Genomic DNA, 57,671 nt, shown 5'->3' with positions numbered 1-57,671 from the left:
TCAGCTATTTTAATGGTCACCGACCAGGCGAGAATCGTCTAAAATATTGTCAAAATATGCGTTGAAACCAGCGCAAAACTCCAGTTTCTGATGCTATTGTTCAACCCGTCATTTTTGCCGTTCACCCACAACTGAATCCACTTGGACCCGTTCTTACATTGGAATATGAGGCTCTTATGAAAGAACTTCACACAGCCATACCTCAATACGAAGCATTGCTGGAACTAGAACCAGAAGAACTTGCAGGGGAAGTGCTATTTCTTCTCAGGCAACGCTTCGAGAAGCAACCTGATCAACTACTGCCATCATCTATGGTTGCGGAAATCATGACGGAGCCGACTCCTGAGGAAGGTGGCAATGGCTACCCAAGAGAACACAGGGTGGAGATCGCGTTCGCCTACACAGAGGCAATATCTTGGCTAAAATCTCAGGGTCTTCTTGTGCCTTTTCCGGCTGATCAAGAAGCTGGTGGCTTGATGCTGAGCCGGAGGGCTCGGAGATTCGAAAGTACCAACGATTTCAAGGCATTTGAGCTTTCGCGCCGTTTGAACAGAGACCTATTGCACGAGGCAATTGCAGAAGGTGCTTGGCTAGCATTTGTTCGAGGAAACTTTGCACAAGCTGTTTTTGAATCTATGAGAGCAGTTGAAATCGCAGTCCGGGAGGCTGCAAACCTACCTGAACACGAACACGGCGTTCCGATGATCAGGCGAGCGTTTCATAAAGACAATGGGCCTCTCCGAGATCCACAGCAAACAGAGCCAGAGAGAGAAGCCTTGGCCCATCTTTTTGCTGGTGCAATTGGATCTTATAAAAACCCACATTCGCACCGTCGAGTTCCGATGAATGACCCGCTAGAGGCTATTGAAATCGTGACGTTGGCTAGTCACTTGCTTCGCATTGTGGATGCTCGTCGAGCCACCTAATCTTCTGTATTTGCTGTGTTTTCATGCTTCTAGTTGGTGTCCGGATATTTAGAGACTGTCGACATGAAGCAACGCAGCATCAAAAATAGTAAAGTTAAGATTGAATGGTGTATTAACTAGGATATGCATCGGCCAAAGCATCAGCATTTACAGGCAGAAGAACGATGACAGTAGGTTTTGCAGATTGGACACGAAACCGTACGGTAGATACGCTGGGCACTAATTCAGGATCGGATGCGTTACCTTTTCAGAGTTGGAAGAACTTTAAGGAAGCTTTCGCACCGGAGCTGATCGCTAGAGCGATCGACACTTCGCCAATCCCAGTCAAATCCTGTTTCGATCCCTTCGGGGGGTCTGGAACCACCGCCCTTGCGTGCCAATTCTTAGGTGTTTCCCCTGTCACGATTGAAGTTAACCCGTTCTTAGCAGATTTGATTGAAGCAAAGCTCGAAGACTACGATTGCGGCTCGTTGGCAGAAGATATTGGCCACATCGCACAATTCTGTACTAAGGATCATAAACTGGTTGCGGCGGGATATTTGGATCACCTTCCGCCTACTTTTGTTGAACCAGGAAAGAATGGTCGATGGCTTTTTAGCGCGAGTTGCGCCGAAGCGATAGCAACGATCCTAGAGGCGATCTCTCATCTCTCAAACCTCTCGAACAAACGGCTGTTTCGGATCTTACTAGGGGGGATGCTTGTCGAAATTAGTAATGCAAGAGTAAGTGGGAAGGGGCGCCGCTATCGTCGAAACTGGCAAAGCAATATCGTTAGTCGGCGGGATGTCGAACTCAGATTCTTCGAAAGAGCGCGACGTGCAATCGGCGAAATTAACCGTTTTTCAGAACGTGCAAGCAAGAGTTACAATCTCATTCGTGGCGACAGCCGGAATGTAGAGTTTAGTTGTGAGCATTGGGATCTCTCAGTGTTTTCTCCACCGTATCCAAACTCGTTTGACTACACGGACGTGTACAATATCGAGCTTTGGGTACTGGGTTACCTAAGAAATTTCGATCAGAATAAAGACTTACGAGTTGCCACACTTTCTTCCCACGTTCAAGTTTCGCGCGACTTTGCCGCGAAACCAGACGGCTCGGAAACACTCGACCATTGTATTAATGCTCTCACTGAAAATTCCGATCTTCTGTGGGACAGGCGAATTCCAAGTATGGTTGGCGCCTACTTCAATGACATGATGCTGATCCTAGAGAGAGTCCAGCGGGGTTTGGCCAGCAGAGGACAATGTTGGATGGTCGTAGGTGATAGCAAATACAGTGGAGTTCATGTTCCAACCGCAACGATATTGGCAGAACTTGCCCGATCGCAGGGATGGTCAGTGAACAGTATTGAGCCTTTTCGCTCGATGCGGGTCTCCGCGCAGCAAGGTGGGTCTAAAGAACTACACGAGACTTTGGTCATTCTCGACTAGCCAGTGCGAGAGTGTTGCAATGTTTGAGTTTTCTGAAGTGTCTTCGTGTCAGCATAAAGAAACCAGCGCATCAGATTAACTCCCAGGGAACTAGCGACTGACGTGACATGAGAAAAGCAGGCCGTATCACCTTCATCTGTTGTTCGCATATCGAAGCATACCAGAGCACCCCATTTGGAATTTGCACGTTTGCTGTCTCGATAAGCTGCGGCTTGATACACACCAGATTCAACCCACTCCCTGTTAGACTTGTCTGAATAGGAATTACCGGTTGAGCCAAAGCTTCGCAGCACTTTCAGTTCCAAAATACAGTGCTGCATCTTAATAGTTTTATCGGCGCGGCTAGATTCGACGACTTGAACGTCGAAACGTCCCTCAGGGCCTGTAGGACATTCGTAGTAAATATCACATGTCGGGAACGCACCGTTTAAGTGCGTCCTCAAGTACGTTTGAATCCGGTCTTCCGCATTCTGGATTGGCCAGTGTTTATCTTTGTTTTGCCAAAGTTTTTCTTCTTTCCCTTGTACCGCTGGCGTCTTAAGGCAAGCTTCATAAAGCCTTTCAATCTCAGTCCTTATGCTCTCCACAGAAATTGCCGGACAAGCGAGGTCTACAATATCGCAGTCTTCAACGCACGCGAGTCCGTTTGGATAAAACCTTACATGACCGTTGTTTGTTCGTGGGTCATACAGAACTGCTGGGAATTTTCCTGCCCCCAATTGATTTTCTACGAAGTTAAAAAGCGCATCGTCCGTCATTTCGGCATATTCGACGAATTTACCACTGTTCGCTGTCGGTCCCACAAACCAGACTCGGCCAAAAAGCGGAACAACTCCGTTGTTAAGCATCGGCTCGCGTTTTGGATTGTGGAACGCGGCATCTTCGGGTGGGGTTGGACTAAATATGAACACCGCCGGCAGATCTTCACTTCGCTGAATCTCAGTGTCGGGAAATAGCGTCGCAACAAGTTTCATCATATTGCTTCTAAAACGAACAATATCAGGAAGGCCGGTATCCAAGCCGATGCCTTCAGACATTGACAACGTCGATTTAAAATCATCGCCGTTCCAAGCACCGAGGTAGGTGTCATTATCACCCTGCAAGGTGTAGTCTCCTATGAAGGTGTGCCACGTATAAATGCAACTTTTCTCCTGGGCTGATAGCCCTGTCCGCTTGTAGTACGTCAAAATGCTCGGCTGCATTTACAGAGAAGTTTCTGCTACGCTCGCTAAAATCTACAACGTTGTCTGCCGAGGTAATCGGATCTGAATAGGTAGCGTCTTCTTTGAACGCAGTATCTAGATCTTCTTCCGAAAGTGAGGACAGTGCGTATGCCAATTCTTGAACAAAATCACCAAACGCTTTTTCGTCCGGAAAAGCGGATAAGCAGGCAATCACCCGATCTGAAACCTTCCGATTAAGTCGATACATACCGTCAAGGCGCCAGAATCCGTTCTCATCCTGAACATGTCCAACGCTGGACATTTTGACCATCCCCAAACCCACTAACCTATCGAGATCGTATTGAAGTTCAGGATAGAATGGCCCCCCTTGACGTTTAAGGATTTTCCCATTCATCACTGGCATTTTCCAAACGGGAGACAATACGTTTGTCAAATAGGCGAACGCATGTAGCCGAAGTATGGGCAATGGCACCAATCCCGCATTTTCAGATGCCTCTAACAAAGTAACAATTCTTACTCTGCGTTTGAGCGACTGCATATACGAGGTTTCCAGCTCCGCCATTAACTCACGCCTCAGCCGATACCATTTCTGTGGTTCGTTGTTTCAACGCAATTAGTAATTTCTCGTAGTCAGCACCTAGATCCCTGACAGCAGCAGTCGGTTCAGCAACTTCAAACAAGCTGAACAGCCTCTGGATTGGCGTCTGACGGTCGCCAGCCTTTACTAACAAACTGGGCAAAAGGTCTCCTTCAACTAAGTTAGATGTGATTAGCAACCGGTTTTCGGGAACCGCGTTTGAAAATTGTGCCAACACAGTTGCAGCTCGGGATACAAAGACAGCGTCAAGCGAGGATTCGGGCGCATCAATTACCAACGAAGCGGGACCTTTTTCACCTGAGACGTGAATCAATGCCATCCGGAACGCCAAATCAATGAATTCGCGTTGACTTTCTGAGACTTGTTCTGGCCCTGACCGCCTGACGGAAGTAGCGAAGCTGGCGCCTGACATGTCCAATTCAAAAGCAGGAAATTCAATTGGGTCACCCGACTCACCGAGCTGATAACTCTGAGGTGACCAAACCAGTCGAATTTTCTCGAGTAAGAACCCTTGAGCGTATTCTTGAAATTGCTCTCCAATCCTCTCTGCAGCCTTGGCAAGCTTTCTGTTTTCTGCTGACACAAACTGTGCAAAACTTGATCTCATTTCACCTAGTTCAACGATGAGCCCTTCGAGCCGCCCTCGCATCGATGCAAGTTCCTGCCGCTGAGTGTGAAGATCGGCTTCTGCTGGCGGGAGGGATCTTATTAGCGCGTCCATTTTGGATGAACGGCTGGAGATAGTTGCGTCAATTTCTCTCAGGTTAGTTACCAATACCTGAAAGTCTTTCTCAGCTTGGGCATCTTCTTCGATTGCCTGTTGTAGTTCTGGTTCAATGTCTTCAAGCTCTGAAAGTGCTTTTGCTAAGCGTTTGTCAGCAAGCTCTGTTGATAGGATCTCCGTGGTTTGGCCACTTAAATCTGTGCCACATACTATACAATCTGTAGAGGCAATTCGCTCCTTAAGTTCTTTAGAAGCGACCGCTGCATGGTTGCCGCAAACTAGGCAATCCTCCTCCGCAAAAAGATGCTCATAAATGTATCGTGCAGAGTCCGAATTGTTGGGGAATCTAGATTCCACGGCCTTTAGCTTAGCGTTTTCGTAAGCTCGATATTTGTTCTCGCGCTCTTGGCGAGATGTTAGCAAACGCAGAGACGCGCGCTTTCGGACTGCATCCAGTTCCGAAATTTCGTCGTTGAATGCATCTCGCTTCGAGACATCTCCCTTCTGGAGAACCTCCAAAGTCTTCAATTCTTCGACAGCTGCTGCCGCGCCAGTTGTCTTCGTCTCCACATTTGAAAGTGCCAGTTCCTCTCGATTCAAAGCGAAACGCAAATTTCTCATTCGCGAATCCGTTTTGAGGATTTCACGCTCCTTCTCGCTCCAGATCTGTGAGTTTTCTTGTGACAGAAACAGTAATCGAAGCATCTGCCTTTGTGCTGATACATCCCAAACGAGTGCCCTACGGTCTTCGAAATAGAACACGATGTGACGCAACAAAAGTATCCAGTCTCCAAACGCCCAAACCCCCACGCGTTCTAAGATGCATTTCTGAAAAACACCTTCATCAGCACCAATGTCTGCATGGTTGATTGTGAATCGAACGAGACTGAGATCGCGAAGAGATCTCTCTATTTCCAACGTGTCGTTGCCTAGCTTCAGCACTAGAGTGGCGGTCGCTTCTTTCGCTCCGTCCAGAACCCTTGTAGCAAATACCCGCTTTTTCGTGGCCGAAATTTGTGTAGCTTGGAGCTTTGCGTTACCCAAATCTTTCAACGACGACAGCGCGGGAATGTCAAACGGACCCGTCAGTAGTCGATAGACAATGGTGACTAATGTGGTTTTGCCAAGCCCATTTGCCCCAACAACGAGTGTCAGACCAGGCTTAAGATCAATTCGTATTTTTGATTGTCCGTCAGCTCCGGGATAGAGCCCAAACCCATCAATCTTAAGTTCGTTAAGAACAGGGAAATTTATCATTCGTTGTAGAATCCAGAAAATACAGATTTTTCGGTCAACCATAAGGCGAGGTCAACCTCAGTGTCCATCACTAAAGATGGACTAAAGCAGCGAGAAGTCTCAACAACTTCGTATAGTAGGAAAGTTGATGACCTAACACTGCGACACCATGACATGCCTATTGAAGAGGTCATGTTCTGGATGTCGGGTCTTAGGCTCGCACGCGGGCTACTGCGCGCATGCAGCGAACGACCGCTCTCCGCCCTTTTGTCCAGAAGCTGGAGATTGAATAGCAGAATAAGTTCGGTTGCTTGCCCCCACCCTGCCCGCCTGGCGCCACCAGTATTCAAACCCTGGTTTCAGTAATCCGCGCCCTGCCGGGTATCCCATAGACGCAGAATTTCTATCTGGGTGGGCATTACACGATAGATCAGCGTGAATGGGGTTCGCGGCACTGAAAGCTCCCGTATGTCTCGGCGTGTGTCACTTGGGTGACCTGCATAAGGGTTGGCTGCAAGAGTAAGCTGAATGGCTTTGAGCTGAGCTCGTGCCCTTTCGCTGCCTTCAGGAAAAACTGACGTGAAGTAGTAACGGAACCACTGAATGTCCCGGGCCATATCTTCGAGAAATACAATCTTCATTGGCTATTGGATTGCCCGCTTGCTGCCGGAGCCGAAAGTTCATTCTCGGTATCCCAGCTGTCTATCCAGGCATTCATTTCGTCTGCCGTGATGAACTTGCCTTGGTCTGCTTTTACAACAGCCGCATCAATGGCTGCACGTTTAGCGGCTTTGGATTCCAACATCATTCTAATTGCCCGTACGGCGAGTTGTGCAGGCGGTCGATCTTCGATCGCAGCTTCCCGTTCCAGGGTCTTTCTCAGGTCTTCGTCGAGACGGATTGAATATGGGCTGGTACTCATCGCAATCACCTGTTTCCGTATTGTAGTACAATGTAATACATCGGCATTCAATTCACAATAGACCGATGGCATGTACTGCACCTATTGCTCTGAGCTCATGGGCGAGATGAGATATCATGGGTATGGCCTGCACTTCCGCGGATTTTTGAACTATGCGTCAACAATGCGGTTGGTTGCATATCTCCCCGATCGATTTTCGAGATTAGTGAGATCAAATAGGCTTGGTGAGATTTTATGTTCTCAGCTCGTTGAAAAATATATCCGAGCACCATGAACCGGAGAGCTGGGCCATATGTCGATTTCATAGCATACCAGGTCTGACCAAGTCGTAGGTACTCGGCGATATCGTCCATAAGCCGGTCACAATGTGACTGATCCCGGGCAAAGCGAAGTTCTGAACACAAACGTGGAAAGCTGCGCTCCATTTGATCTGGAGAAACTTGAACCTGAGAGTGTTTTTCTTTCTTAACTACTGGATTCAAAGAGTCCTCTTTGTGCCCCTCAAATTCATGGTCATTGGCCCTCATTTTTTCGGTATGAGCCGGTGTTATCTCTGAGATTTCCACAGAGATTTCAGCCAGAAGTTTCCGGAGGACACGCGCATCCGGCTTGCGGCGCAGCGCATTGCGCACAGTGGCCATCAAACCTGTGATAGAGCCATCGTCTGCTACAAGCTCTTTCAGACGAGTCAGAGCGGCCGATACCTTATCGCGGAGTACCGTGAATTCGAGAACGCGGTCAGCATGCTTCTGGGCTTCCTGGAGGAACTCAGCATGCCTTTCAGACAATGGTATCAGGGAAAGACCGGTCGCTGTGACCACCCTGCCCTGTCGGTCTCGGCGTGCCCAACGTTTACCATTTGAGCTCATTACGCGTCGGACAATCCCAAGCTTGGCCAGAGTCGAGATATGACGTTCTACAGTCTGAACGCTGACATGGGCTCGTTTGGCAATCGCGGCATTGGATGCGAAGCAGATATGCTCATCATCCTGATCGACTGAAATCTGATCCCCTCGCAAAAAGGAAATCATTGCTCTTAGGACGTTGAGAGAAGTGGATTTCAGCCCAAGCGGCTCCCTCGCCTCTTCAACTGCTCGAAGAAGAATCCATTTCTTGGGCGTATAGGTCCCCTGCCCTGTCGCGCTCGACAAGGTTGCTCCATTTGGAGCCAATGTTTGTAGTGTTTTCATTAGTTTTTGTCAGCAGACAAAGAAAACCTGTTCACCCAGAGGCGTTTTTTGTTGTTTCGTGATTCGCGGGCTGTTAGGGTTTAGGTGTCAAATCTATAACCACTAGTTGGTTTTCAGCCCTCGGAGCCTTAGGTTTCGGGGGTTTCTTTTTGCTTCCTCCTTTTGCTCGTTGCCTCATGTAGAGTTAACAGTTGTTAACTCGCTTTTTCCCCGGCGCCTTCTTTGAAACGCTCGTAGGATTCCTGAATAAATTGACCAAGGTTTTCCTCAAGCCAACGCGCATAGGCTTCATTCTCCCCTGATCTTTTGATCGTCATGTTCACTGTGGAATTGCTGGTCTTGATGACAACGTCTGGTGCCGGTCGGACTTCTTGTGCTTCTTTCTTAGGGGTCAAGCTACCTAAGAGCCCGTTCAATCGATCGTCGGAATCAGATGCGTTGAGCTTTTCCAGAATTTTCTTTGCACTAACCGTTGTTATTGCCTTCTTTCGCAATGCTTCAGCGAGAGCAGTCCATTTCGGGCGGCCAGACTTTGGCGCTGGCCCAATCATATCCCCGAGATCGTCAGGAATGTCGTTGGTGATCCGTTCCAATTGCGACAGTGTATTCTTGGATATCGCAAGTGCTGTGATCGCTTCCGAACGGTCATATCCCTGGTTGAGAATTTCGCGGGCGAACCGAGCCCTCTCATAATAACTGAGATCAACACGGGAAGAGTTCTCCAGACCTTTCGCCTGAAGCGCCTCTTTGTCATCGAGAGCCCGTACCAGCGCGCGTACAGGCTGGTTTAGATGCTGACAGGCCAGGATGCGACGGCGGCCGTAAATAACCTCGAAGTGACCATCTACCTCTTCGGAAGGGCGCAAGAGGACCGGAACCTGTTGGCCGCCTGCTTCATTGATGCTTTTGGCTAGTTCTAGAACAGCTGCATCGACGTTCGGCTCGGCTTTTGAGTTAACCGGTGTTAACTCCACTCCAAGCCTGTCCTTTGGACCCCAAGGCAATATGAGCGAGGTATCGATTTCTTGGATTCCGCCGGCGCCAACACGGACGGAAGCTATGGTGCCTCGTGGAAGCGCGGCATTGGCACGCTCGGTTTTCGTAGGCGGAATGGGCGGGTTTCCGGCTGCCGCCGCAATCGCTGCAGCCATGCTGGTTTTGTTTTGTTTAAGTGCCATTTCAACGGCCCCACGCGGTTTGAATCATGTTTGAGACTTCGTGCCCAACGGCATCCATGCTTGATCGGGCGCGGTCATAGGTTGACCGTGTCATTTCTGATCGAACAACTTCGTACATTGTCATTTTCAGCATCGCGGCATCGGCAATCGCCGTGCTTCGCAGCGCAGTTGCTCCGATCACCCGATCCTGAAACAGCGCCCGCATCAGACTTACAATTTGCTGTGATGGGGTATCCGAGGGGTCGTCCCGTGTTATGAGGAACCGGAAATTGTCATGGACAATCGGAATCCCGGAGTTCTCAAACTCTTCCAAGTATGCCGAAGTCATTTCAAGAAACTGCTGCGTGGAGGCCACGTCCAACATGCTCGGTGTCAGCGGCACGATCACGGATGTTGCCGCAAACAATCCTGCTAGCGTCAAGAAACCCAATGAAGGAGGGCTATCGATAATGATTACATCATAGTTTGCTTCGACTTCTTCGATTGCGCTGGCAAGTCGATTATAGAAGGGAACGCCTTTTCGGGCGTAGACAGCGGTTTCCGTTTCAAACTCTGACAGGATCAACTGAGCGGGGGAAAGATCCAAGCCAGGGAAGTAAGTGGTCCGGATGCACTCGGACATCGGGACCGGGTCCTCGTAGCGCAGAGCATCATAGATCGAATTCCCCTCAAACTCGATTTCTGGCTGAATTCCGCAGAATCCGGTCAAGCTGCCTTGTGGGTCAAGGTCGATAGCCAGAACGCGATAACCTTGAAGCGCAAGATAGTGGCAAACGTGAATGGCTGAAGTGGATTTTGCACTGCCACCCTTGAAGTTCATGAGTTGAATAACCTGAAGCTGGTCGGCATCGCGACGGCCGGGAAGGTATTTTCCGGGCTTTCTGGAACTGCCTTCAAGGATCTGGCGCATCGCTTTGATTTCGGCTCCGGAGTAAAAGCGACGGCCGTTCTTGTTGACTTCCGGCTCCGGAAGAGAGCCCTCAGCATGGCCCTTTCGCAAGAACTGTCCGGTTGTGCCAAACAGGTCGGCAACCTCTGTCGCGCTGAAGAGTCTGAGGGTCTTTGACAGTTCAGGAGAATACGCCTGAGTTAAGTGGGTCGTCAGTGCAACTTGTAGACGATCAGAGATTTCACGTGTAACGTGAGACTGCGTCGTCGCAGCAATTGGTGTGGTCTGTAGCATAGTTGCAGTTTTCCTGCTCATTTTTGTTTGGTTGCGCAACTTGAGTACATTTAGGCACTCGTATTCCGATTCATGTCAAGAGAAAAATCAATAACTTGTGGGTCGCTACGAAGCCTGCACAAGCGTTCTGAAGTTAACAGCTGTTAACTCACGTCTCCATTGGGTACTTAAGAGGCGCTTGGAGGTTGCATGGTTGCAGTAAAAGTTTGGCTTCGAAGTTCCAGTTCAGAGGGTTTCCTGACGTCGACCACTTTGTCCTTATAGCCAAGCGAAATCCTGTCAGAAATACTGCAATGCGCTCAGTTTGCTCAAGTTGCAGATGACTAAATCAAATGAGTGTTGAGCCTCACGCCGCTCAAAAACCGAATTGGTGGGGATTCTTGATAGGTGCCGGCAAGTTCACTGACTTGCCAGGGAGGGGCGCCGTCCAGCGCGGCTTGGGTCAGGAAACCCTAACGCAGCCAATGCGGTGAGGTATAATCCTTCGTAGTCCTGTCACCTTCAGTCGGTGTTTGACGATCTGGGCGATGGCGTCCAGGTTGAGGCGGCGTTTCCGCATCCAGCCAGATTTCGAGACCGAGTGAGACAGGGGGTTGTCCTCGATCCGACCCACTTTGATCCAATGCACCAACGGCTTCGCTGCGCGGCCCTTGCGCACCAACCGTGGAGTCTTGTCTTTTTGGGTGGTCTCAACTACCAGCAGCGACAATTAAATTATGTAATTCTCGTTGAATTCCTTCAGCGACACATCCCCCAAAAAAGATCCCGCCGATCACCGAACGCTGCCATCTACCCGAGGTCAGCCCAGTAACAGGATGATCCGGTCACGGCTGTCCCGGCACGAACCTTGAATGGTGACCATCTGCTGTTCGAGAATATCACGGGTAATCGGATGGGCGGTGTTCGGGGCAAGGAGGTCGGCCTTGTGTTTGGAATTTGCGAAAGCGTAGGGGCGATGGTTAACCCTGCCACGGCGGTGAGCACTTATTTGCTCTGTCAGGCCGGCAATAAGAACGGCTTGATTAAACTACCGGGTGTGGAAACTTCAATTGTTGAACAAGTACCTTCGTTGGCATATATTGCCAATCAGGAGGCTAAAGCCATGGTAACCCGCAATGTCGTACTAACAGAAACGCAGGATCAACTGGTGCAGGACCTGGTTGCGTCCGGTCGCTATCAGAACGCCAGTGAAGCGTTGCGCGCCGGTCTTCGTCTTCTGGAGCGGGAAGAAGCGGGCCTGGTGTCTCTCAGACAAGGCCTGCGGGAGGGTGTGGCCCAGGCTCAGGCAGGAGATCTGGCAGAAGGCAGCGGTCCAGATGCGATCCGTCGTGCCTTTGTAAGGGCACGAACCAAAGCGTGACCAAACTCTTTCGACTGACACGCCGTGCTGAAGCCAGCCTGGTGGAAATTGCCCGATGGACCATCGACAAGTTTGGACCGCATCAAGCCGATCTTTATGAACAAGAACTGATAGCGCGCTGTCAGGCCATCACGGAGGGAAGGGCGGCCAGCCGCAGCTGTTCTATATTGGTAGAGGAGGCCGATGATCTCAGATATGTACGGGCGGGAGAGCACTTCCTAGTCTACCTGGATCAGCCGGACGCGGTGATCATTGTTGATATCCTGCATTCCCGCTGCGACCTGCCGCGACATGTTTCCGCGCTGGCCACGTTAACGGATGCGACAGGAAACAAGACATAGGCACAGCAGCCGGAGTTTCCCTCAAGCTGGGAATTCTTTAAGTAGTCAGTATGTGCTCACCCCAATAGATCAGTCGCTGGGTTATCCGCGATGTCCACATCGTCGTAATATTTCTGCGCCTGGGCCATCGAGCGGTGCAGGGAGAGGCGCATGGCGGCCTGGATCGGGGCGCCGTCCAGTGCGGCCTGGGTCAGGAAGCCCGAGCGCAGCCCGTGGGGCGAGGCGAAGCCCTCTGGCAGGCCCGCCAGTTTCAATCGGTGTCTGACGATCTGGTAGATCGCATCCGGGGACAGGCGGCGCTTCAACACCCGATCGGCTTTTGAGACCGGTCGAAACAGCGCTCCATCCGTGATCTGCCCAACCTCGATCCAATGTACCAGCGCCTGTGCGGCGCGACCCTTGAGCACCAGCCGTGGCGTCTCGCCCTTGGCGGTGGTCTTGGTCTCAAGCAGAGAAATCCAAACCACCCCCTTGGCATCAAACTCTTTCAGCGAGACATCCTCGCGCATCAGCCCGGTGATCTCAGACCGGCGGCGGCCACCGCTGGCCCAGCCCAGCATCAGGATGGCGCGGTCGCGGCAATCCCGCCGGGACCCCCGACAAGTGGCCAACAACCGCTCGAGCACATCGCGGGTGATGGGATGGGCCGATTTCGGGGCAGGGGCCCGGGCTGCAGCGCGGCGGGCCTTGGCGCGGGCCTGTTTCACCTGGGGCGCGCCGAAGGGGCTGTTCAGATTCTTCATCCGATGAAACGCCAGCCAGGAGGCGATGCGCCGATCCAGCGTTGATGGGGCAGGGCAGGCGAGGGACTTGCGCAGCCCCTGAGCAATTAGCGCTTCTGCGGTTTCGCGCGCCACATCCGTTTCTGGTGCGTCATTCAGATCGCGCGCGTGATCGAGAATGAAGGCCAGCGCAGTGGCCTCGGATTCCGGCCAGTCCAGCGTCGCTGTGAACCGCGCGGATTTCCAGGCGGTGACATAAATCAAATCCCGTTCATAGGCACGCAACGTGTTTTCCGGTGTGCCGCGCACATAGAGGTCGGTGAGCGCCTCCTGATCGGTGGCGGAGAGGGCAGGGGAGACGGCAGGGAGATATGCGGCAGGGGGCTTCATGTGCCCATTCTGAGCTCATTTCCAGGCAAAATCAATCATCCTTGATAAGCGATACTTATCGTGATTAATAATGAATTGCCGACGTAACAAATGTAGTGCTCATAAATGTCAAATTATGGGCGTAAGGCGGGCAGGGTGCCTGAGATCACTGCAAAACCCGCTTCGGCTCTAGGTTCTGGACCTATTAATTTGGTTGCCGTCATCCCGCCTGCGTGATTCATACCCGTGAGTTTCAGGGGTATAACATGAGCAATCTATTCTGGTTGACTGACGAGCAGATAGCGCGGCTTCAGCCTTACTTTCCAAAGAGCCATGGTAAGCCGAGGGTTGATGATCGACGCGTTTTGAGTGGAATTATCTTCATCAATCGCAATGGGTTACGTTGGTCCGATGCGCCGCGCGAATATGGGTCGCCAAAGACACTGTACAATCGCTGGAAACGATGGAGCGATATGGGTGTGTTCGCTCGGATCATGAACGGGTTGGCTGCGCAGGGAACCGATCATAAGACCATCATGATTGACGCAACATACCTCAAAGCGCACCGCACGGCTTCCGGCCTGCGGTTGAAAAAGGGGGGCGTGGCAGGCTGATAGGGCGCACCAAGGGTGGTATGAATACGAAACTGCACGCTGTTGGACCTGTCACGCCTTCGTGCCACCCCAAGTGCTCTTTTAGGCCACGTTCCGTTCGAAGGCGACCGGGCTTTTCCAGCCCAAGGCTGAGTGCCTCCGTCGCGGATTGTAGAAGCCGTTGATGTATTGGAAGATGGCCAGCTCGGCGGCCCGTCGCGTTGGCCAGGACTGCCACCAGATCAGCTCAGCCTTGATGGTTTTGAAGAAGGTTTCAACTGCGGCGTTGTCATAACAATTGCCTTTGCCGCTCATCGATACCTGGAACCCATACTGTCGCAGGAGCTTCTGATAATCGTGAGAACAGTATTGGCTGCCGCGATCCGTGTGATGAATGCATCCTTTGGGCGGTTGCCGCAGTGCCACGGCCATCTTCAATGCCCGGATTGCCAGATCACGCTTCATCCTGTTGCTGACCGCCCAGCCGATCACCCGGCGGGAATGTAGGTCAAGGATCACGGCGAGGTAGAGCCAGCCTTCGCGGGTCCAGACATAGCTGATGTCACCGACCCATTTCTGGTTGGGGCGATCCGCGCGGAAGTCCCGGTTCAACAGGTTGGGCGCAATATTGAAAGCGTGGTTGCTGTCGGTCGTCACCTTGTATCTCTTGGATCGTTCGACGCGGATGCCATTCTCTCGCATCAGCCGACCGACACGGCGGTGCCCGACATTCAGGCCCAGTTCTTTCAACTCTTCCGTCATTCTCGGCCGCCCATAGCTGCCCAGGCTGAGCCTGGATTGTTCCTTGATATGGGCCAGAACAACCATATCGCTTCTCTGCCTTTGGCTGGCAGGTCGGCTGCGATAGGCCCGCAGGCCGCGAGAACTGACATCCAAAACGGCACACATCCGATTGGCGCAGAAAATGTCACGATGTTCTTCGATGAACCTGAACCTCATGGCTTTTGGCTCGCGAAGAACTGCGTTGCCTTTTTTAAGATTTCCCTCTCCTCCTTGAGAATGCGGTTCTCCCGTCGAAGCCGTTCATTCTCACGGGCAAGATCAAGGTCCTTGTCGGACACAACATCCGTGTCGCGATGCGCCGTGACCCACTTGTTCAGTGTCGAAACACCAACGCCCAAATCAGATGCCACCTGCTTGCGTGTCAGTCCACTCGTCAGCGCGATCCGCACCGCATCAGCGCGGAACTCGTCCGTTCGTTTCAATCCCATAGTTCGTCTCCTTTGCTGCAATAAATGCTATCAAAGGAGCGGCATCAAACCGCGACACGTCCATTTGGCTTTGGTCGCGACTCGGTTCCGGATCGTTACGTGGTTTTGTTTAGCACAAGGTGTCAGTTCATTCGGAAGCCTCGCAACTTCCCGAAAACTATGGCGCGCTCCCAGTTCTGCCTGCAGTCGCCGAGGTTCTGGTGTGGCGTTGCCCGGCAAAAGACGCGTCAGAGGAGAGTGCGCTACTTTCAACGTTGGAAGTTCCGGGAGACCACACATGCATATTCGAACCCTTGGCGCTTCGACGATGACCCGACCGAAAAGCGTGTCTATACGGCGTCGGCGGCGGTCATGAACCGGTAGATAGGTGCCGCAAAAACGGCAGACACGAGCGATTTCGCGAATCTCTTCGACCTGATCCTGCAGCAGCGCGCTGGATCTCATTAAGTATTGATTTCGCCTCGGCCAGACACAGTCCAAAGTCTTCCTCGGACGCATCAACCGACCGGCGTTCCAGTACGCAAATCTCGTGTGATCGCTTCTCGCCCCAACCAAACTCAGTCTCTAGCCTGATCTTAAATTTCATCGCTATGTCTCCTGCAAAACAACGAGACATTAGAACAGAATCTTCAGGTATCCCCACATTCTTTCCACTCCCCAGTGACAGATGCAGCGACACTTGCCGGGATCGAGGCGGCCAACATGATCCGCAAGGGGCAGCTTGGCCAGCTGAAGTGTGGCTTTCGTCAGTTTGCTGAGATCACGGGATAAATCCGTCCAGACAGACCGGGCGCTCTGATCCAAAAAATATTTATGACAAAGCCCGGCTGGTTCTACCATCTTTGTGAACGGCAGGTCGCAGGAAGCCGTCGATCAGCAAATTGCTGCACCGGCAGTCGGCGGCGGAAAGCCCAAACATACACAATTCTGCGGCTTAGATGAACGGCCACTTCGGTGACGGACAAGCGCCCGAAGCAACCGTTCGAGTTGAGTATGACCTGGCCAGAGGCGGCAGGGTATCAGCCCAAAAACGATCAAAATACTCGCAAGGACCGACATGTTCTCGATTTCTCCAGAACGCGCCCCCCAAAGCTACGTTCTAGGTAGCCCGAGGTTCACCCCTAGCCCCACAAGGATACTGCCACTTACACCTCGGACCCAACAACCCGCTGTGGTGGACCGGTGCAGCGCCGTTGTGACCTTGTCCGCGAGCGCGACGCACAGCGCGTCAGCGCTGGAGAACATCACATTCACGACCGTACCAAGGATCGCTAGCTGCGCCCAAATCGGCAGCGCAGCCGCCGGGTCGGTGAATTGGGGTAGGAACGCGACGTAGAAGATCGCCGTCTTCGGGTTCAGGATCTCGACCAACATGCTTTCCCAGAAGGCACGCTGCGCCGTCTTTCCTGAGGCCGCTGCAGCCACTACCGCTTCGGATGCATCGTGCACCGCGTCGCGGGCGAAAATCATCCGAAGGCCCAGCCAGACTAAGTAGGCCGCACCCGTGAGTTTCACCACTATGTAGAGTGTAGGTACCGCTTCGAAGAGAACGGCAAGGCCGAGCGCGGCTGCAAGGACGTGGGTGTAGCCGCCGACATGGATGCCCGCGGCCGCTAACCAACCCGCCCGACGACCGCGTGAGATAGTCTGTGCCGCTGCGTAGAGCATCGCGGGACCGGGCATGTAGGCGAATACCGCCGTAGCAACAATGAATGCGACCAAGAGTTCGGTTGAAGGCATTAGGAAATCCTGTCTTATCTTTGCGAATAAACATCCTAACCCCTATTGGACGGTCAAGGAAGCTGGCCTTGGGCCGTGGTGCAGCTAAAGAGCACTCCGCCCGCACCTGTTCAGTTCGTGCGCCGCGCAGCGAACGGCCACTATACGTGAGTAAAATTTGAATTTTCTAAGTCGCCGCCTATAAATTGCAGCACTTTCTGAGACTGAGACTTCCGTTACAACAGTCCTCTAACAAGAACGAAATCAATCCTCCGATACGCGGGAAATTTACGCAATAGATGAGGCTGCGTGATCGTCGTTCCTTTAAGACAAGTGCAGCTTCGGTCAATGCAGCCAAGTGAAACGATGCACGCGATGGGCTTGCACCAATCTTATGCGCAATTTCACCAGCGTTCATGCCATCCGATCCTGCTTCGACAAGGGTCCGGATAACTTTTAACCGATCAGCATTCGAGAGTGCTCCAAACAATATTGCGGCTTCTGCTTCAATCATATTTCAACACCTCTTGAATTATTTGTTGTTGCTTGTATCATATTTCAAGAATCATTGAAATGAAAGGCTTCGAAATGACTACCCTCGTTGAATTGCTGACACACCTCCAGAAGCAGGACCTGAAAAAACCGTTGGTTTTCACCACCGTCGATGGAGAAATCGGCGCCGGATACCATATCACAGAGCTGCGGCACTCGGTATCAAAAGGAATTGATTGTGGAGGGGATATTGAGACCTGGGAGGATGCGAAGTTACAGCTACTTGATGGCCAAGGATCGACGCACATGACCACAGGAAAGTTCACCAATATCATTCAGAAAAGCTTGTCCGCTATGCCTGAGTTGAGAAACGCCCCTCTGCTGGTAGAGTTTGGTCACAATAATTCACAATTGGCTCTGATGTCTTTGCAGGGCCCGGAAGTTTCGAACGAGGCGGTGGAGCTATTTCTTGGCGACGCTCGGGCGGTTTGCAAGCCAGCTATGCGAAGCAAACGAAATGCGGAAGGTCAAGGTGGGTGCTGTGGAAGTGTAGTTACCTTGCCGCACAAGTCTTCATGTTACAAGACAGGTACCGGGGCACAAGATGCGACCGCCTGTTGTGCGTAAAGGCTCACGTGCCATGTCAGCAGACATTTGTAGGGGACGCCACAACGGCAGGTCTGTCCGCTACCTGTAAATTTGGGAAACAAATTTCGCTGCGGCATGCTTGAATGGCTGGTTTTCACACCGCGCAGCGGTGCTAAAATGATGCGGTCGCGGCATTGTTGGTGCTGCGAGCGCTTGCAGCACCAACAATGACTGCTTTCGAGAAGCGGACATGCAACAAATCCCCTGACACATTGGAGTTCGCCCCGATTTCCGGACAGTTTGATTATTGATCCTACGCCGCGCTTTTCCAAGTCATGGTTTTGTACGCTTGCGCGGGGGTTTGGTAACCGATGGCCGAATGTCGCCTCTGCCGATTGTAGAAGATTTCAATGTACTCGAAGATCGCGGCTTTTGCCTGAGCGCGCGTTTTGAACTGCGTTTGATGTACGAGCTCTTTTTTCAGCGAAGCAAAAAAGCTCTCCATTGGCGCGTTGTCGAGACACTGGCCTGTCCGGCTCATGGATTGAACGATCTTAGCAGAACGCAGCAATGCACGGTATTCACTCCCAGCGTATTGGACGCCGCGATCTGAATGATGAATGAGACCTGGCACCTGGCCACGGCGCCCCAGGGCCATGTTCAGGGCATCACAGCACAGTTCAGAACGCAGGTGATCGTCCATGGCCCATCCGACGATTTCACGTGTGGCCATGTCCTTAACTGCAGCGACGTAGAGCCATCCCTCGTTGGTATCGACATACGTAATGTCGGCAAGCCAAACCCTGTTCGGCAGCGTGCAATCAAATTGCTGTTCCAGCAGATTTGGCGACGGTTTGAGGCTGTGATTGCTGTCTGTGGTGCGCGGCTTTCGACGCTTGTGCAGGCGCGGCGAGACATTGTTTTCCCGCATTATTCTGGCCACGCGCCGCTCCGAAACGTCCTCGCCATCGGCTTTCAGATCCTGGTGTATGCGCTTTGAGCCATATCGGGATTGTCAGGTTATTTTCAGCGGCTGCGAAGTCTTCTATCTGTGTCGCTTCAAGCGTGCAGTTTTGTAGCGTATTGGTTCCAGTGGAGAAATGCAGTTGCTCGTTTCTGACGATAGGTAGAAGCGGTCATCTTGTGGCGACGTGGACGGAACAAGTTCGCCGTTTCATCATGGGCTGTCAGAAATCTCTGCGCTTGACGGGCTGATTTGAAACAGCCCTGTATTTTTCTCGTTTTCGCGTTGGCCTATGCGACCCCTCGATCCGATTGTTCAATCCTTTATGGGCTCGGTGATCCACGTCCAGTGCGAGCTTGCGCAAAGCGGCACCGTAGCTGCGCAGCTTGTCCGTCACGATGACCCGAGGCTTCCCCCAGCGGGTTATCAATCTGGCGATGAACCGTTTTGCCGCGCGCGCATTTCGACGTGTTTGCACCAGGATGTCGAGAACCTCGCCATTGCTGTCCACGGCGCGCCACAGCCAGTGCTTCACACCGCGGATCATGATCACAACTTCATCCAGATGCCATTTGTCCGACGGCTGCTTGCGCGCAGTCCTGACGCGCTTCGCAATCTGAACTCCGAATTTTCTGACCCATGCCCGGATCGTTTCATAACTCACGATGATGCCTCGTTCAGCGAGCAGATCCTCGACGTCGCGCAGACTGAGCGCAAAACGATGATACGCCCAGACAGCGTAAGAAATGATCGAACGTGGGAAACGGTAGCCCTTCAGGCGAAGCTGGGAAATTTGGCAGATCATCCGCAGGGGATGTGTCGCAAACATTTGGAACGGTCAAAGTCAGCGACTTACTGGATACACCTATCCTGCGATCTCGGCGAATAGCTGAAAGCCGGAAGTCGTATCACTTGAGAATTGCCGCTTCCGGATCATATTGGCGACTTCGATGCCGTCCAAGTTGCTGATGCGGATCTGAACGATTTGAACCCACACATATGCCGTACACGACGCTTGATAAACCGATGATCCTGTTCGATTAGGTTATTCAAATACTTGGACCTGACCGTTTGGATTTTGGCTGGGCAGCCAAACCGATTAAGGATTTTGTTCACCTCTCGAATGCCAGCCGCGTTAGCGCCGCTTTTGTCGATGACGATCTTGCTCGGGATTCCATTTGAAGACAGCGCTTTGGCAAAGAACCTTGCTGCTGCTGGACGGTTCCTGCGCTCAGACAACATGAAATCAAGAGTATTCCCAGCTTTGTCGACGGCCCGATAGAGGTAAATCCAGTTGCCGCGAACACGAATAAAGGTTTCGTCCATGCGCCATGAACTCAGCATTGGACGCTTCTTTGACAGCGCACGAGCTGCGACGATAGGCGAGTATTTCACCACCCACCTATTCAACGTGGCATGGTCAACTCGGACACCGCGCTCGGCCATGATCTCTTCCAAGTCACGATAGGACACAGTGTACCGCAGATAGAAGAAAACAGCGTACAAAACTGCATCCTTGGGGAAATGACAGCCCTTTAACGAGATCATGCTCAAGTAACCTGTTCGAAAATTATTCGACCAGAACAAACCTCAGATCACGCAGGCTCGTCAACTAGACCCCAGAGTTTGCGACACATCCGCCCGATCTACGATCAGGGGAATAAGGTTGACACATTGGTATCATTATGTAAGACGTCAGACGTCTGATAAGAAGGGTTTCCCTTGGATGAACTGACCAAACAGCTGCTACTCACTTCCGACCGATCCGTCCTTGCGTCCGGGTCGGTCGTTCCAACGATTGTTCTATCCAGCCTCTTCACATTCCCGACCTACGACGCATTGGAAGACAGATTTGCGGGCCGGGATGATGCAGATGTCTACTCACGGACCTCTAACCCCACCGTTCGGCTGCTTGAAGACAAACTCGCGCAGCTGGAACATGGCGAAGCCGCCATCGCATTTGGGAGTGGGATGGCGGCGATTTCCGGAACTGTACTGGCGCTGGTCAAGGCAGGGGACCAGGTTGTGAGTACGATCAACGCCTATTCCGATGCCTATCGGTTGTTTGAGATCCTGCTGGAAAAGTTCGGCGTATCGGTCACATATGTCGACTGTAACGACACCGATGCGCTGACTGCGGCCCTCAAAGGCGCGCGGCTGTTGTTCCTGGAAAGCCCGTCAAGCTATGTGTTTGAGACCTGCGATATCCCCAAGGTAACGGCCTTGGCGAAAGCAAACGGCGTGATCACCGTGTTCGACAACAGCTTTGCGTCACCATTCGGGCAAAACCCGTTGCTGCATGGCGTTGATGTTGTGGTGCATTCCATATCGAAATACCTGGGCGGTCATTCGGATGTTGTCGCGGGCTGTGCCATTGGATCGCAGAACCTGATTGATCAAATCCGCGATACGTCGTTGTCGTTGCTTGGGGCAAAGCTTTCGGCGATGGAGGCATGGCTTGTGATCCGTGGATTGCGGACGCTGCCTTTGCGCCTGAAAGAACATCAAAGTGCGGCAGATTACGTTGTTGCCGGTCTGCGCACAGACGAACGAGTGCGCAAAATTCACCGGGCGGAAGCCAATGGGACGCTGTCCGGTGTGGGCGGGTTGTTCACAATAGAACTGGCCGATGGCCTGGATGTGCGTGCCTTTTGTGACGGGCTGAATCTGTTTCGACTAGGGGTCAGCTGGGGCGGATTCGAAAGCCTTGCGCTGCCAGCGAGTGTCGCCGCGCGGTCGGATTCCGGGCCAAACGCACTTAATCATTTTGGCGTTTCAAAAAGCGCTATTCGCCTCTTTGTCGGTCTGGAGGGCCGAGAAGTTCTTCTGGGCGATCTCCGCCAAGCCCTGAAGGCCGCGGAAGTCGCCGGAAAACAAAGAGAAGACCGGCCAGCGCCTGTTGGCAGGGATGAACCAAAAAGGGAGAGAGCAAGATGAAACGCAAGACAGTATTGTTGGCCGGGGTCACAACTCTGGCGATAGCATCTGCCGCTGCGGCAGAAGAAATGAAGGTCGAGGTGCTCCACTGGTGGACCTCAGCTGGTGAAGCGGCCGCGATCAAAGTATTTGCGGATGCTTATAGCGCCAACGGTGGTGAATGGGTTGATAACGGCATCGGTGGCGGTGCAGCAAAATCGACATTCATCAACCGTTTGATGGGTGGTGATGCCCCACAAGTGGGCCAGTTCAACACCTCGCGAGAGTTCGAAGAGATCGTGGATGCGGGCCTGCTGAACCCGCTGGATGCAGAGGCTGAGGCTGGCAATTGGGGAGAGCTGTTCCCGGGTATCATCGATAATCTGGTCAAGCGCGACGGTTCTTACTATGCGGTCCCGGTGAACATCCACGGGTCTAACTGGATGTGGCACAATAATCAGGTTTTGGCGGATGCCGGGATTGAGGTCCCGACCGATTGGGATAGCTTCTTTGCTGCGGCTGACAAATTGAAAGAGGCCGGTATAATCCCGCTCGCTCTGGGTGGTGAGGCATGGCAGGAACGTCTGACATTCAACGCCGTTTTGCTGACAGTTGGCGGTCAGGAATTCTATCTTCGGATTTTCCAGGATCAGGATGTCAGCGCGCTGACATCGGACACAATGAAAGAGGTGTTCGACGTTTATTCGCGCCTGCGCACGTTGGTGCGTGAAACTGATCCCGGTTCGCCCGGTCGCAGCTGGAACGACGCCACCAATATGGTCATCACTGGCCAGGCAGCGATGCAGATCATGGGCGACTGGGCCAAAGGTGAATTCCTTGCGGCAGGTCAGGCACCCGGAGTGGACTACGGCTGTACACCCGGTGTAATCGGCGGCTCGCCTTACATGATTTCGGGCGACGTATTTGTGTTCCCCAAAACCGATGGTGAAGGCGACCGTGAAGCTCAGTCCCTGATGGCGACTACGATGCTGTCCCCCGAAACTCAGGTGGCCTTCAACAACATCAAGGGGTCGATCCCCGTGCGTCCGGATGTAGACACCTCAAAACTTGATGTGTGCGGACAGCAGGCGATCCAGCTGACTTCGAGTGCCGACACTCATGTGGGGACCACGCAGATGTACATCTCGTCCGACCTCGCCGGTGCGCTCCAGGACGTCTACACGCAGTTCTGGAATTCTGAGACGATGAATAGCGACCAAGCCATGGGCCTTTTGGTTCAGGCATTCGAAACCGCAAGCTAAGTCGTTAAGGAAGAGCAGCCGCCGCGACAACTCCTCTAGTCGCGGCGGTCATTCTCACGCTGCCCGGAAAATTCTGATGACCTCGTACCTTCGCAGTTCCAAATTCATCGCGAGACTGGCCATTGCACCATTTATTGTGGTCGTGTTGGTGGTCTTTGTGGGCTGTGTGGCATGGTCTATACAGCTGTCATTCACCAGTTCGAAATTGCTGCCAAATGGCGATTTCGTCGGGCTTGATCAGTATGATCGCCTGTTTCGCACGACCCGCTGGATCGTATCGCTTCAGAATATGGTCCTGTTTGGTGTGTTTTTTGTTTTCGGGGCTCTATTGCTGGGGTTTCTACTGGCAGTCTTTATCGATCAACGGATCAAGGGAGAGGGGTTTTTTCGAACCATTTTTCTTTATCCTTATTCCCTTTCATTTGTTGTCACCGGCCTTGCATGGCAATGGTTTTTGAACCCGTCACTGGGTTTGCAAAAGGCTGTTCGCGAACTCGGCTGGACCAGCTTTACTTTCGATTGGCTAACCGATCAGTCGATGGCGATCTACACCATTGTAATTGCGGCGATCTGGCATGGGTCTGGTCTTGTGATGGCGCTGATGCTGGCGGGACTGCGTGGCGTTGATCCCGAAATCTGGCGTGCATCAAAAATAGACGGAATCCCCACCTGGCGTGTTTATGTCCATATCATTGCGCCGATCCTCGGGCCTGTGATCTTTGCCAGCGTTGTTTTGCTGGCCCTGTCGGTTATCAAAGGCTTCGACATTGTCATTGCTATGACGGATGGCGGGCCAGGCATCGCGACCGAGGTTCCCGCAAAGTTCGTATTGGACCACATTCTTGAGCGCGCCAATGTTGGTCTTGCGATGGCGGGGGCGACCGTCATGCTGCTGACCGTGATTTGTGCCCTCGCGCCGTGGCTTTATTTCCAACATATGCGCAAACGGAGCGCCTAATGACAGTTGTTGATGTGACCACAATTACTGGACCGAAGCCTTCTAAGATCTCTGCGCAGCGAGTTGCCATTTATCTGTTTTTGGTCATCGCATCCGCGTTCTTTCTGATGCCGATCTATATCGTTGTCGTTACGTCGCTGAAGACTATGCCAGAAATTCGACTTGGCAACGTGCTGCAATGGCCGCAGGAATGGACGGTCGAAGGTTGGGTAACCGCATGGGACAGCGCCTGCACAGGCCTTGAATGTGAAGGGATCAAAGTTGGGTTCTGGAACTCGGTTCGTATCCTTGTTCCCAGCCTAATCGTATCGGTTCTGGCCGGCTCTCTGTGCGGCTATATCCTGACATTCTGGACATTCCGGGGCGCTGAGATTTTCTTTGCGGTTTTGTTGTTTGGTGCATTTGTGCCCTATCAGGCGCTGATCTATCCGATGATCCGCATCTTTTCGGCAACCGGTTTGTACGGAACGCTACCTGGGATCATTCTGGTCCATACCATCTTTGGCCTGCCGATTATGACACTGATCTTTCGCAACTATTATTCGACTCTGCCGCCCGAGATTTTCAAAGCAGCGCGGGTGGATGGCGCAGGGTTCTTTGCGATCTACCGGCATGTGCTGTTGCCCATCTCTACGCCGATCATCGTGGTTGCTGCCATTTTGCAGGTCACCGGTATCTGGAACGACTACCTGCTCGGCCTGGTTTTCGGCGGGCGGGAAAACATGCCGATGACAGTGCAACTGAACAACATCGTAAACTCAATCCGAGGTGACGTCTCTTACAACGTTAACATGGCAGCCACGTTGTTGACGGCGCTTGTGCCGTTGGCGGTCTACCTTGTGTCCGGGCGTTGGTTCGTTCGAGGTATCGCAGCGGGGGCAGTAAAAGGATGAACTACGTGACAGCAGAAATCGCGACGACACATGTAAGCGCCCGTGACCTTTGCATCCGATTTGGTGCCGTTGAAGTGCTGAAATCGCTGAATCTTGATATCCGGCAGGGTGAATTCCTTGTCCTTCTTGGCGCCTCGGGATGTGGTAAATCCACCTTGCTGAACACCATCGCAGGGTTGCAGGAGGCTACCGAAGGACAAATCTGGATCAACGGCGAAAACGTAACCTGGAATGAACCCAAGGACCGAGGCATCGCCATGGTGTTTCAATCCTATGCGCTTTACCCAAAAATGACGGTGCGTGGGAATCTGGGCTTTGGTCTGAAGATGAACAAAGTTCCCAAAGCCGAAGCCGACAAATTGGTCGACGAGGCGGCGAAACTTCTGCAGATTGAGCAGCTTTTGGATCGCCGCCCAAGTGAACTGTCCGGTGGTCAGCGCCAGAGGGTGGCAATTGGCCGAGCCCTCGTGCGCAAAGTCGATGTATTTTTGTTTGACGAACCCCTGTCGAACCTCGACGCAAAGCTGCGTGCCGAATTGCGGGTAGAATTGAAGCGGCTGCACCAGGAGCTGGGTGCGACGATGATCTATGTAACCCATGATCAAGTCGAAGCGCTGACACTGGCCGACCGGATCGCGGTTATGAAAGACGGGGTTGTTCAGCAACTTGCATCGCCCGAGGAAATCTATAGCCGCCCCGCGAACAGATATGTTGCACAATTCGTGGGCTTGCCATCGATGAACTTCATAGAAGGCATGGTGACCCAAGCGGGATCGATCGAAACAACCGATCTGTCCATTCCGCTCGAACAATGCAATCTTATTGCCAAACCCGCCGCTGGCACCAGGGTCGAGATCGGCATTCGACCCGAGCATATTCAGCCCGCAGATGATGAAGGATTCACACTGCGCGTCAGCCTGGTGGAACTTCTGGGTTCCGAAAGGCTGATCTGGGGAACCGTCGGCGACACCTCACTGGTGATGCGGGCCGATCCTGACAGCACGGTTCAAAGTGGGGACCGGATCAGGATATCTTTGCGGCAGGGTGCATTTAGCGTCTTTGATGCAGAGACGGGGCAAAGGCTTTGACTATGGATAGCGCATTGCTAGTGAAGTCAGGGGGACTGGTTATGAACGATAAATTGCACGGCCTTACGCGGCTAAACGCGCCGTCAAAATCCGAGGCCGTTGCCGACCAGCTTCTGAGCTTTTTCCGAACGCGAAACTATCAGGAAGGCGACAAGCTGCCGTCAGAGTTCGAATTGATGGAAGCGCTTGGTGTCGGCCGATCTTCGGTCCGCGAAGCGGTGCGTAAACTTCAGGCAATCAATGTTCTGGAAGTCCGGCGCGGTTCCGGCACATATTTGCGCCGGCTTGCGATGAATGATGAAATCATCGTGCCCTTGGCGATCGGACAGGAGCGCCAAAGCCTGTTGATGGCGCTGGATATCCGCCGCGGGCTGGAGGCCGAGGCCGCAGCTCTTGCTTGCACGCGGGGTACTGACGAAGATATCGAGCGCATTCGCATCGCCCTGGAGGAGATGGAGCGGGTTCACAAGGCAACCGGCGCAGCAATCGAAGAAGACTTCGCCTTTCACATGTCGATCTATCGGGCTACTGGCAACGCGATGTTTCAGCAGGTTATTTCCGAAATGCGCGGCCCCTTTGCCCGTTTCTTTTCCCAGCCGTTCGATCGCAAGGATTTTGGCACGCGATCCTTTCCCCTGCACAGGGAACTTTTTGAAGCGATCGCCAGGCGCGATGTCGAAGCGAGCCGTGCAAAGTCAAACGAACTGTTGAACTTCGTTGAACTCGACATTCGTGAAATGTCGGCGTCCTGACACCGACGTAGTCATTTACACCGATAAACCGTCCAGAGGTGACCTGCTATGGCACTTGATCGTAAAACTGTTGACCATCTCGAAAGCATCGAAGCGCGATTGCGATGGATCTCGTCCTGGATGATCTTCAATGCGAACGCCCTGCGCGACAGCCGCGATGGCCTGAAGGTTGGTGGGCATCAGGCATCCTGTGCATCGCTGTGTACGATTATGTCGGTTCTGTGGTTTCATACACTGCGCCCCGAGGATCGGGTCGCAGTGAAACCACATGCCGGCCCGGTGCTACACGCAGCACATTATCTGATGGGACGGCAAAGCCAGGAACAGCTGGAACGGTTCAGAGCCTATGGCGGCGCGCAGGCCTACCCATCGCGCACAAAAGACAGGATAGATGTGGATTTTTCAACCGGTTCTGTCGGTTTGGGCGTGGCAGTCACCGCCTTTGCAGCCATGGTTCAGGATTATCTGCAGACCAAGGGCATGGGCAAAAAGCCGGGCCGCATGATCGCGCTGGCGGGGGATGCCGAATTTGACGAGGGCAATATTCAGGAAGCGTTGCAAGAGGGACAAAAACACGATCTGCGCAACTGCTGGTGGATTGTGGATTACAATCGGCAAAGCCTTGATGGTGTGATTTCCGAAGGCATCAGCACGCGGCTGAAAACCCTGTTTGAGATATACGGCTGGGACGTCGTTGAACTGAAATACGGACATCAGTTGCAGGCCGCATTCGCAGAGCCGGGCGGTGCGCGTTTGCGTGACTGGATCGACGCATGTCCAAACGATCTCTACTCTTCTCTCACTTTTCAGAAAGGCGTCGGGTGGCGAAAGCGTCTGAACGCCGATTTCGCCGGAGATAACGAGATTCTCGCCCTGATCGGCGGGCGCGATGATGCGGCGTTGGCACAATTGATGACGAATCTTGGCGGACACGATGCGGCGTTGATTGCCGAAACCTTCGGGTCGATTGACCATGAACGTCCAGTGGCCTTTATCGCTTATACGGTCAAGGGGTACGGCTTGCCGCTTGCTGGACATAAGGACAATCATTCCGGTCAGCTAAACGCGGCTCAAATGGCAGAACTGCGCGTCGATAACAATGTGCGTGAAGGGCAAGAATGGGAGCCCTTTGAAGGCGCAGTAGACAGAGATGGTTTGAAGAAATTCGTCGACCAGTGTGCAATGAATGTTGATGGCCGCCGACATCGTTCTAAATCAATCCCGGTTCCGTCCTCGCTTGCGGTTTCGATCCCCAAGGAGAGTTCCTCACAAGCCGGGTTCGGCCGTATTTTGGCCGGGCTAGCCAAAGGTGATCATGCGCTGTCCGAACGTATCGTGACGATGTCGCCCGATGTTTCAGTTTCGACCAATCTTGGGGCCTGGATAAACGCGCGCGGCTTGTTCGGGCGGAACGAGCAACGCGATATTTTTGCCGATGAAAAGGTCATGTCGGTGCAGAAATGGCATCGCTCTGATACTGGCCAGCATCTAGAGTTGGGGATCGCCGAAAACAACCTGTTCACGCTGTTGGCAGCGGCAGGATTGTCGCATTCACTGTTCGGGGAACGGCTCTTTCCGATTGGCACGCTGTATGACCCTTTCATCGCGCGCGGCCTCGATGCGCTCAACTACGCATGTTATCAGGGTGCGCGCTTCATGCTGATCTCGACCCCATCAGGGGTGACGCTGGCGCCGGAGGGTGGCGCACATCAATCCATCGGAACCCCGCTGATCGGTATATCCCAGGATGGGTTGGCCTGTTTCGATCCGACCTATGTGGACGAGCTGGAAGTGATCATGCGCTGGTCGTTTGACTATATGCAGCGCGACGGCGCCGAAGGCGCAGGGGATCAAAACTGGCTGCGCGATGGGACTGGTGGGTCGGTATGCCTACGGCTGTCTACGCTGGCAATCGAACAACCGACGCGGCAACTCACGCAGGAACAGGAACGTCACATCGTTGACGGTGCCTATTGGTTGCGTCCGCCAGGGCCGGCCTGTGATGTCGCGATCGTATACTCCGGTGTGGTTGGGCCCGAGGCGATTAAAGCCGCCGGAATGCTTTCTGAGGCCCGGCAGAATGTAGCGGTGCTTGCTGTGACGTCGGCAGACAGGTTGACCGCGGGGTGGCATGCGGCCGAACGCGCGCGCCAGCGTGGGCATGAAGATGCGAGATCTCATGTCGAAGCATTGCTTGAGGAATTGCCACGTGACGCCGGTATCGTGACCGTTCTTGACGGGCACCCCACAGCGCTGAGCTGGATCGGCTCCATTCGAGGTCAGCGGGTCAAACCACTTGGGGTCGAACATTTCGGTCAAAGTGGTGATACGCCAGACCTTTATCATCATTTCGGGATCGACGCGAATGCGATTGCCCATGCTGCACGTGCCGTCGCTCCAGGGAGACCGATTAACTATCTCCGCGCGCTCTCGGACGTCGATGCAAAGGAAAAGCCAGGTGCAACGCTCAACTATCAATGAGCTGATCCGGGAGGGCGACGCGTTCCTGCGCTCTTTTGGGTTTTGTCTCCCTCCGTTTGCTTACTGGACCCCGGATCAAATGGCGATAAATGATCACGACGTGATCGTTCAGCGCGGTATGGGTTGGGATATCACCGACTATGGTCAGGGGCGTTTTGATGAGATGGGCCTGTTCCTGTTCACATTGCGCAATGGCCGAGTGGAGGATATCGAGGCCGGTCGCGGCATGCTTTATGCGGAAAAACTGTTGATCAGCCGCAAGGATCAGTTGTCTCCAATGCATCGCCATATGCTGAAGGCCGAAGACATAATCAATCGTGGTGGCGGCAAACTGGTGCTAGAGCTGTTTGCCGGTAACGAAGACGGTTCAATCGATCGCGATGGGGATGTCAATATCCCGGTTGACGGCCAGATCAGAACCCTGCCAGCCGGGGGCAGGCTCGCCCTTGACCCCGGTGAAAGCGTGACACTGCTGCCCGGTGTCTGGCATGCCTTTTGGGGTGAAGAGGGGGATGTGTTGATCGGCGAAGTCTCAACGGTCAACGACGACAAAACCGACAATGAATTCGAGATGGATATCGGGCGCTTTGCAACTGTGCAGGAAGATGAAGCTCCCCTGCATCTGCTGGTGTCTGATTACGGAACATATTTGCGGTGACCATTTCGTTTTTTGATGGTCACAATGACGTCTTATTGCGTCTGCTGAAAGATTATCCAGGTCGGCCGGCAGAGGCTTTTGTTCAAGGCAATGCTTCCGCTCAGTTGGATTTGCCACGTGCAATCGAAGCCGGTTTTTCCGGTGGGTTATTTGCGGCCTTTGCCCCATCGCCCGAGCGGTTTGAACTGGAGGACTATCAGTCAGAGCAGGGATATTGCGTTCCCATGCCACCGCCGCTGCCATGTGAAGCGGCATACTCGGCAACCATAAAAATGTTCGATCTGCTGGAACAGATTGAATTGCGGTCCGAAGGCAAGCTGCGCATTTGCCGAAACGTGGCTGAAATCGAATCTGCCCGGTTGAACGGCGAGATCGCCGCCGTCATGCATATCGAGGGTGCGGATTGCATCGATGTCGAGTTCACGATGCTGGACAAGCTTGTGGACAGGGGGTTGCGGTCCGTCGGCCTGGTCTGGAGCCGTAACAATATTTTTGCCTCTGGGGTGCCATTTAAGTTTCCTGCAACCCCAGACATTGGCGCAGGCCTGTCTGAACACGGCATGGCGCTGGTCGAAGAGTGTAACCGGCGAAAGCTGCTGATCGATCTGTCTCATCTGAACGAAAAAGGCTTTTGGGATGTGGCCCAGCTTAGTACTGCGCCACTGGTTGCGACACATTCAAACGCATATGAACTTTGTCGCTCACCACGAAACTTGACCGACTTGCAACTAAAGGCGGTCGCCCAAAGTGGTGGCATCGTTGGGATCAATTTTGCGCCCTGTTTTGTCGATGGCATAGGAATGCTGGAGACCTCGGTGCCAATGGAAGCCATTGTGGCGCAAATCCTCTACCTGCTCGACCATCTGGGAGACGATGGCATCGCGCTGGGTTCTGATTTCGATGGCGTGGTAATGCCCGATGCAATTGGGGATGTCACAGGTGTATCAGCAGTATTCGCGGCGCTCTTGGATTCGGGCCTGCCGCAGCAAACACTGGAGAAACTTGCATCACTGAATTGGATGCGAATTTTGAACCAGACGATTGGATAACAATTTATTAATATGATTGCGTGGCATTGCCAACCTGTTTGCGCGTCCTGAACTGGAAAGGCCTAACGCATGAAGAAGCCGTCCAAGGGTGTTGTAACGTTAATTTCCAACCCACGAAGAAAGGCTTTGTTGCAAAGTTTTGAGCTAACCGATCTGTCTTGGCGATAGCAACGAAGTTAGGCTGCCAGTTCAGCGAATTGCCTGAACGGACAGAGTCCGGGCGCGAATTGGCCCTTTCGGATCATGCGTGACACCTCGATGCCAGCAAGTGTTGCTGCAGCTGAGGCAAAGCTGTCAACGGCGGTGAGAAAGTCTGCCATTGGGCGGAGCAAAAGTCGTCCACTGTTTGGGTGACCGGCGCCTTGGCAAACGCGCTCCCAAATAGCTGGCGGTTGCCAAGGCGTCTTGGTCCGTCAGGACCAATCTCTTCTGTGCCTTAGGAATTCTGCCGAGCCCTGCTCTGTGCTAGGCGATAGCTTTCTCCGTTCAATTCCAGGATGCTGACATGGTGGGTCAACCGGTCGAGCAAGGCACCGGTGAGACGCTCGGAGCCGAAGGTTTCCGTCCATTCATCGAAGGGCAGGTTCGAGGTGATCAGGATCGAGCCGCGCTCGTATCGTTGGGAGATCAACTCGAATAGCAACTCAGCGCCGGTTTTGCTGAGGGGCACGAAGCCCAACTCGTCGATGATCAGGAGCTTCTGTTTCACGAGTTGCTTTTGAAGCCGCAGGAGCTGGCGCTCGTCGCGGGCCTCCATCAACTCGTGGACGATTGCGGCAGCGGTTGTGAAGCGAACCGCCAGGCCTTTCTGGCAGGCGGTCAGACCGAGGCCGAGCGCCACGTGGGTCTTACCGGTGCCGCTGGGGCCGAGAGCGATGACGTTTCGCAGCGGTCGATCCATTCACCGCGCGCCAACTCCAGGACCTGCATCTTGTTCAAAGAAGGGATCGCGGTGGACCTGTCACGCCTTCGTGCCACCCCAAGTGCTCTTTTAGGCCACGTTCCGTTCGAAGGCGACCGGGCTTTTCCAGCCCAAGGCTGAGTGCCTCCGTCGCGGATTGTAGAAGCCGTTGATGTATTGGAAGATGGCCAGCTCGGCGGCCCGTCGCGTTGGCCAGGACTGCCACCAGATCAGCTCAGCCTTGATGGTTTTGAAGAAGGTTTCAACTGCGGCGTTGTCATAACAATTGCCTTTGCCGCTCATCGATACCTGGAACCCATACTGTCGCAGGAGCTTCTGATAATCGTGAGAACAGTATTGGCTGCCGCGATCCGTGTGATGAATGCATCCTTTGGGCGGTTGCCGCAGTGCCACGGCCATCTTCAATGCCCGGATTGCCAGATCACGCTTCATCCTGTTGCTGACCGCCCAGCCGATCACCCGGCGGGAATGTAGGTCAAGGATCACGGCGAGGTAGAGCCAGCCTTCGCGGGTCCAGACATAGCTGATGTCACCGACCCATTTCTGGTTGGGGCGATCCGCGCGGAAGTCCCGGTTCAACAGGTTGGGCGCAATATTGAAAGCGTGGTTGCTGTCGGTCGTCACCTTGTATCTCTTGGATCGTTCGACGCGGATGCCATTCTCTCGCATCAGCCGACCGACACGGCGGTGCCCGACATTCAGGCCCAGTTCTTTCAACTCTTCCGTCATTCTCGGCCGCCCATAGCTGCCCAGGCTGAGCCTGGATTGTTCCTTGATATGGGCCAGAACAACCATATCGCTTCTCTGCCTTTGGCTGGCAGGTCGGCTGCGATAGGCCCGCAGGCCGCGAGAACTGACATCCAAAACGGCACACATCCGATTGGCGCAGAAAATGTCACGATGTTCTTCGATGAACCTGAACCTCATGGCTTTTGGCTCGCGAAGAACTGCGTTGCCTTTTTTAAGATTTCCCTCTCCTCCTTGAGAATGCGGTTCTCCCGTCGAAGCCGTTCATTCTCACGGGCAAGATCAAGGTCCTTGTCGGACACAACATCCGTGTCGCGATGCGCCGTGACCCACTTGTTCAGTGTCGAAACACCAACGCCCAAATCAGATGCCACCTGCTTGCGTGTCAGTCCACTCGTCAGCGCGATCCGCACCGCATCAGCGCGGAACTCGTCCGTTCGTTTCAATCCCATAGTTCGTCTCCTTTGCTGCAATAAATGCTATCAAAGGAGCGGCATCAAACCGCGACACGTCCACGGCAAAATCGAAGCTATCGAGGCTCTTGGTCGCCGGGAATTTCGCAGCCTTGATCCGGCGTTCGATCATCCGCTGTTCCCGGTCAATGAGTTCGAGCTCGATCAGACGGGCCAGGAACTGGACGTGATCTCTCCCTTCGGCAGCGCAGAGCCGAGCCTGCTTGTCGTATTCCCGCAGCATGGTCGGCAGCTTCAGCTTTTTGAGTTGGTGGTTCAGCAGGATCTGTGGCGTCTCTGTCATGTCGAGGTACCTGTTGTCAGGCACATGTAGCTGGCCGGAGATGTCGTCGCCACCTTGGCCCGTGGCAGGAACGGGTAGACATCCAGATCGAGCCTCGGCGGCCGCCGCTCCACCCGACACATCCACACGACCCGCAGAGTGAGACAGATCTCGATTGCCATATCTGAGTAAAGCGATTGACCGCCGCGTGTCTTGCGGCGTGGCGAAGCCCAGTTCTTCACCACATCATCAGAAACCCAGATCGTCACATCACCTCGACGCCGGAGACTTTCGTTGTATTCCGAGCAGTTCGTGACACGATACTTTGCCTTGGGAAACTTGTTGCGACGGGCATTATTGAATTTGTAGGGCATGTATCGCCGCTCGCGTCAGAGTGAGCGTCGGCGATATCGCGGTTCGGCGATCCATGCAACAACGTCGCGGGAGAAGTAATTTGAGTACCGTCTTCTTTCATGGACTAAATATGGCTATCAGTTAGCTGGTAACTATTGGCATGGCTGTTAATCCGTTGTCGGCAGAGGTGGCGTCGGCGTCGTGCGGTTGCAGCGAAACACCATAAATAGTTAACGTACTTGAGCCTGTTGTTTGACCTTGTTTACACCTAGTGCCACGCACACCTGTGGGTTTGTGAGAAGGCCCATTTGCGACGCCGCTTCAGCGACGCTCATTCCTTCGTTCTGTGCAAGTTTCGCTGTTTTTGACGCTAATTCATACCCGATGACCGGGGCCAGAGATGTGGCAAGCGCGAGGCTGTTTGCCAGAAGCGTACGGCACCGATCTTCATCTGCTTCCAACCCGTCAACGCAAAGGCTTGTTAATTGCTGAATGGCAGCAGTCAGCGTCTTGGCTGTTTCAAGAACCTTGTGGATGATGATTGGCTCCATCGCATTTAGCTGCAATTGGCCGGATTCCGCGGCCATCGTGACTATAAGGTCATTACCAATTGCTTGATAACAAACCTGATTTACCATTTCTGGTATGACAGGGTTGATCTTACCGGGCATGATTGACGACCCTGCTTGCACGGATGGCAATCTAATTTCGCCAATACCTGCGCGGGGACCACTGCTGAGCAACCTTAGATCATTGCATATCTTCGAAAGCTTGACGGCGATCCGTTTCAACGTGCTGGAATACATTACGAATGCGCCCAAATCAGATGATGCCTCGATCAGATCGCCCGCGGGGGAGAGGTGCAGGCCGGCAATTTCCACAAGATTGGCAACAACGCGTTCCTGATACCCATCTGGTGTGTTGATCATCGTGCCGATTGCGGTTCCGCCAAGGTTTATCTCACGCAAAAGATCCACTGCCTCTTTCACACGTTGAATGTCCTCGTTGATCGTATATCCGAAGGATGACATTTCAGCGCTTAACGTCATGGGGACGGCATCTTGCAGCTGGGTGCGACCAATTTTGGCAATTCCTTCGAGTTTCGCTGCGCGTTCATAGAACGAAGTACTCAAACCTTGCATAGCTTTGGTGAGATGATCGTTGGTGAACAGAACGGCGAGCCGTATCGCAGTCGGGTACACGTCATTGGTGGATTGCGATTTATTGACATCATCGTTCGGGTGGAAGTAATTGTAATCACCTGAGTTTTTACCCAACTTTCGTAGGGCAAGGTTTGCAATCACCTCGTTTGCGTTCATGTTGGTTGATGTTCCGGCACCGCCCTGAATGACATCGACGACAAACTCGTCATGGTGTTGTCCCGCAATTATTTCATCACAGACACCTGCAATGATGTCCGACTTTGATTGATCCAAAATGCCAAGCTGAGCGTTGGTTTTAGCGCTGGCCTTTTTCACTAGAGCAAGAGCGCGAATAACCTCTGGATAGTGGCTGATCGGAACGCCTGTAATCGGGAAATTGATCTGCGCACGCCGGGTTTGCGAACCAAACAACGCGTTATCTGGGATTTCAATTTGGCCAAGGTCATCGGTTTCAGTACGGGGCATTTGTGTCTCATTTTGATAGGGACGAAGATCGATACTTCACGGGGTTTGCAGGTTTGAGGGCTTTTGTCGGAGCAGAAAGCGAATACCGGTGCTACTAGCGCAGGAGGCAAAGCCGTGGGTTGCAAAGGAAGATTGCATATTGCAATCTTTGCAAGATGCAAAACTTGCAACACGTTTGCATCGAACGCTGACTTCCTATTGTGCTGCAACGACCGGTAAGGGAAATCACGAATGGAAATTGCGTTGCTGGAGGACTTCCTTGCGCTGTCATCGACAAGGGTTTTCGCCAAAGCCGCCGACGTACGAAATATCAGCCAATCCGCATTTACCCGACGTATCAAGAACCTGGAGTTCTGGATCGGCACCCCGCTTTTTGATAGAAGTGTTCACCCTGTAAAACTGACCGAAGCAGGCGAGTCGTTCAAATCCACGGCGTATGACATCATCAGAGCGATGGAAAACGCCCGACAGGAAGCAAAAGGAATAACCAAACAGAACGATGAGATCTTAGTGTTCCATGCCCTGCATTCCTTGGCGATCTCTTTCTTTCCACAATGGTTAACTCAGCTTGAAGAGAAATTCGGCACAATCCGTAGCAGGGTAACAGCAGACGATTTTTCCGGTTGCATCGAGGCCGTGGTATCTGGATCAAGCGATTTTGTATTGAGCTATCACCATCCTGCTGTTCCTTGCTTGTTGGAGAATAAGACGCATCCTTACGTGAACATCGAAAGAGACGTACTCATCGCGGTCAGCGCTGCGGATCGTAATCAAGTGCCTTGCTTTTCGCTGACGGGGAACGAACCTGTGCCCTATCTCAGGCACCCAGCGGATAGTTTTTTGGGTAGGGCGACGCAAATGATTCTGGAAAGGGATGAAAACACGTTCGAGGTGGATTTCAGATACGAAAACTCAATTGCCGAAGCGTTGAAAGCCGCTTGCTTGCAGCGATTGGGAGTATGCTGGATGCCACGGCTGGCAGTGAAGCAAGAGTTGGCCGACGGGAAATTGGTCAAGATCAGCGAAGAGCATCAGGAAATCGACGTCTCTATCCGACTTCACCGCACAGATGAAATCGGAAGGCCATTTGTCGAGCGTTTCTGGGCGTTAAGTTCTTCCATTGTTGCGTGAACGCCAGAGTGCTTGGCGTTTAAGTTCTGATGTTTGATTTGCCCAAATCGGTAATTCAGAAAAGATTTCTTTATGTTGACTGACATGACTGTAAACGCGTCAGAAAATCATCGGTTGATCGCATATGTGCGAGCCAATTTACCACACTGTTTCTTTGTCGATAGAATTGAGCCACGTCGTATTGAGTACATTTCCAGTCAGCCACGGCTGGTGAACTAACACAAAACAAAGAGGGCATCGGCACAGCGCCGCCATGCCGCCTAAAAGACTACAGTAGCAATGGTGACTCGAATGACATCTACATTAGAAATACTGGATAAACTGATTGGTTTTGACACGGTCAGCGCCAAATCCAATCTGGACCTAATTGAGTATGCAGAGAACTTCCTGAAAGGCCGGGGATTTACGACTAACCGTATCCCTGACGAGACAGGTCAAAAGGCGGGCATCTACGCAGAAAAAGGCCCTGCTGGAGATGGGATATTGCTGTCTGGGCACACTGATGTTGTACCGGTCGAAGGGCAAAGTTGGAGCGGTAATCCGTTCCAGCTTAGGCAAGACGGCGACAAGCTCTATGGCCGGGGTACTACGGATATGAAGGGCTATGTCGCGTCGGTTCTTGCACTGGCGGATCGGTCTGCGCAGGCAGATTTGAAGGAGCCGCTGAAAATTTCACTGTCCTATGATGAAGAAATTGGATGCGTGGGCATTCGCAATATGATGGAACATCTTGTACCTTTGCTTGGCACGCCTCGGGCGTGCTTTGTTGGGGAACCAACCGAGATGCAGGTGGCTATTGGCCACAAAGGAAAAGCTGCGCTGCGTGCTGTTTGTCGCGGTCAGAGCGGCCATTCGGCCCTTGCTCCCCAATTTGTGAACGCGCTGCACATGGCGTCGGACTTCATTGTCGAATTGCGAAATTTGCAGGCTGATCTGGCCAAAAGTGGCGGACGAGATCTTGGTTATGCAGTGCCTTACTCAACGGTGCATGTTGGTAAGATGAACGGTGGCATGGCCCTGAACATTGTCCCGGACCATGCCGAGATAATCTTTGAATATCGCCATCTTGCAGCAGATCGTGCAGAGGACATCTTATCCCGCATCAAGGCTACGGCTGAACGTGTAGAACAATCCTATCGGCGGACGAGCTCAGAAGCTGCGATCGAAATTGATCCGTATAATTGCTATCCTGGTCTTGATGTTACCGAAGCCGCGCCCGTTGTCGCGATGGCGCAAAGGCTGGCTCAGACTGATACAACAACTAAAGTCGCATTTGGAACCGAAGCTGGATTCTTTGACCAACTGGGTATCCCCACTATTGTTTGCGGTCCCGGTTCCATGGAAGGACAAGGGCACAAGCCCGATGAATATGTCTCTTTGGGTCAGATAGTCGCATGCGATGCTATGATGGATCGAATCTTGGCAGAACTCAGGACGTGAAACACGTCACAGATTGGCTGATTGTGAACTGCAGAACCACAAGCCTTAATCCCATCAGATCGAACAACTTTGGGCGCTCGAACTGATCTAAAAAGCCTCAGCACTTCACTATCTTTGCACCCATATTTTCGTATTTCTTTAAATGGACCGTGATCCGTTTCGCGACTTTCAACGAGCTGTGGCTATGCACGGAAAAGGCGAAGCAATGCTGTTGTTCTTCGTAATTGCTGCTGAAGATGCCTCTGCGATAGATATTAAAAAATATCATCGATCGCATCAAATCTCCTCCTAAATTGAGCATTTGACGACGATTTTGCCCAGATCAAGGAGGGCCCTATGAATCCGCAGGAAAACAATCCAAGGCTTGGTGCCGAGAACCTTCTAATCAACTGCATTGGTGTGAAGAATGGCGACAGTGTCATCATCATCAAAGAACCCGAGGGGGTAAACTATTATGATGAAGAGGCGCCTGATTTCGTAGCTGAGGTCGCACAGGCTCTTGGGGCGACTGTGACCAAAACAAGAATGGGTGTGCTTAAAGGTCCTGAACATCTGACCGATGAAATGATGGAAACGATCAATTTGGCTGATCATGCGATCTTCTTCTCTCGCATTGGCGATCAGGTTAGATTCACAAAAATCAGCGGCAAGTCCACGAAGACCATGTGTTACGCGTTGGACCTTAAATATCTTGGTTCTCCTTTCTGTACTGTTCCTCATCAATTACTGGAATCGATGCTTGGTAAGCTGGAAGACGCGATTGCCGGCGTGAAAAAATGGCGGATCACCTGCCCTCTAGGCACTGACGTCAGCGGTACGCATGACTATCAGCCACCGGCTGCTGGCACCAAGGCGGGGTTCACTTTGCTGAACTTTCCCATCGGCATTTTCCGGCCAATCAGTTGTTCTGATATGTCAGGGAAGGTTGTTTTGTCCCATTGGCTGACAGCATCCGGCAACAGCACTTATAATCCGGATTACATTCTGTTCAAAAATCCCGTAGTGGCCAATGTTCGTGATGGACGTATTGCCGGATTTGAGGGCGATCCCGAGGCCGTCAAAACAATTGAAGAGCACTATGCGAGAGTTTCTGGCGAGTTGGGAATTGACCCTGATTGTGTGCATTCTTGGCACGCGGGGATAAATGGCCACACATACTACACCGATGCGCCCACAGATAACTTGTGGCGTTGGACAAACCTGACGTTTTCAAGCCCACGGCGGCTGCATTTTCACACCTGCGGAAACTATCCACCGGGTGAAATTGGTTGGTCGATCTATGACCAAACCGTATCGTTTGATGGGATGGATTTCTGGCGTGATGGCAGAATGGTGTTTCTGGACCGACCTGAATTACAAGATATGATCGCAGCACATCCTCGCGGGTCGGAGCTAAGCGAAATTCGCGTCGACATCGGTATTTGAAATGGCTGAAACACAGCAAAGACCTAAGTGGCGCAGCCCCGCCATCGACATGCATTCGCATTACCATGGTGACAGCGTGGTGCAAAAGCTGAGCGAACGGGCAGGCGTTCCGCGTCTAGAGTTGGTTTCAGAAGGCCAATATGATCTGATTACCGCTGCCAAGCGCATGGCGTTCCCTCATACGGATGCGTCATTGACGCCTCGGCTTGAATATATGGATGCGTTGAACATTTCGACGCAAATGATCACGTTTCCTGCCAATATCGGGCTGGACGTTCTACCGCCAAAAGAAGCTAGGGAATTTGTTCCACAGTATAACGATGCATTGGCAGAGATCCGCGGACAGCATCCAGATCGTTTTGTAACGCTCGCAGGTTTGCCGCTTGCCGATGTTGACGCATCAGTGGCTGAGTTGCGTCGGTTACGGCTAGAACTTGGCCATATCGGTGTAATTCTGCCAGCGGGGTACCTGCGCACTCAAGCCCAAATGATGCACCTTTGGCCGATCTTCAAAGAAGCCGACAACCTTGGCTGTCACATTATGGTTCACCCCGGGCCAAATGCGGATGAGTTGAAGGATGTTGTCACCTATTCGGACTCTCAAATGTACCGCGCTTCGGTTCTGGACCTTCAGAACGAGGCCGCGCATGTGGTTGTCACGCTTGCGTTCTCGGAGAACATCAAACGCCTCAGCAATGTAACTTTTCAGATGATCAATTTGGGAGGAACGCTGCCATTTGTTGTCGAACGGATGGAGCATGTGGCGCAAACTAGAACACCTGATGCCATCCCAGATTTTGGCTCCTTGCTGCGGCAGATGTATTTCGACAATGGGTCGATGGGCACTGGTGCGCTTGAATTGGCCGTCAAAAAGATTGGTGCCGATCGTATTTTTTTTGGCACCGATTATCCCTTCTTCCCGACGGATTATACACGAAAAGCTGTAGAAAGCGCCGAGCTGAGCAACGTCGAACAAGAACAAATTCTATTCGGAAACGCCGAAAAATTGATCGCGCAGTATAGCTGATTTTATCTGCGTAATCAGAACTTTACCCAACCCTCAAGACATAAGGATTTACACATGTCAGAACTTATCCAAACTAACAAAGCAACAGGCGAAGGTTCCAAAGGTGCCCCTGATCCAGAAAACGTGATTTCAGGTGCACCTACTTTCACGGCCTGGATCACAGAAAAGACCGACGACCTGATTTGTGGCGTGTGGGAAGCAACTCCTGGTAAGTGGAAACTGACTTGCGACAAATGGGAATACTGCAACATCCTGTCCGGTGTCTCGGTGATTACTGATAAAGATGGCAAAGAGCATCGTTATGAAGCTGGCGACACATTCTTCATGCGTGCAGGCTTTGCCGGTACATGGGAAGTTATTGAAACCACAACCAAAGATTTTGTGGTTGCCTAAAGACTAAACTTCCCCCTTTTGATGCAAGTTCGACAGTACTGGTAGAATTTCCGGATATCTGCGGATCTGATTGAAAGGGGGAAAGAAGTTGAATTGCTGATAAAGTGCGCCAATTTCTCGAGCTGTGCTTAAATCAAACTCCATATTTCCAGGTTTATTACTCGAAACATCCGGCTAGATTCTGCTGGTAGCTTAGAAGATTTCATTCCTGCCGATTTGATGTTGGTGAAGATGCCCGCCTTGGCGGGCACCACAAGTTCACATCACCCCTTGACAGCGCCCAAGGTCAGGCCGCGGACAATGTGTTTTTGTAAAAACACGACGACCAGCAGCACCGGCAAAGTTCCCAACAGCGCGACCCCAGACATCTCGCCCCAACGCACGCCTTGCGTTGTGATAAGACCGGGAATCGCCACTGGGAGTGTCTTGATTTCGTTCCCGCCAAGCAGGAAACCGAACATGAACTCATTCCAGGCGAAAATGAAACACAGAACGGATGTTGCTGTAATTCCGGGGCGAAGAAGTGGCAGCAGGATTTTCAAGAACGTTTGTGTCCAATTATACCCTTCGGTGCGCGCGGCTTCTTCCAGTTCGACGGGAAGATCACGGCAAAAGCTGGTTAGTACCCAGATATAGAATGAAAGGTTGAATGTCAGATACGCTATGATCAGGCCAATTCGAGTATCCAGTAATCCGATCTTGGAATAGATCAGAAAGAACGGAATGACGAGACAGACCGGCGGTGCCATACGCGTTGCAAGAATGAACAAGAACAGATCGTCGTGGCGCCACATTTGGTATCGCGAAAATGCGTAGGCGGCGGGGGTTCCGATCACGATGACAAGTAAAGTGCTGATGCCTGCGACGGCAATCGAATTTCCGAGGTACTTGAGAAAGTCATGCTCTAGCAGATACCGGAAGTGATCCAGAGTTGGCGTAAATGTCAGAACAGCGGGGCGCGCGAACATCACTGAATCTGGCTTGAACGCCATACTCCACATCCAGAATACCGGAAACAATATCAAGAACATGTAGCAAACGATTGTTGAAGTTAAGATGATGCTTCGAAAAGTCTGAGCGCGAGTCATTTGCACGGTGCTCCTTGTGTTTGATAAGGTTCAAAACGCATTGAGTTTCTTCTTCGCGTACTGATAGAAAACGTTGCAAAAGAGGAAGAAGACGACCCAGATTAGCACTGCGAGGGCGGCAGCTTCGCCAATATTCCAGAATTCGAACACTGTTTTGTATCCAAATAGTGAGGGGGCTTCGGTTCTGGATCCGGGTCCGCCATTTGTCAGCAGAAAGATCGTGTCGAAGACTTTGAAGGCATCAATCAAACGCAACAATCCGATTACAAAAAGCAATGGAGCCATCATCGGCAGTGTGATCTTGAAGAAGATCTGAACCGAGTTTGCGCCATCAACAGCCGCTGCCCGACGTGGGTTGGGTGGAAGTGATTGCATACCGGCGTAGGCCGCAAGCATCATAAAGGGCGTCCATTCCCAGACGTCGACAAATATGATCCCGATAAGGGCAAAACTTGGCGAGGCAAATAGGGATGTATCGCTAAGAATGCCTAATGGCTCAAAGATGGTGGTCGAGATTAATCCCCACGATCCAGCAAACATAATTTTCCAGACCAAGGCAACAATGATGGGGGCCATCATCGTTGGAATGAACAGCATCGGCACCAGAAAATCACGCAGGTAAATCCGCTGGCTTAGCATGACAGCGCCAAGCAATCCGAGCATGAACTCAAGCGGTACTGCGACTGCAACGAAGACAAATGCAACCCACATACAGTTCCAAAACCGCGGGTCACTGAGAAGCTCAATGTAGTTCGCGAAACCTGAGAAATCACCGATTTGTGCATATTTTGTCTCATGTAGTGAGATGAACACCGCATAGAGGAATGGGACCAGAGCGACCAAGCAGATCGCAATCATCGACGGGGCGATCAGCAAGTAAGGATACCATGCAGAATAGTCTCGCCGGGCACCCAATTTCTTGGAGGCCAAATTCGCTCCGCCTTTGTTTATTACAGTTCCATCCACCATCGGATTCACCTCAATTGTCTATGCCAGATTACTTACAAGGGTTGCAGATTGCTTCGATCTCAGCCTGCAGCGCTTTTGCACCTTCCGATGGTGAAAGTTCCTTGATGCCGATCTGCTGTAAGGTTCTGTTCATGGCATCAGTAATTTGCCGAAAGTCAGACAATTTTGGGTGTGCATGGATACCTTCAAGTGATCCGGCCATTGCCTGATACAGTTCGGCACGAACCGATTTGGTAATCGTGTCTGAACTGAAATCACTTGTCCGAACAGGAATGCCGGCACCTAAAGCCAACAATTTGTCCTGAGTGCTGTGTTCGATCATCCATTGCAAAAACAGGTAGGTTGCTTCCGGATTTTTCGAGTGAGCGGAAATTTGAATGGCTGATGGCTCACCCGCGGAAAAATATTGCTCTGCACCTTCGCGTCCGGGGGATGGAGCATAACCAAACTTACCAGCAAATTCAGATTTGCCTTCGTTGTCGATGCCCAGAACGAAATCGGACCATGCCAAAGATTGTGCCGCAATTCCGTTGCCCATAACCGTCGGAACGTCGATCAGCGAATATTCAGCCTGACCAGGAGGGGAGTACTGCCAAAGATCCGCCCAAGCCGTCAGGCCAGCAATGACTTCCGGCGTATCCGCTGTTGGGACGCCGTTCTCGTCAAAGAAATCACCGCCGTAGTTTCGGACAAAGACATTCCAAACACCGTTAAAGGTCGTCCCGCCGTTCAGGCCTTCAAGAACAATTCCGTAGAAGTCGTTTTCGATGGTTTCACCTGCAAGCTTTTCACCGGCCTTGCGTGTAAAGAACTCGGCGGTATCACGCAGTTGGCCAAGCGTTTCTGGCACCGCCAGATCGTAACCGAATTTTGCTTTGAACGCGGCTTGCTCATCTGGGTGCTGCATCAGGTCTTTGCGGTTCCAGTAAACCAGATTGTAGTTCCAGCTGAGAAAACCAAAGGTTTCACCGTTGTGTTTCGCGTAGGATGACCATGCGGGATCGCTAAGATCTTGCAGATCCAGTTCTGGGTTGAACAGAGCGGGATCAGCCATGAAATCGTCAATTGGCCGGACTACGCCTGCATCCAAAAGAGCACCCAGTTGAAACCCGTGGTTCATGACGGCATCATACTGACCGCGACCCGACAACAAATCCGCCTGACCTTTGTTTAAAGTCTCAAAGTGATTAAGCAGATCATATTGGACAGTGATGCCGGTCTCTGCCTCAAATTCGGAAATCAACTTGGCAAATTGCTCCTGAAGTGGCGTCACCTCATCAAGAATCCGGATTGATGTCCCATTGTAGGGTTCTGCCGCCTCTTTTAGCGACCATCCCATCACAGGTGACGCCAGAAGCGTTGCTGACAAAATTGCCGTCATTCCTGTCGTTAAGATGCTGGTAGTTTTTCTATTTAATTGCATGAGCTTGACTCCCCAAATTTGATTTTGCTACGCGGTTTATCCGCTGTGACCGATGAGTTGGTCACTTTCTGTATCGAAAACCAAAACGGCATCTGCGTTGACCGAGACACTCACATGTGCGCCCGCTGCAAATGGTTCTGGTTTGCTGGTCTTGATCTGCAACCGCAGACCTTCAATTTCGGCGGTAATGACCGCAAATTTTCCAAATGGCTCCCAAGCATACACAGATGCTTCAAATGATGATGATTGGCTCTGCGTGTCGACTAGGGTCAAGCTGCCCGGTCGCACACCCAATGTGGCCATGCCCCCAGGTACGTCCTTTAGGCATTTGGCGCCCAAGGAAGTAGGCAACTCGATCTGACCGCCACACCATTCGAAAGCCACGCTATCGGCGTTCTGTACAATCTTGCCTTCAAGCAAATTCATCGCCGGATCACCTACCAATCTTGCAATTTCTGTTGTAGCAGGCGTGGCATAGATTTCTTCCGGCGTGGCCAATTGCTGTATCTTACCGTCGATGATCACGGCAACTCTGTCGCCAATCGCCAAAGCCTCCATCGCGTCCGGGGATATCCACAACGTTGGGACGTCTTTGGCTTTCTGACGGCGTCTAATTTCGCCCCGTATGAGGTTGCGCAGTTTGGCATCTAGGTGCGAGATGGGTTCATCGAGAATATAAAGTGCTGAATCCTGAACCAGTGCGCGGCATAGCGCGACACGCTGCTTTTGCCCACCGGACAGTTCGCTTGGTTTCCGGTGTCCCAGATGCGCAATTTCGGTCAACTCAAGCAATTCCGTTACGCGCGATGAAATATCCGATGCGGAACGATTTCCAGTTTTTCCGGGGGCCCTCAGAGGGAATGCGATGTTGTCGAAAACGCTGAAATGCGGATAAAGTGCGTAGGATTCAAACATATGCGCAACATCGCGATGATTAGCTGCGTAATGGGTAAGATCCTCACCCGCCAAGCTGAACGAGCCAGTGGTGGCAGTCTCTACACCAGAAAGCATCCGGCAAAGGGTACTTTTCCCGGCACCTGACGGGCCGGTAATCGCAAGGATTTCGCCGGGCTGAACCGTCAGGTCGATGTCATTGACCGCAATTTCATCGCCGAAAGTTTTTGTAAGAGATCTAATGTCCAGCATTGACCTATCGACCCCCTGCATCTGAATTTAGTCGGTTGAGGTTTTGACCCGAAATCTTGCTGAACAAGCAAAGATCATCAGGATTGAATGCCAGTCGAACGTGATCGCCTTTACGCAGTGATGCCGACGTCCCGTTATCCAGATCAGCAAATATCCGAAGCGGATCGGCTACGATTTCGCGTGACTTAGTTTCCAACACGATCATGTTCGTGTCACCTCGGTGTTCTCGAAAGAAAACACTTCCTTCAAATTCACCTAGAGGTTTGGTAGCCTTGGTGGTGTTGGCAATGCGCATTCTTTCAGGCCGCAATCCAGCAACCACTTCAATCTCGCCCCTTTGACGCAAAAGCCTTGTCAGCTCGGCGCTAAGCGGGGATGCCCAACCGCTGCCAAGAAGCGTCAGATCACCGTTTTGATCGGTCACCGTTGCATCCAGCAAATTCATCGGCGGCTCCCCGATGAAGGTCGCCACAAAGGTGTTTGCTGGATTGTCATAAAGTTCTTGAGGGGACCCAAGCTGCTGCAACACACCTTGGTTCATGACAGCGACGCTATCGGCCATGGCAAATGCTTCGGTTTGATCATGGGTGACCAGAATAGATGTTAGGTTCTGTGACTGCTGCAGGTGGCGAATTTCTGTTCTAAGTCGGATCTTCTGATCTGCATCCAGATGACTGAGCGGTTCATCAAACAAGATGACATCTGGCTCCCGGATCAACGCACGGCCAATTGCGATCCGCTGTTGAGCGCCACCACTAAGCTTTTTGACGTTCATATTGCGCAAATCATTGAGATGCAGCAAATCTAGCATTTCGTTGACGGCCGCCTTGATTTCCGCGTTAGGCAACCCCCGAATGCGCAGTGGGAAGGCTATGTTTTCAAAGACGGATAGATGCGGATAGAGGGCGTAATCCTCAAAAACCATCGCGATATTTCGCTCACCCGGCCCGAGGTGTGAAACTTCGCGATCCCCGAATTTAATGCTGCCACCCGTGATATCGTTAATGCCCGCCATCATCGACAATGTGGTTGTCTTGCCGCATCCCGATGGACCCAATAGCGCCAACATCTGCCCGCTTTCACAGGATAGATTTAGATTATCAACGGCCTGAAAATCACCATATGATTTCGACACGCCACTAAGACAAACCTCGGTCATTTTGTTACCTTTGAAGAAAGAAGTGAGTGGAAATCTTTAGTGCGCTTCATCACGAAATGCTCTGTAGCCAAGCTACATTTGCAGATCGGACATTTTCGCTTATGCGGCCGATAACCGGGTCTGCGTTAACTGCCGCACGCCATGCCGAAACCTTTTCTCCGTATGAAGGTGCGCGTCCGAAAAGCGGCATCAAAAGATCCGCCATGATGAACGCTCCGGGAAAGGCCAGATCCGGCAACGAAATCTCTTTTCCGCACATAAAAGGATCTGGATCAAAGAGGCGCTCGAGCATATCCAGATAGGCTTGGAATTGATCCAGAGACGCATCAACAACGCCCATGTCGCGCGTCTGTTCGTTGATGTGTGGGAAGACGCCTCGAATGTGGGGCTCTAACCACATGTCGTGATAACGACACAGGAATCTTTGGCGGGCGCGCTGAACCGGATCAGCCGAAAGCAAAGGGTGTTCGGGATAAGCATCTTCGATGTAGTTCGCGATTACATCCGACTCACCAATACAAAGGTCGCCGTCCACAAGCCCGGGAATTGTGCCAAGCGGCACCAGCTTTTTCCACTCGGGCGTTCCGTACCCACCTGGTGGTTCTTTTAGTGTGTAGCTCAGTCCCTTCAAATCCAACTGCATCTGGATTTTGGCACTGTAGGTACTAAATGGGAGTGAGTAAAGTATCACGCGACGTCTTCCCGATTATGACTCGTCTCTCTTTTTCGACGGAGTATGTCTTAATGTTTGATCCCATTTTTGAGATCGGACTGGATTCAATATTTTCCAACCTTCGGAATACATATTCACCAAAGTACTGGAGTCTTGGGATGTTTGCGGAAGGATACAGGTCCCCTCTGTCATCCAACACGTTGCGTGCTCTGAAACAGCCTACCTTCAAAGAAACCTTCGGAGAAACAATGAAAAAACGATTCATTAGTTCATGTTTTTTGAACTAGGAACGCTGAAAACCAAAGCTTACAATCGAAACCCTTAAGCCTGTCGGCCAGAGTGGAAAAATTTCAAGATTGGATTGGTGCAGAACACTCACGTCAAAGCCGAGTCTGCGTCATTTCAAGTTTTATCCGCTCGGTTCGGATACAACTAATCGTTGAATTACTTGGTCCGTAAGATGTTCACGGCAATAGTCAATGAATGCCTTCAAAGTCAGAACGTTCTCAGCATTTTCACTTGTTACAAGCCCCATATTGAGCGACCTAACATCCCCAACAATCGGTATGAAGCGCAGGCTTTGACCGTCGGATGCAACATTAGGGACAGGCCGAATATTAGCGATAGAATACCCAAAATTGTTTGCTACAAGACTGCGCATCACGGCCATATCGCTTGTACGTTCCGCAACGAGAGGTTTAACTTTGGCATTGTGAAAAAGCGACAGAAAATAATCCATACTCAATGGAAGATCGTGCAAGACCATTGGATACTTATGAAGTTCCTTGATCATCACAGTATCGCGTTCTGCTAGAGGATGCGTCTTACTTGTCAACGCAAAGGGTGGCAGTTCAACCAAGGGTACAAATTGCAAATCTGGTGGAATATCTAAATCATAGGTAAGCGCTACATCAATCTCTGCTTCGCGGAGCATATTGAAGAGTTCAATTTGGTCACGTTCGAGCTGATTGACTTTGACATCTGGATATCGATCTTCAAATTCTCGACGTAAACCCGGAACGATAATACGTGCGAATGTCAAAAGGCAGCCTATCGTTAGTGGTCCCTGAACTTTACCAGTAATCTCACTCGCCAAATGCGTCAGCGATACTGCAGATGTCAGTAACGCTTTGGCTGGCACGATGAACTGTTTGCCTGCCTGTGTCAGCGATAAACCGTGAGCATGCTTGCGTACGAAAAGTTGGAAACCAAAATCTGCCTCCAGCTGTGAAATGGCTGACGATATGGAAGGCGACGATGCGTTCAGATTTCTTGCCGCAGCAGAAATCGATCCTGCCTCACCCACAGCAACGAAATATTCGAGCTTCCTCAGTGTAACACGCAAAGTCATGTCAACGAAGTAGCACCAAATCCGTCCTTTGCAAGGACTAACACCAAAATTGACGGGCCGAACAAGGCGCTTTTTACCAGCGTCCTGGTTGTTAAACTCCACTGCTCTCGCGGTCGCTAACTATAGATTAAAATGGCTTAACAAGTGTTGATACGGTTTGAACAATCGCGACCGCCGGCGGTCACTTGTCGCCCGGGACGCCATAAGATGGTGCCATCTGCGGATCGAGCGCACGTTGAGTATAGGCGTCCATCTGTGGTTTATAAATTTCCCAAAGTGTTGCAATGGTTTCGATCGGGCAGGTGTCCTGGTTCCAGTCGCAGCGCAGGTCGGCTATTGGCCAACTTACGTTATCAACGATTTTCATACCGGCCGAGTGGACTGGCCCTGCTTCGCCGCCCGCGGCCAATCCCGCGCGCATTGCAGCTATCAACCGATCACCAATATGACCTGTAGAAGAAAGGAACCCATCTACAATTGCCTGCGGAACGCCGTCGTTGTTGAGCATGTTGCCACCCGACGCCACGTTCTGCTCACGTGCCTGAGTCCAGATGCCAAGGCTTTTCGGCCCGGAATGAATCGCGGTTTTTCCCACAGCATCCACAGCCAGAATCTGCCTGTATTCAGTAAATCTACTGCGGGCTTTTGCTTCCTCCACAGCCTGTTCGGCAGTCATTCCCGCCTCCATCAGATCCAACGTAAGAGGGCCAAGACTTGGGTCGGTGACGTTTTGTGTCGCTACAGCTCCAACTCCGGCCCGGGCAAAAGAGCACCGTGCCGCAACAGCCGGAGAAGACGACGAAACCGCCAAACCGAACATGCCTGTGTCCACACAGCGCGCAACCAGCGAGAATGTCATAATATCTTCCTATGATTTGGTTGTGGCCAGGTCGACGTTTTCCGCGAGCATGGCATTTTGTCTAGCTTAGAGATCAGTCCGGAATAACGGCGGTGCCATCAATTTCGACCAACCAATCGGGTCGGGCCAATGCTTGTACAACGAGGCCTGTAGAACATGGATGAACGCCTTTGATGTATTCTCCCATTGTGCGGTAAACATCTTCGCGGTGGCGCACATCGGTAATATAGACGACCACCTTCACCAGATGTTCCATGCCGCCACCTGCCTCTTCAATAAGCTGTTTGATGTTTTGCATCACCTTGTGGGTCTGTTCTACGGGATCATGGCTTTCGATATTCTTCGCATCGTCCAAATTTTGGGGACATTGACCGCGCAAATAGACGGTCTTGCCACCGCTTGTGACAACTGCCTGACACAGATCATTGTCGAGTTTTTGTTCGGGATAGGTCTTCTTGGTATTAAATTTCCGAATTCGAGTATGTGCCATTTGGCGCTCCGTCTTTTTGTTTTCGAGATCAGCTCTGCAGAAAGGGTAGGGTGCTCGATCTGGCGAACCGTTTATGTGGCAACAGGGAGTTCAGGCGAATTCAGTTCCCGCTCTGATATGCTGGCATAGGCCTGGTAATGGCGCTTCGTCGCAATTTGATCCGCGATGTGTTTGGCGTCATGCCAAACACCCCAGATGAATGTTGATCCACGACGCGACTGCCAAGGCAGGCCAAGGAAATAGATTCCCGGCGCCGTTGACACTCCGCGCTGATGTATCGGCGTGCCTCTTTCGTCGAATGTGTCTGCCTTGATCCAAGAAAAATCCTGACGGAACCCCGTGGCCCAGACAATGGACGTGATCCCCTCGGCTACAAAATCCAACTCGCGGATCGGCGTTGTCACGCACTCAGGCTCTGGCCACGCTTTGCGCGCATCGGGTTCTTCCGGAAGGTCAATCCCGGTGCTTTTGACATAGGCATCGGCCGCATCAAGCATCTGATGATAATTGGCGTCACCATTTGCGATGTTGGTTTTCAGATCACCTGCAAAGGTCAGTTTTCCATCGTCATGGGTTTGGGACATGCCAAGTAGAGTTACTCCTTCATTTGCAAGACGGCGGAAATCCATGGTCTGGCCCCCATAAGCACCACTGACCGAGATCGTGACATGTTCTTTGCCCGGCTCCATCGCTGGCACATCCCAAAGCCCAAGCACACCCAACCACCAGCAAAAGTCACGGCCACGATAGGCCCGTGGAGGGCGATCATGTGGCCCCACGGACAAAAACACTTTGCGCCCGGCACGGTTCAATTCATCGGCAATCTGTGCCCCGGAAGACCCGGCACCCACAACCATCACGGCGCCTTCTGGCAATTGCTTTGGGTTGCGATAATGGAAGGAATGTATTTGATGAACCGGAGAATCTTCGGGCACAATTGGCGGAATGACCGGTTGTTGAAATGCACCTGTAGCAGCCACGATGCGGGTTGCTTCGATCACACCGTCAGAGGTTTCAACGCGGTAACCTTCTTTGCCCGAAAGCGGTTCTGCCTTGATAACCTCGACTCCGGTGCTGACTGGCGCCTTGATCATCTTTGCATAGTCGTTCAGATAATCCGCGACTTGTTCTTTTGGGACGAATGCATCTTGGTCATGGCTTTCAAACTCTAAGTTGGGAAAACGGTCGTGCCAAGCTGGCCCATTCGCAACCAGTGAATCCCAGCGACCCGTGCGCCATGCTTCGGCCACGCGGTTCTTTTCAAGAATAAGGTGTGGCACACCATTGTTACGTAAATGTTCGCTCAGGGCGATACCTGCCTGCCCGGCACCAACAACCAGTGTATCTATCTTCCTAATTGACATGTTCGAATTCCTAATAGGTGTTGATTGTCATTTTTCGTCATGCGGGCGGATTGAAACCTTGCAATTCCTCCGTCTCATTCCAGCTCAGCGAAAGTATTGATCTGCGTCCTGCAAAGGCGCGGTACAGTTCCTTTTCCACTTAAGAATTGCAGCGTGTTTGCCACCACATTTTCACGCATGCGGTTGGACGCAGCTGGCTTTCATGAGCTTGTGAATAGTGAATTTCATATTCTTACGGACTGCGAAATTACTATATCACTTATCCCAAGTTCGGTTTCTTTGAACCTTATCGGACCAAACGGATACGACATCAGACGCTGTCTGCACCTACTGGGCCATCAGTCTTTGCCCGACGAGGACGAATATCGCGATGAGAGCGGTTTCTGCGACAATGATGCCGATGGCTTGGTGTCCGACACTCAAAATTGGCTTTATCGACGTCTTCATACCCACGGCCGCGATGGCAACAAGAAGTGACCATCGCGACAAGTCGGAAAAAAGCTCCACCAGCAACAGCGGCAATAGATCAAAGGAATTCAAGGTTGCAAGCGCCAGGAACCCCAAAAGGAAGTGGGGGATAAGTGGGGGGCGTTCATCCGTGGCACCCCATTGCTCTGCATTGCCAGCCCGTTGCGCGAGCGAGATCAAGATAACAAGTGGGGCAAGAAGGGTTACCCGAAACAGTTTGACCAGTGTCGCAGTTTCGCCGGCTTCCTGAGAAACGGTGAACCCTGCGCCAACGACCTGCGCGACATCATGAATAGTGCCGCCAAAAAACACCCCGGTTTCGGTATCGGTGAGGTCTATAAAATCGGCAATCACCGGATAGGCAATCATTGCCAAAGTACTTAAGACGGTGACGCAGAGAATGGTGAACAGTAGATTTCGGTCAGAGTTCTCGTTTCTTGGAAGAACGGCGGCGATAGCAACGGCTGCAGATGCACCGCAGATCGCCACTGATCCACCGGTCAGCAACCCAAACCGCCAACCTCGACCAAGAAGCCGGGCCAAGAGCAAACCAAAAAGAATTGTCACCACCACGGCCGCTAAGACCAAAATGACGTTTGACGCACCTACTTCGGCCAGTAGCCCAAAACTGATACGAGCCCCCAAAAGTGCGACACCTATCCGAAGGACCGTTTTGGCCGCGAATGTTATCCCGGCTGAACAGCTTTCTTCCTCGGACAGAAAATTAAGTGCAATCCCCAGCAGCAAGGCCATCAGCATTGCGGGCGAGCCATACTGCCGCGCTAAATATTCCGCAGCGACGGCCACAACAATCGCAACGATAAGGCCATGAAACAGCCCTTCCTTGGCAACTATTCGCGATTTCAGGTCGGGGTAAAGTTCATTGGCTTTCATGGTGCTGCCTTGTGGCCCTCAGAATGCAAGATTCCCGTCAAGGCGCTTCGGAAAACACTCGGATCAAGCATTTTACGAAGCACTATACCGAAGATGTTGGCGGTTTGAACTTGCCGGAACGCGGTGCTTGAAGAGCAATTTGTTCCCGGCAAGCCAGTTGATTTGGTGCCCCGCGCCCACGTTACCCTGAGACAGCGAGGCCAAAGGCCTTAGCTGGCCCAGCGTTCGGCGTTGTTCTCTACGAACTGCTTGAATGTAACGGGTTGGCGACCTAGCACTTTCTCGACAGTGTCCGTCACTTCTTCGGCGTGACCCTTCACAACCGCTTGGTTCAGGCTGAGCATGAAGTCGACAATAAACGGCGGAAACTGCATGTTGGTCATTGCTTCAACTGCAGCGTCGTCTGACACGGCTACATATTGTGACTGCTTGCCCAACACTTCATTCATAGTCGAGACGGCATCCGCGTATGACAGGTTTTCGCGACCCGTAATTGTCAACGTTTGCGATTTGTATTTTTCTGGTTCTTGAAGAGCCGCCGCAATAACAGCCGCGATATCGTTGGTGTCCACCCAGCCAATCTTGCCATCAGCTGCTGGCAGGTAGATCGTGCCGTTATTGTAGTCATTGCCATAAAAGTTGAAAAAGTTCTGCATGAAGAACTGCGGCGCAACAATCGTGTAGTCAATGCCACACGCCCGCAGGTCATTATCGGTTGCGCCTAACAGGCCCGGAGCCTTCAAAGATGCATCTTTTCGTGCAAGAGACGTGCTAAGCCGGACAATATGTGTCACGTCGCTTTTATTGGCAGCGGCAAGAAAGTTTTTGCCCCACTGCACCATGTCAGGGTCCGTCGGAATGACCATGAGTACTTTGGAAATTCCTTCCAGAGCACTTTCGAGTGACTCTGGGTTTGCAAAGTCCATTTTTCTGGATTCGACACCATCAATCGTTTCCTCGAACACCCCTGCAACGACGTCAACATTTTGTTGGCGCAATTGCGCAAGTACGTGGCTGCCTACGTTGCCGTCGGCAGTCGTGATCAGAATTTTGTCGCTCATTGGGATATCCTCTAGTGGGTTGGTGGTTATGATGGCCGCCCTGTTGGACAGTGATCAGGCCTGAAGTATTGTGTTCTTGTTATCAGTATTTGACCCAAACGGTTTTCAGGGCCGTGTACTTATCAAGGGCATGCAATGACAAATCACGCCCGTTCCCGGATTGCTTGATGCCACCAAAAGGCGTCATAACAGACAACGCATCAACGGTGTTCACACACACGGTTCCTGCGCGCAGTGCGTCGGTAAGCCGGTGCGCTCGTGACAGATCGTTGGTCCAGATCGAGGCAGACAATCCATAGATTGTATCGTTGGCAATTCTTATTGCCTCTTTCTCATCGTCAAAAGGAATGATCGCCAGAACAGGGCCGAAAATCTCTTCGCGGGCGATGGTCATATCATTGTCTACATCCGCAAAGATTGTTGGCATGATAAAGTTGTCCGAAGTGCCAACGCTGACCCTCTCGCCTCCGAATTTCAACGTTGCTTCTTTGCGACCCGTTTCGATGTATTCCATGATGCGGTCCGTTTGGCGTGAATCAACAATCGCACCCATTTTAGTGGCAGGATCGAATGGATTGCCGGGCATGCGTTTTGCGGCACGTTCGACAACCATCTCAGTCAGACGTTCAACAAGCGGGCGTTCAACCAGCAACCGGGAATTGGCCGAACAGATTTCGCCTTGATTGAAGAACACGCCCTCTGCGGCCATATCTGCAACCGCATCCAAATCTGAAACGTCAGCAAAAACGATGTTCGGGCTTTTTCCGCCACATTCCGCCCAGATGGGCTTCATGTTCGACTGACCTGAGTATTCAAAGAAATATTTGCCAACTTCGGTTGACCCGGTAAAGCCGAGGCAATCCACATCCATATGAAGCCCAAGCGCTTTACCTGCTGTGTGTCCAAAGCCTGGGACAACATTGAACACACCATCAGGAATGCCGGCTTCTGCCGCCAGTTCTGCCAGTTTTAGCGCAGTGAGCGGCGATTGTTCTGCGGGCTTAAGTACGATGGAGTTCCCTGCCGCCAGTGCAGGGGCCGCCTTCCATGTCGCCATGTTGAATGGTGAATTCCATGGCGTCACTAAGCCAATCACGCCCAAGGGTTCACGACGTACCATGGCCAGATCACCCTTGGCGGTTGGTGCGATTTCATCGTAAACTTTGTCGATTGCTTCTGCGTACCACTGCCAAACATAGGCGGATCCGGGGATGTCAATGTTATAGGAGTTGCCAATCGGCTTGCCCATATCAAGAGTTTCCAGCGCGGCAAGTTCTGCCTGATTTTCGAGGATCAATTCCGCCAGACGCAGCAGTATCTCTTTGCGACCACGCGGGGTCATTCCGGACCAAACACCGCTCTCGAATGCGAGTCTTGCTGCTGCGACGGCGAGGTCAATATCTTCTGCATCACCTTCTGCAATCTGGCAGATGACGCTACCGGTAGCCGGGTTCACGCAGTCAAATGTTTTACCGGATGCGGAGTCAACGAATTTGCCATCAATGAAAGCATGTTGATGAGGTGCTAGGGTCGCAGCCAGCGTTTCCCATTCTGTCAGTGTCTTGATAGTCATTATTGATGCCTCTCAATTTTTTGCCCAAATATTGGTGCATTCACAGGGTAAATCGGTAAGCATCAAATGGCCCACGTTCACTCTGGTATGAGTTGATCAGGATAAACGGCAAACGCGTCGTTCATTACTTGTTTGCTTAGCTAATCGACCGATAGCACCCCGAAAAGTTCAATTCTCAGAAGCATGACTTCGGCAAATTCAAAGCTAAACCCAGGACAGAAAACTTGTCATTTTCGAAATCTTGGTCACAGTAAATTGGGCAGTAGATCCATTTTAACCGTATTGCATGCTGGCCTGATCATGAGAGCGATGGACCTCTCTTAGCGAATGGCCAAAATGTTCTGTTAGACAGGAACGGAACTCAGTACTCGAGTTTTCCAGAGGGCCCCAGGCCCACTTTTTGGGCTGGGCTGGAAAAGATCCTGGAGATGTAGGGATCACTATCCAAAAGTTCTTTGCCGCCCTCTATGCGCTCTGGGTGCAAAACACCGTCTTCCCACACTGCGACACCATCAAGTTTGACGGTGGGGTCTATAACATTCAGGGAAATTTCCCCGGGCGCATGCGTTCCGCAGGTATGGAAATGCAAAACGCGCGGATTTCCAAATGCACCGTTGCTCCAGCGGTCGAAAAAATCACGGGCCTCGTTGACATAATCACACCCTGGATGAATACCTGCGTGCCACGAATGGATGTAGTTGCGCTCCAGATCAAATAGCTTTGCTACGTGATCGTAGTGCCCTTCAACCGCTTTCACATCTTCGTCGCTGCCTTCGAATTTTGTAATCTGGTGGCCGTCGAAATGAACAAAGATCTTGTCTTTGATCTCACATGCCGGTGGATCGTAAACCTGCGACCCAGTCCCGACCAAAAACCCGACTTGCGCGACCTTACCAGTGAAACCAACCGGAGGGATCGGAGAGAACACAGAAACCGGGAACCGCTTTACGGTAGTTTCACCGCTTTCGTCCGGGAAATTCGCGCCCGGTCCTTTGAAATCTGTACCCTCGGCGCAGGTGACGTGTATCACCCTCGCATTCGAAAACGCGTCATTTACAAGGCCCCTCAGGTTTTCGAATGCTCGATAACTGGCCTGACCAAAAGAGGATCCAAGCATCTGACCGTCCAGGGCATATGACATGATCGAAAACGTCCCTTTCACGCTCTGCCGAAAACGAAGTTGATCGCCCAGGCGCGCGAAGAAAATGACACGATCGAACTTTGACATCTTCTCGGTGAGCGCTGGACTTGGATCTGTGACGACAGGATTAAATGGCAACTCAAGGACTTCGACCTCCTTACATAAACGCTTCGCGACTCTTGAAACTTCTTCAACAGATCGCTCATCGTAATAGCTGTCGCACTCAGGTTCCTTGATGATCAAAACTCTTGTTTCTTGGGTGACCTCACCACAGTTCAGCAGAAGGTTTTCTGCCCCTTTCCGGATATCTTGAATATCAATGTTCATCATGTGGCCTTGTGTAGGATTGCAAGCCGTCTGGTCATTCGCCGTCATCATCATTCTCCATTGGGGTCAAATCGACCAAAAAGCATCGACAAACCAAAACATTTGACAAAACAGAAGGCGGCGGTCGTGATCCATGCCTCGAAAAAGGCACGGGTGGTTGTGACGACTTCCAAGGTTTTGAATGTCAGTTCCTGAGCAGAGATCGGGGATCCGGGCGGGCCGCAACTCACAACATGCTCGCCCGATCCGACCGTGAGGCTTACATTCTTGAGTGCCTGAAACGTACCGTAATGTATATTCATATTTTACGCTCTAATAACGGGAAGAAAAGCACTCATATTGCCTCGTTGCGCATAGTAAATCCACATATAAAGCATATATGTGCATACAAAAATGTCAACAGAAATCATTCCGCCTTTTCTCGCATGATAGGAGATACCCGGTATCCAAAGTCCGAAGGGATGGTGGATTGGTGATCGCATTAAGTTCGGGCTATAAGTCCATGAGAATGCATATGTGTAACGACTTGCAATTATCCTGAGTTTGGATTGCAAACATCGTGACTTTTCGCTCGAATTAACTGCGACTATCCGGGGTGCCAAACTCACATTAAATGCGAATGAGATCAGATTACGTGCGACGCGATTGCAATCATCCACCTTGGATCACATTAGGTGCGAACGGGTCTTTGCAGCATGGAACGTCGTCCACAACACTGCTTGAACTTCTTGCCTGACCCGCAAGGACAGGGTTCATTTCGGCCGGTTTTCCCGCCCTGATGTGTGAATGTCCCGGAAGTGTGAATCCCGGAGGCAAAATACCCACGGAATCGGTCGGATGATCTGACCGTCGCGGAGCAAAATTCCGCAGTCTGA

Annotated in this window: 50 protein-coding genes and 8 pseudogenes; 20 read left to right on the top strand and 38 right to left on the bottom strand. The window is 52.0% G+C overall.

The window, feature by feature from the left end; genetic code table 11:
• The first annotated feature begins 176 nt into the window (after positions 1 to 176).
• Together AC2FIP_RS18080 and AC2FIP_RS18075 are read left to right on the top strand one after the other, a co-directional pair.
• Entirely contained in the window at positions 177 to 926 is a 750-nt protein-coding gene (locus AC2FIP_RS18080; RefSeq protein ID WP_496787563.1) for a TIGR02391 family protein, read from the top strand.
• Positions 927 to 1,090: 164 nt separating this feature from the next.
• A complete protein-coding gene (locus AC2FIP_RS18075) occupies positions 1,091 to 2,356 on the top strand; it encodes a DNA methyltransferase (protein WP_496787561.1) in 1,266 nt (421 codons plus the stop codon).
• Here AC2FIP_RS18075 and AC2FIP_RS18070 read toward each other — a convergent pair.
• The 8 genes from AC2FIP_RS18070 to repA form a co-directional block, all read right to left on the bottom strand.
• Complete coding sequence (locus AC2FIP_RS18070) at positions 2,353 to 3,459, bottom strand: hypothetical protein (RefSeq protein ID WP_496787560.1); 1,107 nt, start codon at positions 3,457 to 3,459, stop codon at positions 2,353 to 2,355. The two genes, AC2FIP_RS18075 and AC2FIP_RS18070, sit on opposite strands and share 4 nt — an antisense overlap.
• The gene (locus AC2FIP_RS18065; RefSeq protein WP_496787558.1) at positions 3,449 to 4,102 is read right to left on the bottom strand and encodes a hypothetical protein; all 654 of its coding nucleotides are present in this window, start codon (positions 4,100 to 4,102) and stop codon (positions 3,449 to 3,451) included. Before AC2FIP_RS18065 ends, AC2FIP_RS18070 begins: the two co-directional genes overlap by 11 nt.
• Before the next feature lie 4 nt (positions 4,103 to 4,106).
• Positions 4,107 to 6,119 (bottom strand): hypothetical protein, encoded by a 2,013-nt coding sequence (locus AC2FIP_RS18060; protein WP_496787557.1) that lies wholly within the window; start codon positions 6,117 to 6,119, stop codon positions 4,107 to 4,109.
• A 338-nt stretch (positions 6,120 to 6,457) separates the two neighbouring features.
• Positions 6,458 to 6,739: a type II toxin-antitoxin system RelE/ParE family toxin gene (locus AC2FIP_RS18055; RefSeq protein WP_496704132.1), complete on the bottom strand. Its 282-nt coding sequence runs from the start codon at positions 6,737 to 6,739 to the stop codon at positions 6,458 to 6,460.
• On the bottom strand, positions 6,736 to 7,092 hold the full coding sequence (locus AC2FIP_RS18050; protein WP_496704133.1) for a CopG family ribbon-helix-helix protein: 357 nt from the start codon (positions 7,090 to 7,092) through the stop codon (positions 6,736 to 6,738). The genes AC2FIP_RS18055 and AC2FIP_RS18050 overlap by 4 nt, the downstream gene beginning before the upstream one ends.
• 23 nt (positions 7,093 to 7,115) lie before the next feature.
• Positions 7,116 to 8,210 carry a helix-turn-helix domain-containing protein gene (locus AC2FIP_RS18045; protein ID WP_496787555.1) on the bottom strand — a complete coding sequence of 365 codons (1,095 nt, stop codon included), beginning with the start codon at positions 8,208 to 8,210 and terminating at the stop codon, positions 7,116 to 7,118.
• Between the two features lie 194 nt (positions 8,211 to 8,404).
• Positions 8,405 to 9,388: a plasmid partitioning protein RepB gene (repB, locus tag AC2FIP_RS18040; RefSeq protein ID WP_496704135.1), complete on the bottom strand. Its 984-nt coding sequence runs from the start codon at positions 9,386 to 9,388 to the stop codon at positions 8,405 to 8,407.
• Position 9,389: 1 nt separating this feature from the next.
• Positions 9,390 to 10,571 carry a plasmid partitioning protein RepA gene (gene repA / locus AC2FIP_RS18035; RefSeq protein ID WP_496787553.1) on the bottom strand — a complete coding sequence of 394 codons (1,182 nt, stop codon included), beginning with the start codon at positions 10,569 to 10,571 and terminating at the stop codon, positions 9,390 to 9,392.
• A gap of 1,102 nt (positions 10,572 to 11,673) precedes the next feature.
• Between repA and AC2FIP_RS18030 the strand changes: the two genes are divergently transcribed.
• Positions 11,674 to 11,931, top strand: coding sequence for a type II toxin-antitoxin system ParD family antitoxin (locus tag AC2FIP_RS18030; protein ID WP_496787636.1), 258 nt, complete (start codon positions 11,674 to 11,676; stop codon positions 11,929 to 11,931).
• Positions 11,928 to 12,272, top strand: a complete 345-nt coding sequence (locus AC2FIP_RS18025; RefSeq protein WP_496787551.1) for a type II toxin-antitoxin system RelE/ParE family toxin — start codon at positions 11,928 to 11,930, stop codon at positions 12,270 to 12,272. The genes AC2FIP_RS18030 and AC2FIP_RS18025 overlap by 4 nt, the downstream gene beginning before the upstream one ends.
• A 56-nt stretch (positions 12,273 to 12,328) precedes the next feature.
• Here the strand turns inward: AC2FIP_RS18025 and AC2FIP_RS18020 are convergent, their stop codons facing one another.
• Positions 12,329 to 13,384 carry a tyrosine-type recombinase/integrase gene (locus AC2FIP_RS18020; protein WP_496787549.1) on the bottom strand — a complete coding sequence of 352 codons (1,056 nt, stop codon included), beginning with the start codon at positions 13,382 to 13,384 and terminating at the stop codon, positions 12,329 to 12,331.
• Between the two features lie 245 nt (positions 13,385 to 13,629).
• On the opposite strand from AC2FIP_RS18020, the pseudogene AC2FIP_RS18015 reads away from it, so the two are divergent.
• A pseudogene (locus tag AC2FIP_RS18015) lies at positions 13,630 to 14,021 on the top strand (IS5 family transposase); the annotation flags it as partial.
• Positions 14,022 to 14,058: 37 nt separating this feature from the next.
• Here the strand turns inward: AC2FIP_RS18015 and AC2FIP_RS18010 are convergent.
• The 4 genes and pseudogenes from AC2FIP_RS18010 to AC2FIP_RS17995 all read right to left on the bottom strand — a co-directional run bounded on the left by AC2FIP_RS18010 (position 14,059) and on the right by AC2FIP_RS17995 (position 17,421).
• A protein-coding gene (locus AC2FIP_RS18010) for an IS3 family transposase (protein WP_496787535.1) occupies positions 14,059 to 15,188 on the bottom strand; the annotation gives its coding sequence in 2 pieces (ribosomal slippage) (positions 14,059 to 14,945 and positions 14,945 to 15,188; 1,131 coding nt in all).
• Between the two features lie 66 nt (positions 15,189 to 15,254).
• Positions 15,255 to 15,774: pseudogene (locus AC2FIP_RS18005) on the bottom strand (ISKra4 family transposase); the annotation flags it as partial.
• A gap of 506 nt (positions 15,775 to 16,280) precedes the next feature.
• A complete protein-coding gene (locus AC2FIP_RS18000) occupies positions 16,281 to 16,928 on the bottom strand; it encodes a LysE family translocator (protein ID WP_496787547.1) in 648 nt (215 codons plus the stop codon).
• A gap of 178 nt (positions 16,929 to 17,106) precedes the next feature.
• A complete protein-coding gene (locus AC2FIP_RS17995; RefSeq protein ID WP_496787546.1) occupies positions 17,107 to 17,421 on the bottom strand; it encodes an ArsR/SmtB family transcription factor in 315 nt (104 codons plus the stop codon).
• Positions 17,422 to 17,480: 59 nt separating this feature from the next.
• Here AC2FIP_RS17995 and AC2FIP_RS17990 point away from each other — a divergent pair, with 59 nt between their 5' ends.
• Complete coding sequence (locus tag AC2FIP_RS17990; RefSeq protein WP_496787544.1) at positions 17,481 to 18,026, top strand: DUF6428 family protein; 546 nt, start codon at positions 17,481 to 17,483, stop codon at positions 18,024 to 18,026.
• Positions 18,027 to 18,300: 274 nt separating this feature from the next.
• Here AC2FIP_RS17990 and AC2FIP_RS17985 read toward each other — a convergent pair.
• The 3 genes and pseudogenes from AC2FIP_RS17985 to AC2FIP_RS17975 form a co-directional block, all read right to left on the bottom strand.
• Positions 18,301 to 18,987, bottom strand: a pseudogene (locus tag AC2FIP_RS17985) (IS3 family transposase); the annotation flags it as partial.
• Positions 18,988 to 19,046: 59 nt separating this feature from the next.
• A pseudogene (locus AC2FIP_RS17980) lies at positions 19,047 to 19,756 on the bottom strand (IS6 family transposase).
• A gap of 60 nt (positions 19,757 to 19,816) precedes the next feature.
• Positions 19,817 to 20,499 (bottom strand): IS6 family transposase gene (locus AC2FIP_RS17975; RefSeq protein WP_496787635.1). Its coding sequence is split into 2 segments (ribosomal slippage): positions 19,817 to 19,914 and positions 19,914 to 20,499, totalling 684 coding nucleotides; the frame shifts between segments, so codons are not numbered across the junction.
• A 174-nt stretch (positions 20,500 to 20,673) separates the two neighbouring features.
• On the opposite strand from AC2FIP_RS17975, the gene AC2FIP_RS17970 reads away from it, so the two are divergent.
• The 9 genes from AC2FIP_RS17970 to AC2FIP_RS17930 all read left to right on the top strand — a co-directional run bounded on the left by AC2FIP_RS17970 (position 20,674) and on the right by AC2FIP_RS17930 (position 31,008).
• The gene (locus AC2FIP_RS17970) at positions 20,674 to 21,888 is read left to right on the top strand and encodes an aminotransferase class I/II-fold pyridoxal phosphate-dependent enzyme (RefSeq protein WP_496787543.1); all 1,215 of its coding nucleotides are present in this window, start codon (positions 20,674 to 20,676) and stop codon (positions 21,886 to 21,888) included.
• Positions 21,885 to 23,129, top strand: a complete 1,245-nt coding sequence (locus AC2FIP_RS17965) for an ABC transporter substrate-binding protein (protein WP_496787542.1) — start codon at positions 21,885 to 21,887, stop codon at positions 23,127 to 23,129. The genes AC2FIP_RS17970 and AC2FIP_RS17965 overlap by 4 nt, the downstream gene beginning before the upstream one ends.
• Before the next feature lie 76 nt (positions 23,130 to 23,205).
• Positions 23,206 to 24,087 (top strand): carbohydrate ABC transporter permease, encoded by an 882-nt coding sequence (locus AC2FIP_RS17960; RefSeq protein WP_496787540.1) that lies wholly within the window; start codon positions 23,206 to 23,208, stop codon positions 24,085 to 24,087.
• Positions 24,087 to 24,980: a carbohydrate ABC transporter permease gene (locus AC2FIP_RS17955; protein ID WP_496774813.1), complete on the top strand. Its 894-nt coding sequence runs from the start codon at positions 24,087 to 24,089 to the stop codon at positions 24,978 to 24,980. Before AC2FIP_RS17960 ends, AC2FIP_RS17955 begins: the two co-directional genes overlap by 1 nt.
• Positions 24,977 to 26,068, top strand: coding sequence for an ABC transporter ATP-binding protein (locus AC2FIP_RS17950; RefSeq protein WP_496787539.1), 1,092 nt, complete (start codon positions 24,977 to 24,979; stop codon positions 26,066 to 26,068). Before AC2FIP_RS17955 ends, AC2FIP_RS17950 begins: the two co-directional genes overlap by 4 nt.
• 41 nt (positions 26,069 to 26,109) lie before the next feature.
• Entirely contained in the window at positions 26,110 to 26,820 is a 711-nt protein-coding gene (locus AC2FIP_RS17945) for a FadR/GntR family transcriptional regulator (RefSeq protein WP_496787538.1), read from the top strand.
• Positions 26,821 to 26,868: 48 nt separating this feature from the next.
• Entirely contained in the window at positions 26,869 to 29,301 is a 2,433-nt protein-coding gene (locus tag AC2FIP_RS17940; protein WP_496787537.1) for a thiamine pyrophosphate-binding protein, read from the top strand.
• Positions 29,279 to 29,959 carry a D-lyxose/D-mannose family sugar isomerase gene (locus AC2FIP_RS17935; RefSeq protein ID WP_496774817.1) on the top strand — a complete coding sequence of 227 codons (681 nt, stop codon included), beginning with the start codon at positions 29,279 to 29,281 and terminating at the stop codon, positions 29,957 to 29,959. The genes AC2FIP_RS17940 and AC2FIP_RS17935 overlap by 23 nt, the downstream gene beginning before the upstream one ends.
• Complete coding sequence (locus tag AC2FIP_RS17930; RefSeq protein ID WP_496787536.1) at positions 29,956 to 31,008, top strand: dipeptidase; 1,053 nt, start codon at positions 29,956 to 29,958, stop codon at positions 31,006 to 31,008. The genes AC2FIP_RS17935 and AC2FIP_RS17930 overlap by 4 nt, the downstream gene beginning before the upstream one ends.
• 176 nt (positions 31,009 to 31,184) lie before the next feature.
• Here AC2FIP_RS17930 and AC2FIP_RS17925 read toward each other — a convergent pair.
• The 6 genes and pseudogenes from AC2FIP_RS17925 to AC2FIP_RS17900 all read right to left on the bottom strand — a co-directional run.
• Positions 31,185 to 31,337 (bottom strand): annotated as a pseudogene (locus AC2FIP_RS17925) (IS6 family transposase); the annotation flags it as partial.
• Between the two features lie 107 nt (positions 31,338 to 31,444).
• Positions 31,445 to 31,959 (bottom strand): annotated as a pseudogene (gene istB / locus AC2FIP_RS17920) (IS21-like element helper ATPase IstB); the annotation flags it as partial.
• A 40-nt stretch (positions 31,960 to 31,999) separates the two neighbouring features.
• A protein-coding gene (locus AC2FIP_RS17915) for an IS3 family transposase (protein ID WP_496787535.1) occupies positions 32,000 to 33,129 on the bottom strand; the annotation gives its coding sequence in 2 pieces (ribosomal slippage) (positions 32,000 to 32,886 and positions 32,886 to 33,129; 1,131 coding nt in all).
• A 67-nt stretch (positions 33,130 to 33,196) separates the two neighbouring features.
• A pseudogene (locus AC2FIP_RS17910) lies at positions 33,197 to 33,433 on the bottom strand (ATP-binding protein); the annotation flags it as partial.
• Between the two features lie 134 nt (positions 33,434 to 33,567).
• Positions 33,568 to 33,786: pseudogene (locus AC2FIP_RS17905) on the bottom strand (transposase); the annotation flags it as partial.
• Between the two features lie 210 nt (positions 33,787 to 33,996).
• Entirely contained in the window at positions 33,997 to 35,394 is a 1,398-nt protein-coding gene (locus AC2FIP_RS17900; protein WP_496774820.1) for an aspartate ammonia-lyase, read from the bottom strand.
• Positions 35,395 to 35,625: 231 nt separating this feature from the next.
• On the opposite strand from AC2FIP_RS17900, the gene AC2FIP_RS17895 reads away from it, so the two are divergent.
• The 5 genes from AC2FIP_RS17895 (at position 35,626) to AC2FIP_RS17875 (ending at position 40,810) form a co-directional block, all read left to right on the top strand.
• Positions 35,626 to 36,525 (top strand): LysR family transcriptional regulator, encoded by a 900-nt coding sequence (locus AC2FIP_RS17895; RefSeq protein ID WP_496774821.1) that lies wholly within the window; start codon positions 35,626 to 35,628, stop codon positions 36,523 to 36,525.
• Positions 36,526 to 36,816: 291 nt separating this feature from the next.
• A complete protein-coding gene (gene argE, locus AC2FIP_RS17890) occupies positions 36,817 to 37,965 on the top strand; it encodes an acetylornithine deacetylase (protein ID WP_496774822.1) in 1,149 nt (382 codons plus the stop codon).
• A gap of 336 nt (positions 37,966 to 38,301) precedes the next feature.
• Entirely contained in the window at positions 38,302 to 39,390 is a 1,089-nt protein-coding gene (locus tag AC2FIP_RS17885; RefSeq protein WP_496787534.1) for a hypothetical protein, read from the top strand.
• Between the two features lies 1 nt (position 39,391).
• On the top strand, positions 39,392 to 40,417 hold the full coding sequence (locus AC2FIP_RS17880) for an amidohydrolase family protein (RefSeq protein WP_496787533.1): 1,026 nt from the start codon (positions 39,392 to 39,394) through the stop codon (positions 40,415 to 40,417).
• Between the two features lie 54 nt (positions 40,418 to 40,471).
• On the top strand, positions 40,472 to 40,810 hold the full coding sequence (locus tag AC2FIP_RS17875) for a cupin domain-containing protein (protein WP_496787531.1): 339 nt from the start codon (positions 40,472 to 40,474) through the stop codon (positions 40,808 to 40,810).
• 263 nt (positions 40,811 to 41,073) lie between these two features.
• Here the strand turns inward: AC2FIP_RS17875 and AC2FIP_RS17870 are convergent, their stop codons facing one another.
• The 16 genes from AC2FIP_RS17870 to AC2FIP_RS17795 form a co-directional block, all read right to left on the bottom strand.
• Complete coding sequence (locus tag AC2FIP_RS17870; RefSeq protein ID WP_496787530.1) at positions 41,074 to 41,802, bottom strand: carbohydrate ABC transporter permease; 729 nt, start codon at positions 41,800 to 41,802, stop codon at positions 41,074 to 41,076.
• A 126-nt stretch (positions 41,803 to 41,928) separates the two neighbouring features.
• Complete coding sequence (locus AC2FIP_RS17865; RefSeq protein WP_496787633.1) at positions 41,929 to 42,867, bottom strand: carbohydrate ABC transporter permease; 939 nt, start codon at positions 42,865 to 42,867, stop codon at positions 41,929 to 41,931.
• A 28-nt stretch (positions 42,868 to 42,895) separates the two neighbouring features.
• The gene (locus tag AC2FIP_RS17860) at positions 42,896 to 44,236 is read right to left on the bottom strand and encodes an ABC transporter substrate-binding protein (RefSeq protein WP_496787529.1); all 1,341 of its coding nucleotides are present in this window, start codon (positions 44,234 to 44,236) and stop codon (positions 42,896 to 42,898) included.
• Positions 44,237 to 44,326: 90 nt separating this feature from the next.
• Entirely contained in the window at positions 44,327 to 45,436 is a 1,110-nt protein-coding gene (locus AC2FIP_RS17855) for an ABC transporter ATP-binding protein (protein WP_496787528.1), read from the bottom strand.
• 4 nt (positions 45,437 to 45,440) lie between these two features.
• On the bottom strand, positions 45,441 to 46,595 hold the full coding sequence (locus tag AC2FIP_RS17850) for an ABC transporter ATP-binding protein (protein ID WP_496787526.1): 1,155 nt from the start codon (positions 46,593 to 46,595) through the stop codon (positions 45,441 to 45,443).
• Between the two features lie 49 nt (positions 46,596 to 46,644).
• Positions 46,645 to 47,286 carry a glutathione S-transferase family protein gene (locus AC2FIP_RS17845; RefSeq protein WP_496787525.1) on the bottom strand — a complete coding sequence of 214 codons (642 nt, stop codon included), beginning with the start codon at positions 47,284 to 47,286 and terminating at the stop codon, positions 46,645 to 46,647.
• Between the two features lie 391 nt (positions 47,287 to 47,677).
• Positions 47,678 to 48,619, bottom strand: a complete 942-nt coding sequence (locus AC2FIP_RS17840; protein ID WP_496787523.1) for a LysR substrate-binding domain-containing protein — start codon at positions 48,617 to 48,619, stop codon at positions 47,678 to 47,680.
• 181 nt (positions 48,620 to 48,800) lie between these two features.
• Positions 48,801 to 49,478: a DUF1028 domain-containing protein gene (locus AC2FIP_RS17835; protein WP_496774840.1), complete on the bottom strand. Its 678-nt coding sequence runs from the start codon at positions 49,476 to 49,478 to the stop codon at positions 48,801 to 48,803.
• 73 nt (positions 49,479 to 49,551) lie between these two features.
• Positions 49,552 to 49,968, bottom strand: coding sequence for a RidA family protein (locus tag AC2FIP_RS17830; protein ID WP_496774841.1), 417 nt, complete (start codon positions 49,966 to 49,968; stop codon positions 49,552 to 49,554).
• Between the two features lie 71 nt (positions 49,969 to 50,039).
• Positions 50,040 to 51,332, bottom strand: a complete 1,293-nt coding sequence (locus AC2FIP_RS17825) for a flavin-containing monooxygenase (protein ID WP_496774842.1) — start codon at positions 51,330 to 51,332, stop codon at positions 50,040 to 50,042.
• Between the two features lie 327 nt (positions 51,333 to 51,659).
• Entirely contained in the window at positions 51,660 to 52,694 is a 1,035-nt protein-coding gene (locus AC2FIP_RS17820) for a YeiH family protein (RefSeq protein WP_496774843.1), read from the bottom strand.
• Positions 52,695 to 52,903: 209 nt separating this feature from the next.
• Positions 52,904 to 53,755, bottom strand: coding sequence for an NmrA family NAD(P)-binding protein (locus AC2FIP_RS17815; protein ID WP_496787522.1), 852 nt, complete (start codon positions 53,753 to 53,755; stop codon positions 52,904 to 52,906).
• 82 nt (positions 53,756 to 53,837) lie between these two features.
• Positions 53,838 to 55,328, bottom strand: coding sequence for an aldehyde dehydrogenase (locus AC2FIP_RS17810; RefSeq protein WP_496787521.1), 1,491 nt, complete (start codon positions 55,326 to 55,328; stop codon positions 53,838 to 53,840).
• 361 nt (positions 55,329 to 55,689) lie between these two features.
• Positions 55,690 to 56,844 carry a hypothetical protein gene (locus tag AC2FIP_RS17805; RefSeq protein ID WP_496787520.1) on the bottom strand — a complete coding sequence of 385 codons (1,155 nt, stop codon included), beginning with the start codon at positions 56,842 to 56,844 and terminating at the stop codon, positions 55,690 to 55,692.
• Positions 56,845 to 56,846: 2 nt separating this feature from the next.
• A complete protein-coding gene (locus AC2FIP_RS17800) occupies positions 56,847 to 57,098 on the bottom strand; it encodes a hypothetical protein (RefSeq protein WP_496787519.1) in 252 nt (83 codons plus the stop codon).
• A gap of 368 nt (positions 57,099 to 57,466) precedes the next feature.
• Complete coding sequence (locus tag AC2FIP_RS17795) at positions 57,467 to 57,601, bottom strand: SEC-C metal-binding domain-containing protein (RefSeq protein ID WP_496787631.1); 135 nt, start codon at positions 57,599 to 57,601, stop codon at positions 57,467 to 57,469.
• Between the last annotated feature and the right edge of the window lie 70 nt (positions 57,602 to 57,671).

The organism is Ruegeria sp. CDSB114 (genome assembly GCF_059611025.1).
The sequence above is the reverse complement of the archived record's forward strand: the minus strand, read 5'-3'. Positions and strand labels throughout refer to the sequence as shown.

What these genes read in the sequence shown, in the direction of transcription:
- AC2FIP_RS18080 (WP_496787563.1), top strand. Translation starts at nt 177, where the DNA reads ATGAAAGAACTTCACACAGCCATACCTCAATACGAAGCATTGCTGGAA.
- AC2FIP_RS17995 (WP_496787546.1), bottom strand. Translation starts at nt 17,421, where the DNA reads ATGATTGAAGCAGAAGCCGCAATATTGTTTGGAGCACTCTCGAATGCT.
- AC2FIP_RS17895 (WP_496774821.1), top strand. Translation starts at nt 35,626, where the DNA reads ATGGAAATTGCGTTGCTGGAGGACTTCCTTGCGCTGTCATCGACAAGG.
- AC2FIP_RS18045 (WP_496787555.1), bottom strand. Translation starts at nt 8,210, where the DNA reads ATGAAAACACTACAAACATTGGCTCCAAATGGAGCAACCTTGTCGAGC.
- argE (WP_496774822.1), top strand. Translation starts at nt 36,817, where the DNA reads ATGACATCTACATTAGAAATACTGGATAAACTGATTGGTTTTGACACG.
- AC2FIP_RS17865 (WP_496787633.1), bottom strand. Translation starts at nt 42,867, where the DNA reads ATGGTGGATGGAACTGTAATAAACAAAGGCGGAGCGAATTTGGCCTCC.
- AC2FIP_RS17945 (WP_496787538.1), top strand. Translation starts at nt 26,110, where the DNA reads ATGAACGATAAATTGCACGGCCTTACGCGGCTAAACGCGCCGTCAAAA.
- AC2FIP_RS17825 (WP_496774842.1), bottom strand. Translation starts at nt 51,332, where the DNA reads ATGTCAATTAGGAAGATAGATACACTGGTTGTTGGTGCCGGGCAGGCA.
- AC2FIP_RS17875 (WP_496787531.1), top strand. Translation starts at nt 40,472, where the DNA reads ATGTCAGAACTTATCCAAACTAACAAAGCAACAGGCGAAGGTTCCAAA.
- AC2FIP_RS17990 (WP_496787544.1), top strand. Translation starts at nt 17,481, where the DNA reads ATGAAAGGCTTCGAAATGACTACCCTCGTTGAATTGCTGACACACCTC.
- AC2FIP_RS17840 (WP_496787523.1), bottom strand. Translation starts at nt 48,619, where the DNA reads ATGACTTTGCGTGTTACACTGAGGAAGCTCGAATATTTCGTTGCTGTG.
- AC2FIP_RS17820 (WP_496774843.1), bottom strand. Translation starts at nt 52,694, where the DNA reads ATGAAAGCCAATGAACTTTACCCCGACCTGAAATCGCGAATAGTTGCC.
- AC2FIP_RS17855 (WP_496787528.1), bottom strand. Translation starts at nt 45,436, where the DNA reads ATGCTGGACATTAGATCTCTTACAAAAACTTTCGGCGATGAAATTGCG.
- AC2FIP_RS17940 (WP_496787537.1), top strand. Translation starts at nt 26,869, where the DNA reads ATGGCACTTGATCGTAAAACTGTTGACCATCTCGAAAGCATCGAAGCG.
- AC2FIP_RS18000 (WP_496787547.1), bottom strand. Translation starts at nt 16,928, where the DNA reads ATGCCTTCAACCGAACTCTTGGTCGCATTCATTGTTGCTACGGCGGTA.
- AC2FIP_RS18060 (WP_496787557.1), bottom strand. Translation starts at nt 6,119, where the DNA reads ATGATAAATTTCCCTGTTCTTAACGAACTTAAGATTGATGGGTTTGGG.
- AC2FIP_RS17955 (WP_496774813.1), top strand. Translation starts at nt 24,087, where the DNA reads ATGACAGTTGTTGATGTGACCACAATTACTGGACCGAAGCCTTCTAAG.
- AC2FIP_RS18020 (WP_496787549.1), bottom strand. Translation starts at nt 13,384, where the DNA reads ATGAAGCCCCCTGCCGCATATCTCCCTGCCGTCTCCCCTGCCCTCTCC.
- AC2FIP_RS17805 (WP_496787520.1), bottom strand. Translation starts at nt 56,844, where the DNA reads ATGACGGCGAATGACCAGACGGCTTGCAATCCTACACAAGGCCACATG.
- AC2FIP_RS18065 (WP_496787558.1), bottom strand. Translation starts at nt 4,102, where the DNA reads ATGGCGGAGCTGGAAACCTCGTATATGCAGTCGCTCAAACGCAGAGTA.
- AC2FIP_RS17830 (WP_496774841.1), bottom strand. Translation starts at nt 49,968, where the DNA reads ATGGCACATACTCGAATTCGGAAATTTAATACCAAGAAGACCTATCCC.
- AC2FIP_RS17950 (WP_496787539.1), top strand. Translation starts at nt 24,977, where the DNA reads ATGAACTACGTGACAGCAGAAATCGCGACGACACATGTAAGCGCCCGT.
- AC2FIP_RS17800 (WP_496787519.1), bottom strand. Translation starts at nt 57,098, where the DNA reads ATGAATATACATTACGGTACGTTTCAGGCACTCAAGAATGTAAGCCTC.
- AC2FIP_RS17965 (WP_496787542.1), top strand. Translation starts at nt 21,885, where the DNA reads ATGAAACGCAAGACAGTATTGTTGGCCGGGGTCACAACTCTGGCGATA.
- AC2FIP_RS17885 (WP_496787534.1), top strand. Translation starts at nt 38,302, where the DNA reads ATGAATCCGCAGGAAAACAATCCAAGGCTTGGTGCCGAGAACCTTCTA.
- AC2FIP_RS18055 (WP_496704132.1), bottom strand. Translation starts at nt 6,739, where the DNA reads ATGAAGATTGTATTTCTCGAAGATATGGCCCGGGACATTCAGTGGTTC.
- AC2FIP_RS17870 (WP_496787530.1), bottom strand. Translation starts at nt 41,802, where the DNA reads ATGGCGTTCAAGCCAGATTCAGTGATGTTCGCGCGCCCCGCTGTTCTG.
- AC2FIP_RS17880 (WP_496787533.1), top strand. Translation starts at nt 39,392, where the DNA reads ATGGCTGAAACACAGCAAAGACCTAAGTGGCGCAGCCCCGCCATCGAC.
- repB (WP_496704135.1), bottom strand. Translation starts at nt 9,388, where the DNA reads ATGGCACTTAAACAAAACAAAACCAGCATGGCTGCAGCGATTGCGGCG.
- AC2FIP_RS17900 (WP_496774820.1), bottom strand. Translation starts at nt 35,394, where the DNA reads ATGCCCCGTACTGAAACCGATGACCTTGGCCAAATTGAAATCCCAGAT.
- AC2FIP_RS18050 (WP_496704133.1), bottom strand. Translation starts at nt 7,092, where the DNA reads ATGCCATCGGTCTATTGTGAATTGAATGCCGATGTATTACATTGTACT.
- AC2FIP_RS17850 (WP_496787526.1), bottom strand. Translation starts at nt 46,595, where the DNA reads ATGACCGAGGTTTGTCTTAGTGGCGTGTCGAAATCATATGGTGATTTT.
- repA (WP_496787553.1), bottom strand. Translation starts at nt 10,571, where the DNA reads ATGCTACAGACCACACCAATTGCTGCGACGACGCAGTCTCACGTTACA.
- AC2FIP_RS18075 (WP_496787561.1), top strand. Translation starts at nt 1,091, where the DNA reads ATGACAGTAGGTTTTGCAGATTGGACACGAAACCGTACGGTAGATACG.
- AC2FIP_RS17960 (WP_496787540.1), top strand. Translation starts at nt 23,206, where the DNA reads ATGACCTCGTACCTTCGCAGTTCCAAATTCATCGCGAGACTGGCCATT.
- AC2FIP_RS17815 (WP_496787522.1), bottom strand. Translation starts at nt 53,755, where the DNA reads ATGAGCGACAAAATTCTGATCACGACTGCCGACGGCAACGTAGGCAGC.
- AC2FIP_RS17835 (WP_496774840.1), bottom strand. Translation starts at nt 49,478, where the DNA reads ATGACATTCTCGCTGGTTGCGCGCTGTGTGGACACAGGCATGTTCGGT.
- AC2FIP_RS17810 (WP_496787521.1), bottom strand. Translation starts at nt 55,328, where the DNA reads ATGACTATCAAGACACTGACAGAATGGGAAACGCTGGCTGCGACCCTA.
- AC2FIP_RS18030 (WP_496787636.1), top strand. Translation starts at nt 11,674, where the DNA reads ATGGTAACCCGCAATGTCGTACTAACAGAAACGCAGGATCAACTGGTG.